This window comes from Actinomyces lilanjuaniae, from assembly GCF_003606385.1.
GTDB classification, from domain to species: Bacteria; Actinomycetota; Actinomycetes; order Actinomycetales; family Actinomycetaceae; genus Actinomyces; species Actinomyces lilanjuaniae.
On sequence record NZ_CP032514.1, the window covers coordinates 1,725,348 to 1,783,018 of the forward strand.

Sequence of the window (57,671 nt, forward strand, 5' to 3'; positions counted from 1 at the left end):
GGCCAGACCTGGGGGGTCATCTCCCTGTCCGAGGGGGACCGGGTGGTGTGCGCAACCACTGCCGCCGACTCCGACTTCCTCGCCCTGGTCTCCTCCGACGCCCAGCTGCTGCGCTTCCAGGCCGCCAGGGTCCGGCCCCAGGGTCGGGGCGCCGCCGGGATGGCAGGCATCTCCCTGCGCCCCGGAGCCCGGGTGGTCTTTGGCGGAGCCGTCCCTGAGGAGCTGGTTGCCGAGGCCGTGGTGGTGACCGTCGCCGGTGCCGGGCAGACACTGCCCGGCACCGGCGGAGGCAGCGTCAAGGTCACTCCCCTGGACCGCTACCCGGCCAAGGGACGTGCCACGGCGGGTGTGCGCACGCACCGCTTCCTCCACGGAGAGCATGAGCTGGTGCTGGCGTGGGTCGGCGTGGCCCCCGTCAGGGCAGTGCGCTCTGGCGGCAGACCGACCCCTCTGCCGGAGCCTGACGAGCGCCGGGACGGCTCGGGGACCCAGCCAGACTCGCCAGTCACCGGAGTCGGCTGAGCTGCGGGTACCCGGCTGATGACCCTGCGGAGTGCGCCTGTGTGCCTGGCTGGAGCCCCTACCCGCCCCGCGGCACGCCAGCACACGGCCCAGGTCTGACGTGCCAGCCGCCTCTACACGTCCAGGACGTAGAGGACTGTCCCGCGCGTGGGCTCGTAGCCCAGGGACTCGTACAGGTCAACCGCTCCTGAGGGGTTGTCCGTGTCCACGCCTGCGGCCGCGTACTCCATGCCGTCAACCGCGTAGGCCTGCATGGCGGCACACAGCAGTGCCGAGCCCACGCGTCGGCTGCGGTAGTCACGCAGCACACCCAGCATGTCGGTGTAGCCCTCTGTCCAGCCCAGAGCCTCCCAGTCCTGCTCGTAGCGGCTGGAGCGAAGGTAGCCGGCCACCCGGGCACGGTCGCCGGAGCGGTCCATGGCGACAAAGCTCCAGCGGGGCGCGAAGTAGGCGTCTCCCTGCGCCCACTCCTCGGGGGTCAGGCTCCGCGAGCCCCAGCCCTCTCCTATGGCCTGGTTGTGCGCCCGGCGTACAGCGTCGTCAATCTCGGGCGTCCACGGCTCGACCCGCAGGAAGCCGTCCAGCTGGACCACCGGGATGTCCAGGGCCAGGGAGCGACGTACCTCGCGGTACCAGCGGCGGGGCTCGAAGCCCATGTGCCTCAGGTGCTCCTGCATCCGCTCGTCACCCTCCAGGACCGTGGTGACCACGTGGGCAGGCTGGTGCCGCGCCCTGGGACCGGCGGAGTCGGCCAGCGAGACCGCCCGCTCGGCCCCTACGAGGTGGCGCGCCCGCTCAGCCTGCCAGTGCAGCAGCGAGCGCCCGATCCCCTGCCCACGCCTGCTCGGGTCCACGACCCCGGTCATGGAGGCGTAGATCTCCCCAGCAGGGCGCAGACGTACCAGCCCGAAGGCACGCATGACCCCCTCCTCGTCGCGGCCTGCGACACCGGAGTAGGTGGGATCGATGAAGTACTCGGCGGTCTCCTGGGCGGTGGTCCGGTAGGGGGGGTCGTCCACCGTCTCTGCGCGGGAGATGAGAGCGGCGAGCTCGGTGTTGTCCTCAGGGCTCAGCGGCATCCACGACAGCTGGCGCGACAGCGAGGACCGGGGTCCGGGACGCAGCATGGCCCACGGGGACCAGCCCCCGCCACGAGGGGAACCATAGACTGGAGCCATAAGACGCCCTCCTTCGGGTAGGGCCGGACCTGTCGGAGGTGTCCGGGGCTATCAAGGCTGGCAGGGCAGGACCGGGGCAAAGCCTACCTCAGGTCCGTCGGACGGCGAGTACGGCCTCCCTACCTGCGGCCTGTACCAGCCCGTCGACCTACTCAGCGCGCCACGCGTCGTCACCAGTCTGGTCGCTGCCACCGCCTGTCCGAGGCCTGCTAGAGGTTCTCAGGCGTCGATGCGCCCCCGGTCCACGTCCCTGGCGCCCTGGACAATAAAGTCCCGGCGCGGCTCCACCGAGCTGCCCATAAGGAGCTCGAAGACGGACTCCGCCCGGACAACCTCCGCCTCGTCAGCCAGGGTGATGCGCCGCAGGGTGCGGTGCTCGGGCTCCATCGTGGTCTCGGCCAGCTGGTGGGCATCCATCTCCCCCAGGCCCTTGTAGCGCTGGGGCTCCTTGACGCTGCGCCCCGAGCGCTCCAGGCGTTGGAGGGTGGTCACCAGCTCCTCGTCGGAGTAGGTGTAGATGACCTCCTTCTTACGCCGCCCCCTGCCTGCCACCTCGATACGGTGCAGGGGCGGGACGGCGGCGAAGACCCGCCCGGCCTCGATCATGGGGCGCATGTAGCGGAAGAAGAGGGTCAGCAGGAGGGTGCGGATATGCGCGCCGTCCACGTCGGCGTCAGTCATGAGGATGACCTTGCCGTAGCGCGAGGCGCCGATGTCAAAGGTCCGCCCGGATCCGGCCCCAACCACCTGGATGATGGCCGAGCACTCGGCGTTGCGCAGCATGTCCGCCTGGGAGGCCTTCTGGACGTTGAGGATCTTCCCACGGATCGGCAGCAGCGCCTGGAACTCGGAGTTACGGGCGTTCTTGGCTGTTCCCAGGGCGGAGTCACCCTCGACGATGAAGAGCTCAGAAGCCGCCACGTCGTCGCTGCGGCAGTCAGCCAGCTTGGCGGGCAGGGAGGAGGTCTCCAGGGCCGTCTTGCGCCGGGTGATCTCCTTGTGGAGGCGTGCCGATACCCGGGCGCGCATCTCCCCGACGATCTTCTCCTCCAGGGAGCGGGCCTGGGCCTTGAGGTCCCTCTTGGAGGAGGTCAGTAGGGCCGTCAGCTCGGTGTCCACCACCCTGGCCACGATCTGGCGTACGGGAGCCGTGCCCAGCACCTCCTTAGTCTGGCCCTCGAACTGGGGCTCGGGTACGCGCACGGTCACCACGGCGGTCAGGCCCGCCAGGATGTCGTCCTTCTCGACCCGCCCGTCACGGGAGGTAAGCTTCAGTGCCCGGGAGTCCGCCTCGATGCGCTTGCGCAGCACCCGGGTCAGGGCCTGCTCGAACCCGCTGAGGTGCGTGCCTCCCATCGGGGTGGCGATGATGTTGACGAAGGAGCGCTCCGTGGTGTCGTAACCGACCCCCCAGCGCAGGGCCACGTCCACGAGGCAGGTCCGCTCGACCTCGACGGGGCGCAGGTGACCGCCCGCGTCCAGCTGCTGTACGGTCTCGGTGTAGGTGCCCTGGCCCGTCAGGCGGAAGGTGTCCGTCACGGAGCCGTCGGAGGCCAGGAAGTCCACGAAGTCAGCAGTCCCGCCCCGGGCGTGGAAGACCTCGGCGGTGTCTGGGCTGCTGGCAGAGATGCTGCCACGGGTAGTGTCGTTACCGCCCCTGTGAATCTGCCCGCTGGCGGAGAACAGGTCACCATCACCCACCCTGACGCCCTTCACGGCATCCGCGACACTGGCAGCATTCCTTTGTGTGCCTGTCGTGGCTACCCGCAGGGAGGGCTCGTGGACGGCGTCGTCGGTGGCGCCAGCGTCCGCCGCCGGCGTGGAGGAGGCGGCCATCGCCTCCTCCTGGGGACGGTGGTCCTCCAGGCGCAGGGTGAGCCCGGGGACCAGGAAGCTGGTCTGGCGCAGCCGGGCTCGCAGCGCTCCGGCGTCGAACTCAGTCGGCCTGGGGAAGATCTGAGGGTCAGCCCAGTAGCGGACCCGGGTGCCGGTCACACCCGCCCTCACCTTGCCGACCACACGCAGCTGCGAGGCCTGGGTAAAGCCGGTGAAGGGAGACTCCGGGCTGCGCCCGGCGGAGTCGTCGAAGACCCCCGGCTCACCCCGGCGGAAGCTCATGGCATAAGTCTGGCCACCCCGGTCCACCTCCACGTCCATGCGGGCCGCCAGGGCGTTGACCACGGAGGCGCCCACCCCGTGGAGGCCGCCTGCGGCACCGTAGGAGCCCCCGCCGAACTTCCCTCCCGCGTGCAACTTGGTGTAGACCAGCTCCACCCCTGTCAGCCCAGAGGAGGGCTCGACGTCCACTGGAACGCCGCGGCCGTTGTCACGCACCTCGATCGACCCGTCGTCGTGGACGGCCAGGGTGATGTCGTCCCCGTGGCCCTCCAGGGCCTCGTCAACGGCGTTGTCCAGGATCTCCCAGACGCAGTGCATGAGGCCGCGCTGGTCGGTGGAGCCGATGTACATGCCGGGGCGCTTGCGCACAGCCTCCAGCCCCTCCAGGACAGAGAGGTGACGGGCGGAGTAGGAGGTCTGAGCAGGCTGCTCAGACCTGCCTGACGTGGTGGCAGGCTTGTCTGTACGGCTGGTTGCGGTCTTGGATGCGGGCACGGGCGAACCATAGCGGATCAGGGTCGAACAGGCGTTCTGCCCCACCACAGGGAGGTAGAACGCCTCCGCGCCGCCAGGACCGGGCCAGGGCAGTCGCAGCAGGTACGCCTCTGCCGGGCGCCGACCCGCAGGGTGAGCCTGATGCAGGAGCTCGACCACCGCGCGGATTCCCACCGTTCGCCGTGGGCACAGGTGCTGCGCCCGGGGCGGAAGGAGGCCTCCCGGGTAGGATCCGCCTGGCTGGACGTGATGTCATTGGGGTCATGAACGCAATGAGCACGACCACCGCCGCCGCGACCGAGGCGACCGCGGCGGCCCCTGCCAGCACCACCTCCACAGACCAGGCCCGGCGTCCCCTCACGACTGCTGACCGCTGCGACGCCTGTGGTGCCCAGGCCTACGTCCGGGTGGTCCTCGCCTCCGGAGAGCTCCTCTTCTGCGCCCACCACGGCCGCGCCCACGCGGACGCCCTGCAGGCCAGCGCCCTGTTCGTCCAGGATGAGTCCGACCGCCTCCTGTCCCAGGACTGACTGACCCAGCCCAGTCCAGCACTGACGTCCGTGATCCCCCCGGCCCCGGAGGCCGGGGGGATCACTGCTCTTCCGGTTTCCGTTTTCCACTCTCCGACCTTCGGGTGCGTGCAGCGACGCCCCGGCGCTCCCCTCCCGTACCCGAGCCTCGCACACCGTCCCGGGGAAGGCTTGGGCAGGCCGTCAGGCTCCGGGCAGGCCGGGGCGGCAGACGGGTTACCTCTGAAGGAGCGGCTGCGTGGGTGCGGGTGTGTGGGGTTGGTGGGTTTTAGCGGCCTAGGCCTCGGTTGCGTCGGTGTTTTCTGGTAGGGGTCTGGCGTGGGGTGGGGGGCTGGGTGGGCTGCTGGGTGGCTGCGGTGATCCTGGCCAGGACCTGCTCGCGGGTCAGCGGCCGGGGCGGCTGGCCCGGCCTGTCCGCCTGGGGCTGCTGGCCTGCCTGGGGCTGGGGCTGTGCTGGTGGCGTTCGTACGGCGGTGGTGGGCGGGTGGGGGAAGGAGGCCTCGCGCAGGCTGGCGGTGCGGGCGGGGCCGGTCCCGGCGAGTGCCTCCCGCGCGGCCCGGGGCTGGTTGCCCTGGCGGGCCGCCTGGGCCACTCGGGCCTCGATGTCGGCCAGGACCTCCTCGCGGGTCTGGGGCCGGGGCGGCTGGCCCGGCCTGTCCGCCTGGGGCGGCTGGCCCGTCTGGGGCGGCCCGCTGTGGTGGCGGCCGTCCGTGTGGGGCCTGGCTGGGTGGTGGCGGGGCCGGGCTGGCCTGGCTGGTGGGGCTGCCCGGCCCCGGGCCGGGTCGTGGCCGAGGGCGCGGGCTCTTGCGCGGGTGGTGGGTGCCAGGGTGGGTGGCCGGTGGCGATGGTGGCGGCGACGTGGGCGGGTGTCCAGGGTGGCCCCCGGGGGCTGGTGGCGTCCCTCTGGGCCTGGGTGCGGGGCTCCAGGTGGGTGCGCCCGTGTCGCAGGTCCTGGGCCAGGGTGGGGGAGTCTGTCAGCACCGCGCGCACCAGCAGGCGCACGTGCGGCCTCTGGTCGGCCGGGACGGCCAGGGCGGCCTGCTCCAGGACCGTGGCCACGGGAGGCTGCTGGCCGCCGATGGAGGAGTTGACCGCCCCGTGGCCCAGGGAGGGCCAGCCCTCGGTGGTGGTGGCGGGCCGGGAGGGGCCGAAGGTGACCTGGTCGGACTCGTGGAGCACCACCAGCGCCCGGTCCACCTCCCGCGTCGCGGCCCGCGCGTCCTCCCGGGAGAGCCGGTGCACGCGAGTCAGGTCACGCACGACCTTCCTCATAAAGAGTTTTTGTCCTTGCGGGTGCTGGTGGAGGTGGGCTGGCGTCCCTGGGTTCGGTAGGCGCGGATGCCCTCCAGCAGCCGCTCCGCCGACAGCAGGGACAGGGCACTGAGCTGTCGGTCCAGCTGGCGGGTGAACTCGGAGGCCAGCTCCTGGGTGGCGGGCTGGTGGCCGGTGTGGAAGAAAACCTCCACCGGGGACCTGGAGTGCCAGGCCAGCGGGCTGTCAGGCGCCGCAGCAGACCCCTCCCACACCAGCACCGCCTGCCCACCAGCCCGCCCTGGGGTGAACATGTCCCCAGCCACCAGGGCGGAAGCGGAAGCCGCGCCCCCGTGGCCAGGGGCCTGGCCACCACCACCGCTGCGGCCGGGGACCGGCCCACCACCGGCCACACTGCCGCTGCCTGCGGGACCAGCGGCGGGGGCCGTGGGGCGCCCACCCCCGCGCCTGAGCCAGCGGGGCCGTCCCCGCCAGCGCCCCGGCGTCACGACCCCGCCCCGGCCCGCCCGTCCCCTCGTCACCGGGGCCACCATCCCCGCCCGGGCCGCCGCCTGTCCCGTCGCTGCCGCTGCCGCCGGTGCCCGGGCCGCCTGCGGCAATGCCTGCGGCTGCCTGTGCGGCTGCGGAGGAGAAGTCGGGGCCCAGGACGTGGTCCTGGGCCTGGGCCAGGAAGACCAGGTGGGCGACCGCGTCCTCGATGCCGACCTGGCTGGTGCTCACCCTCCCGGTGAAGCAGTAGGCCGGGGTCAGCCCGTAGACCTGGTCAGCCCCCAGCACACCCAGGTTGTCTATGGCCCAGTCGGCCACCAGCACCCCGGTGTCGTCGTCGTCCAGGTCCTCCGACGCCGAGACCAGGGTGGTGGCGCCCTTGCGCTCGCGCATCACCGGGTCAGCCATGTCCCCGGCGCTGCCGGAGTCAGGGTAGACACGCCCCAGGACCGGCTCCACGGTGAGCGCGGGTCCGGAGACCTCCCCCCACAGCTCCATGGTCCCCATCGCGGACCGGGCCAGGCACCACCACCGCTGGCTGGGGAACGGCACAGGGGTGCCCTCCAGCCACGCCTGGACCACCGGCGCCCACCGGAAGGGATCAGTGAACCACCACCGACCCTGCCCGAAGCCCTCGAAGCCGAACCTCTCCCACAGGTGCAGCACCGAGGCCGGAAGCACGCTCTGGAAGTAGCCCACGTGCTCCTGGGTCACCGGGGCACCCACACCCATCGGCGCGTACCCCTCCTCCACCAGGTCGTCCATGTTCGCGTCCACCCACTCCGGGGACGCGTGCAGCCACGCCTGGTACCACTCCTCCTTGCTCATCCGCATAAACCAAACCGTAACCCAGACCACGGAGGCAGCGCAGGCGTTTCAGGAAGCCAGTTTTCACCTATTTTCGTGACAAGCGGTCCGGAACTCGTCAACCAACTTCAGTGCAGTACCCTGTCCTGAAGAAGACAGCCAGAGGACCGTCCGCCCCCGGGCTGCGGCCGGTGCGTCACCTCGCCTAGTCCAGGTAGTCCCTCAGCACCTGGCTGCGTGAAGGGTGGCGCAGCTTGGACATGGTCTTGGACTCTATCTGCCTGATGCGCTCCCGGGTTACCCCGTAGACCTTACCGATCTCGTCAAGGGTCTTGGGCTGGCCGTCGGTGAGGCCGAAGCGCATGGAGACCACGCCCGCCTCCCTCTCCGACAAGGTGTCCAGGACGGCGTGGAGCTGCTCCTGCAGGAGAGTGAAGCTCACCGCGTCGGCAGGGACCACGGCCTCGGAGTCCTCAATGAGGTCACCGAACTCGCTGTCACCGTCCTCCCCCAGGGGGGTGTGCAGGGAAATCGGCTCACGACCGTACTTCTGGACCTCGACTACCTTCTCCGGGGTCATGTCCAGCTCCACGGCCAGCTCCTCCGGCGTGGGCTCACGGCCCAGGTCCTGCAGCATCTGGCGCTGGACCCGGGCCAGCTTGTTGATGACCTCCACCATGTGGACCGGGATGCGGATGGTGCGAGCCTGGTCCGCCATAGCCCGGGTGATGGCCTGACGGATCCACCAGGTGGCATAGGTAGAGAACTTAAAGCCCTTGGTGTAGTCAAACTTCTCCACGGCACGGATCAGCCCCAGGTTACCCTCCTGGATGAGATCCAGGAACAGCATGCCGCGCCCGGTGTAGCGCTTGGCCAGCGACACCACCAGACGCAGGTTGGCCTCCAGGAGATGGTTCTTGGCCCGCTGGCCGTCCTGAGCCACCCAGTGCAGCTCACGGCGCAACCTGGCGGGAAGGTCATTGCCCTCCTCGCTGAGACGGTACTCGGCGTACAGACCCGCCTCAATGCGCTTGGCCAGCTCAACCTCCTGCTCGGCGTTGAGCAGAGCTACCTTGCCGATCTGCTTGAGGTAGTCCTTGACCGGGTCCGCCGTAGCGCCTGCTGTCACGACACGCTGGGCGGGCTCGTCCGCCTCGTCACTGTCTGACACGGTGAAGGAGCCGTCCTTGTCCCCGCGGGAGCGCCGACCAGCCTTCTTGGCGGCGGCCTTCTCCGCCTCCTCACGACGCATCCGCTCCAGCTCCCCGGTCAGGGCGGCGATGGAGGGCTGCATCTTGATGCCCTTGATGACCCACCCCTTGAAGATGTAGCCGTTGAGGGCAAGGAACTCGCGCGCGACCATGGGCTCAGAGCCGTCCACGACGAATCGCGGCACGGGACCGTGCCCGTAAGGAGCCAGCGTGATGGGCTGCTCAATGGTGCCGTGGCCAGCGATCTCCAGGTCCTCGACCACGGTCCGGGAACGGATGAACAGCGTGGCCCCAGGGGCTAGCCTCACCCCCTTGAGCGAGGCAGGAGTGTTGAAAGGGCTGCGCTTGGAGCCGTCACCATCGGTCTCGAGGGTGACGTCAAGGTAGTAGTCCCGCAGCTCGGGACGCGGCTCCTCCCGGTCATCGTGGCCATCCTCCGCGGAGGCCGCGTCCTCCGTGCCCTCAGCGTCCTCGAAGCCCTCCCCGGCGCCCACCGGGTCGTCCGCAAGGTCGTCGTCGGAGTCGTCAGGATCCTCGGAGTCCTCGGAGTCCTCGGAGTCGTTGTCTAGGACCTCGTCCAGGTCCTCCTCTGCCTCGTCGTCAAGGTCGAAGTCATCAACGGTCTCGTTGACGTCGTCGGTGAGCGCGACGCGGGTACGCGTCAGTGTGGAAGCCACAGGGCTCCTTTCGCGTGAGCGGGCTTACGGCGGGCAGTGGGCTACAGCCGTCAACTGATGCCCAACTGTCGCTACGAACAAGCAACTGACAGATTGTAGCGTTTATTCCCTAGGACGCCGCGTGGGGCACCCGTACCCCGTCCTGCTCCCGCCCGAGGCGGCTGGCCTCCAGGCACCTGGGCACCTCCCCCGCGCCCCCGATCCGGCTACCCTGTGCCCATGCCTGACCTTCCCGAGCCGCTGACCGTCATACGCGAGGCCGTGGAGTCCCGGCTCAACCAGCTGCTGGCCGACTGCTGCTACCGGTGGGACGACCTAGGAGACGCCGGGGAGCACATGCTCGACGCGGCGTCCCAGGCTCTTGGCGGCGGCAAGCGCATGCGGGCCGTCCTAGGGGCCGTCGGCACCGCCCTCCTGGCACCGCACACCCTCCGGCCCCAGGCACTGACCAGCCCCCAGGCCATCCACCTGGCCGCTGCGCTGGAGCTCTACCAGGCCAGCGCGCTGGTCCACGACGACGTCATGGACGCGGCACCCAGGCGGCGAGGCCAGCCTGCCTCCCACAGAGTGTTCGCCCGCACCCACACAGCCAGCCGCTGGCTGGGTGAGGCGGAGGACTTTGGTACCAGCGCGGCAATCCTCCTGGGAGACCTCCTGCTGTCGCTAGCCGGGGAAGAGATGGGACGCGCCACGGCCACCCCGCTGGCGGGCACGGCTGCGGGGGAGCAGGCCCGCGCGGCCTTCGACGCCATGACGACCGAGGTCGCCCTGGGCCAGTTCCTGGACGTGCGCTCCCAGGCCCTGCCCCTGCCCCGGCAGGAGGACCCTCTGCGAGCCTCGGCCAGGATGCACGCCAGCGCCCTGGCGGTGGTCCGGCACAAGTCGGCCCGCTACTCCGTACAGCACCCCCTTGTCATCGGAGCGCTCCTGGCTGGGGCACGGCCCGGCTCCGCCCTCCTGGACCACCTGCGGGACTTTGGCGAGGAGATCGGCATCGCCTTCCAGCTGCGCGACGACGACCTAGGTGTCTACGGTGACCCAGCACTGACAGGCAAGCCCGCCGGGGACGACCTGCGTGAGGGCAAGCGCACGGTGATGCTGGCTCTGGCCTGGGGGCGCACCGACGAGGCGGGCAGACGCGTCCTGGAGCAGGTCCTGGCCAACCGTGCGGCCGGTGAGGCCGAGGTCTCCCGCGCCGCCCAGGTCATTGAGGACTGCGGTGCCCGGGCAGCCCACGAGAAGCAGATCCAGGCCCACCGGCAGGCCGGCTACCAGGCGCTGGAACGCCTGCGTGCTCAGGAGGGCCTTAACTCTGCCTGTCTGGAGGACCTCGAGACCATGGCCCTGGTCCTCACTGAGCGCAGTACCTGACCCCGGCTCCGAGATCATCCTAGAATCACGCCGTGGTCAAGGATCCCCTCATCGGTCGCCTGGTCGACTCTCGCTACGAGGTCGTTGCCCAGGTCGCCCGTGGCGGCATGGCCACGGTCTACCGGGCACAGGACCGGCGTCTGGACCGCGACGTCGCCCTCAAGCTCATGCACGCCCACCTGGCGGACTCCCCCGAGTTCGTCGCACGCTTCCGCCGTGAGGCTCGCGCGGCTGCGCGCCTGTCCAACCCGGGGGTGGTAGCCGTCTACGACCAGGGCAGCCTGGACGGCGTGGCCTACCTAGTCATGGAGTACGTCGAGGGCCCGAGCCTGCGGGACCTCATTGCCGTCGGCCCGCTGTCCGTCGGGGAGGCGCTGGGGCTAGTGGCACAGGTACTGCGCCCGCTGGGGGCCGCCCACCGGGCAGGCCTGGTCCACCGCGACATCAAGCCCGAGAACGTCCTCCTGCCTGCGGACGGGGCTGTCGCCAAGGTCGCGGACTTCGGACTGGCTCGGGCCGTCACCGAGGTGGCACAGACCACGACCGGTAACGTCCTGGGCACTGTCGCCTACCTGGCACCCGAGCTGATCACCTCCGGTGCCTCAACCGCTCGCGCCGACGTGTTCTCCGTCGGAGTCGTCCTCTACGAGCTCCTGACCGGGACCCTGCCCTTCCACGCCGACTCCCCTATCCAGGTCGCCTTCCGCAACGTCCACGAAGACGTCCCCCTGCCTTCCACGACGGTCCCGCAGATGCCGACCGACGTCGACGAGCTGGTACGGACCATGACCCAGCGAGACCCTCTCCAACGGCCTGGCGACGCTGACGCCGCCCTGACGCTGCTGCGCCACGTAGCGGGAGAGCTCACCGACTCCGACCTGGCTGTGCGTCGCGGCGGAGGCACCGGCTCAGAGCGGACCCAGGAGGTCATGGCTGCCAACGCGCGCGCGGCACGCTCAGCCATGGCAGAGACCCCCGAGCCTGACCAGGAGCGGGACACTCCCAGCGCAGGCATGCGTACCGTGTCCCTGCCGATCGGATCCATCGGCCCCGAGCCCGCCGGTACCGGCACCCGCCAGCTCCCCCGCAGGTCCCTCCTCACAGGAGACCGTGCCCAGCAGACCGTTCCTGTGCCCTCGCAGGGGCCTCCACAGGAGGCGGCCGGGCGACGCTACGGCCGACGGGCGCTACTTTCCGGGGTCGGCGTGCTGGTGCTGGCGGCAGGAGGCTACGCCGCCTGGTACAGGAGCGCTGGGCCAGGACGGCGCATCACGGTCCCCGACATCGTGGGGATGACGCAGCAGGACGCCCGCTCAGCAGTCGAGGGCCAGGGCCTGGTCTGGGCGACCCCCGCACGCGCCTACTCCGACACGGTGGCTGCGGGCCTGGTGATCTCCTCCGCACCGGGGGCGGGAGAGCGCGTGACCCGGGACCGGGCGGTGACGGCCGTCGTCTCCCGAGGCAGGCAGCGGGTTGACGTGCCCGACGTGGTGGGTATGAGCGAGGAGGAGGCCACGGCCGCGCTGGAGGAGGCGGGCCTGAGCGTGGAGGTCAGCCGTGTCCTGGGCGGCCTCCTGGGCACGGTGCGCTCCGTCGAGCCTGCGGCTGGTACCAGCGTCACGGTGGGCAGTACAGTCACCGTCACCGTGCTCTAGCCAGCCCTCGTCACCAGACAGGCTGTGAACCAGATCCTTCACCGGCTGCTGCGCCCGCCCGCAGCCCAGCCTCGCGATGCTCCCGGCTACACCTGGAGCATCTCGGCGACCTCGAAGGCCATCTCCAGGGACTGCTGGTGGTTCAGCCGTGGGTCCACCAGGGTCTCATAGCGCTCCGCCAGCCGCTGCTCGTCAATGTGCTCCCCGCCTCCCAGGCACTCGGTGACGTCGTCACCGGTCAGCTCGACGTGGATGCCGCCGGGCACGGTCCCCAGGGCGCGGTGCACCTCGAAGAAGCCCCGGACCTCGTCCATGATCGTGTCGAAGCGGCGGGTCTTGTAGCCGTTGTCCGAGGTTATGGTGTTGCCGTGCATCGGGTCGGTGATCCAGGTCACCGGGCGCCCGTCACGGCGCACGGCCTCAACCAGGACCGGCAGCACCTCACGGATGCGGTCGGCACCCATACGGGTAATGAGGCTCAGGCGTCCCGGCTCACCCTCGGGGTTGAGATGGTCCATGAGGGAGGACACCTCCTCGGGGGTCGTGGTGGGACCGAGCTTGACCCCCACCGGGTTGCGCACCCCCTCCAGGAGGGCCACGTGGGCGTCGTGCGGACCACGGGTACGCTCCCCGACCCACAGCATGTGGGCCGAGGTGCCGTAGAGCCGACCGGTACGCGAGTCCTGCCTGATCATGGCGTCCTCGTACTCTAGGAGCAGGGCCTCGTGGGCGGAGTAGAAGTCCACCTGGCGCAGGGCCTCGAAGTCCACGCCCGCCGCCTCCATGAACCTCATGGCCCGGTCGATCTCCTCGGCGAAGGACTCGAACCGCTTGTAGGCGGGGTTGGCGGTGAACCCCCGGTTCCACAGGTGGACCTCACGCAGGTCGGCGTAGCCGCCCATCGTGAAGGCCCTGACGAGGTTGAGCGTGGTACCCGCCCGCAGGTAGGCCTCGAGCATACGGGCCGGGTCAGGGGTGCGGGCCTCGGGAGTGAAGGCGTGGTCGTTGACCGAGTCTCCCCGGTAGGAGGGCAGGGTCACGCCCTCACGGGTCTCGGTGTCCGCGCTGCGGGGCTTGGCGTACTGCCCGGCCATACGGCCGATCTTGACCACGGGGGTGGAGGCCGCGTAGGTGAGCACAGCCGCCATCTGGAGGATCGTCTGGACCTTGAGACGGATAGAGGTGGCCGAGGTGTCGGCAAAGGACTCCGCGCAGTCACCCCCCATGAGCACGAAGGCACGCCCGTCCGCCGCGGCTGCCATCTGGGAGCGCAGGGCGTCCACCTCCCCCGCAAAGACCAGCGGCGGACGCGAGCGCAGGTCAGCACCCACGGCCTCCAGGGCCGCCGCGTCCGGGTAGACAGGCTGCTGGAAGGCAGGCCGACCCCGCCAGGCGGAGCCGTGGCCACGGGGCGCGTCGAGGTCGTTCATCACGGTGGCCAGCATAGGTGAGCCGACTGGGCTGTCCACATCACGGCCACCTGGCGGGACACCCGGCCGCGCAGGCACGCTGCCGACCGGGTGCCGCGCACCGCGCGGGGTCCCGCCAGGATCGTCGGCAGGACAGCCCAGCCAGCCGGGTCAGTGCTGCGTCGCCGCCTCAGCGGGCTCCACGGACTGGCCCAGGTCAGTCATGAGCTCGGTGAACCAGGGCTGGGTGATGTCAAAGGGCTTGGCCCCGGCGATGCGCGGGAAGGCGATAGCGCCGAGCTCGTCGTTGTTCTCCTCGTCCTGGCCGATGACGCCAGAGACGCCGCGCAGGGCGCAGTCCACGGCAAGGTCGCACATCTGCTTGATGAGGGCCAGGTCCTCCGCGTTGGCGGCAGCCGCACGCGAGTAGTAGCCGGACTTCTGGACCATGACCTTCTCCGCACCGATGAGCTCGGCGAACTGCCGGGCGAACCACTGGCCGGGGTTGATGGTGTCCAGCTTGACGTGGCCGAAGGGGTCACGCTGGACCTCCTGGCCCGCAGCCTCCATCTCCGCGATGATCTCAGGGACGCCTGCGCCCTCGGACAGGAAGATGTTGACGTTGCCCTGCTCGTCCATGATCTTCTTCAGGCGCTGCGCCTCGGCGGCAATGTCCAGCCTGGCCTCGGGGACGAAGACGGCGTGGACGTCCCAGCGCTCCTTGCTCAGCCCCAGGGACGGGGCCCACTGCTTGGTCTCCAGCAGCGCTCGGTAGCGGCGGGCCGTCTCAGCGGTGAGGTAGCCGCAGTTGCGGCCCATGCACTCGTGGACGATGAGCATGCGCGGGTTAGAACGGTGCTCGCCGACAATGTTGAAGGCGAACTCAGCGCCCTGCTCGGCTGCTGTCCATGCCCCCAGGGACTGGCGCACAGGGACGACGTCGTTGTCGATGGTCTTGGGCAGGCCGACCACGGTCAGCTCGTAGTCGTTGTCGTGGAGATAGGCGGCCAGGTCGGCGGCGGTGGTGTTGGTGTCGTCACCGCCGATGGTGTGCAGGACGTCCACTCCGTCCTTGCGCAGCTGCTCGGCGGCGAAGGCCAGAGGGTCCACGCCCTCGGCTACCAGGCCCCGCTCGACGAGGTTCTTGGCGTTGGTCAGCTTGACGCGGGAGTTGCCGATGGGTGATCCGCCGAACTCACGCAGGGTGCCCGCGTTCCTGCGGCCCTCCTCGTCAACGACGACGTAGCTGCCGGTGAGCAGACCGTGGTACCCGTACTGGTAGGCGATGATCTCCACCTCGGGAGCGACCTGGGTGTAGCGCTCGATAAGGTCACCGACAGCGGCGGACAAGCAGGGGGCAAAGCCGCCCGCGGTCAGCAGGGCGACGCGACGGATTGACATCAGGGGCCTTTCGTATGGAGTGCGGCTGACAGGCCCATCCTAGATGATCGGGTCCGCGGTGTGGCACGCCTTGCTGGCCCTGCGCTGGCCCTGCGCTGGCCCTGCGGTGACGGCCGGCTGGTGAGACCGCGGCCGGCCGGTGCCGTGCCCCTGCAGGCAGGACGAGGCACGGCACCACCGGCGCACGCAGGCGCGCGCCGTCTGTCAGCCTCTGGTGATGAGTCCCTTGCTAACCATCCAGTCATGGGCGACCTCCGCCGGGTCACGGCCCTCGACGTCCACCTGGTAGTTGAGCGAGCGCATCTCCTCGTCGGTCAGCTCCTGGTTGACCAGCCCGAACCGGTCCTCCAGCCCTGGGAACCGGCTGAGGAGCTCGGTGTCGAAGACCGGGGAGATGTTGTAAGAGGGGAAGAAGGCACGGTCGTCCTCCAGGACTGTCAGGTCGAGCGCGTCGATCCGCCCGTCGGTGGTGAACACCTCTCCGAAGTTGCACGAGCCCTGGTCAGTCGCCGTGTAGATCGTCCCCGTGTCCAGCAGCGAGATGTTCTCACGTGGTACCCCGTCGGGCTCGCCCTTGGGGATGTCGTAGGCCTGGAGGAGGGGGACCAGCCCGTCGTTGCGCGAGTTGAACTCGGACTCGACGCACAGCGTGCGCTCCTCGGGCGGGAGGCTGGCAATGTCGGACAGCCTTGTGATCCCCTTCTCCCTGGCGTACTCCGACCGCGCGGCAAACGCGTAGGTGTTGTTCATCGGCCCAGGCTGCCCCCACGTCAGGCCGTTGGGCTCGTCGGCGTCCCGGACTACCTGCCACTGCTCGTGCTGATCCGGAATACCGTTCTCATGGCCCATGTAGGTCAGCCACGCCGTACCTGTGTACTCCCACATCAAGTTAGTCTCACCCGCGACCAGCAGCCTGCGAGCGGGCTGGGATCCTGGAATGTTCGTCATGTCAGTCACCCTGAAACCCGAGGCCCTGGCCGCAAGGACCGCCATCTTTCCCAGGATCAGCTGCTCGGTGAAGTTCTTGCTCCCCACGACCACCTCGACGTCCTCAGCCCCGTCGATGGGCGTGATGCTCCCGGGGCCAGCGGCGGCCACGCGAGAGGTCGAGGGACTCAGGCCGCAGCCAGCGAGGCCCATCAGCACTGCGAGCGCCAGGACCATGTGGCACAGGCGCCAGTTCCTTCGTGTCGGGTTCATCCTTGGCAGTCCCCCTCACAGTCCCCGTGGTCGGGCCAGGTACTCGACGACGCGCGCCGCCCAGTCCACTGCAAGCGCCAGGACAGCAACGAGTAGCGACCCAAAGACGAGCACTCTCTCCAGGTTGAGGTTGACTCCGGTGGTGATGAGCAGCCCGAGCCCACCGCCGTCGACGAAGGTCGCCAAGGTGGCGGTGCCCACCAGAAGGACCAGAGCCGTTCGAACACCGGCAAGCACGACAGGCACCGCCAGAGGGAGCTCGACCCTCACCAGGACGGACAGGGCGGACATACCCATGCCTCGGGCCGCCTCGACGAGCCGCGGGTCGACGGCCCTGAGGCCTGTCATCGTGTTCTTCAGGACGGGCAGGAACCCGTAGACCACCAGGCTCACAAGGACCGCCCTGTAACCGAAACCGAGCCAGAACGCGAAGAGCACGATCAGGCCGACTGTCGGAGCCGCCTGACCGAGGTTGGCGACGGCGGTGGCGGGCCCCCCAGCACGGACAGAGGCCGCCGGGTCAGCAGAACTCCTGCAGGTATCGCCGTCGCCACCACGATGACGGCAGCGACAAGGGTGAGGTTGAGGTGCTGGAGGGTCAGCGTCCGCAGCTCCTCTCCTGACAGCGTCATGCGCTCGGTGACACTCAGGTCCGCGGTACGCACCCACACGACCATGGCGCCAAGGACCACCAGAAGCACGGCCGGCTGTACCAGCAACCCGACACGGCGTGGTGCGCAGGCCTCGCTCGTCCGGCTCATCTGCCCTCACCCCCTGGGGCGTCACCGGCTCCGCCTGCTGGCTGCCGGGGGACTGCACCTGCCGTATGCACAGCCGGTGACCCGGTAGTACCAGCCGTACCACCCCGAGCGGCTGTCCCCGCTGCGTCGGCTGTGTCGGCACCGCCGTCAGCCGTGGCACCGCTGTTGTGGCCCAGCGGGGCGGCAGCAGCCTCGTCGGGGGCTCGTGAGGAGGCCTGCTCTATCGCCTTGATCACCGTGCTGACGGTGATGACACCGAGATAGCGCTGCCGGGAGCCGTGGACGACCGCCTGGGTCGATCCGGCGAGCAGCATCGTGTTCAGGGCGTCATCCAGGGTGGACCTGGCTCCCACCGCCGGGAAGTCCTGGTCGTCGTCCACCTGCACCGTGGCAGCGCGCAGAATCTGCCTGGAGCTGGCCCAGCCCACCGGCCGGTCCCTCCTGTCGAGGACGACGGCACGCCCGCCCCCGGCCTCCCTGAGGCGTCGCTCGACCTCCCGGCTGTCGTCACCCACGTGTGCCGTGACCGCCTCACGGAGGGGGACCTCCGCGACGCGGGTCAGGCCCAGCTGCATGAGGCCGGCACCCGAGCCAATGAAGTCCTCGACGAACTCGTTGCTGGGACTGGCGAGAATCTGCTCGGGGGTGTCGTACTGCATGATCTGGGCACCGTTGTTGAAGATGACGATCCAGTCACCGAGCATGACCGCCTCGTCGAAGTCGTGGGTGACAAAGACGACCGTCTTGTGCAGCTCGTTCTGGATGTTGACCAGCTCCTCCTGAAGACGCTGGCGCGTGATGGGATCGACCGCACCGAAGGGCTCGTCCATGAGAAGGACCGGAGGGTCTGCGGCCAGGGCGCGGGCGACCCCGACACGCTGCTGCTGCCCGCCGGACAGCTCCCGGGGAAAGCGGTCACGATACTCAGCGGGGTCGAGTGAGACGAGGTCCAGGAGCTCGTCCACCCGCTCGGCAACACGCTGCCTGCTCCACCTCAGCATCCTGGGGACCAGCCCGACGTTGGCACCGACTGTCATGTGGGGCAGCAGGCCCCCGGCCTGGACGACATAGCCGATACGGCGCCGAAGCTCGTCGCCGTTCATGCCGGTCACGTCCTCGCCGTCAATGACGATACGGCCCCGGGTAGGCTCGATCAGGCGGTTGATCATCTTAAGCGTGGTCGTCTTGCCGCATCCTGAGGGGCCGACGAACATCACGGTCTGCCCCGCCGGGATCTCCAGCGTGAGCTGGTCGACGGCGGGAGCGCCGCCCCCGTAGGACTTGGTCACACCCTCCAGCAGGATAGAGGCGCCGGTGACCCCGGCCCCACTGCTGCCAGGGCTCTTGTCAGGGGCTAGGCTCTCCTTCCGGGTCCGGGGAGCAGGTCTGTTGGTACGGACGTTGTCAGGCATAGATACCTCGCGACGTAGTAAGACGACCCGCAAGCACGAGCAGGCCGTCAAGGATGACTGCTAGGACGACCACAGCGACTGTGCCCGTCACGACGGACTCCAGAGAGTTGGCCCCACCCAGGCGGGACAGTCCGGAGAAGATGAATCCGCCCAGGCCCGGGCCAAGCACATATGCGCTGACCGCGGCTATACCCATGGTCATCTGCGCGGACACGCGCACCCCGGTGAGGATGACAGGCCACGCCAGCGGAAGCTCGACCCTGAAGAATATTGCGGTCCGCGACATCCCAAGCCCTCGGGCCGCCTCGACCAGGGTGGGGTCGACGCCTGAGAGCCCGACGACCGCGTTGCGCAGGATGGGCAGCACCGCATAGAAGGTGATAACCACCACCGCAGGCATGACACCAAACCCCAGGGGCGCAATAAGCAGCCCGATAAGCGCGAAGGAGGGGATCGTCAGCCCGACTGCGGAGACATTGTTGGCGAGGGAGGTCAGCGCTCGGCTCCGGTAGCACGCAGCGGCCGTACCGACACCGAGGGCTGCTGACAGGAGCAGGCACTGAACCACCAGTGACATGTGCTGCCAGCCGGAGAAGAGTATCTGCTCCCAACGTTCTAGTACAAAACCCACTGTACTCACTTCCTGAACGGTAAATCAGGTACCTGGCACACTTCGGCCATAGCAAACTTTCTTCCGGGTACTTTTCTGGGAGCCCCCCTGAGAACAAGGCACAGACCACCACAGGAGGGGTGAGGTCAGCAGCGCGGACAGGCTGGGTGTCGACAGTCCCGGCAAGAAAGATGTCCGCCCGCAAGCACACGACCGTGTCTCACACGCAACGAGGTCTCGCGCGCCCAACCTCCAAGGCGCGAGCGGCCGCACAGCCTGGTCAGCGTGCAGGCCTTCCCCTCTGAGACAGCCGTGGGGCGAAGGGATGGGGAACTGGGGTCGCGGGAGGCCGCCCGGGAGAGGCAGGCCGCCGAGGGGGTGAGGATGGTAAGGGTGGGGAACGGGAGGTTCTCTCGGCTCCAGGTAAGAAGGCCTCCAGGGCACCGCCCGGACCAACGCACCCGACTGGATAGTGGGAGAGAACCACTGCCGTCACTGGTACCCCGCCTCCCAGGGCTTGACGGCATGAACAGGAACAACAAGCTTGACAGGCACCTTAAGGGAGGTGCAGAGCCACTCCCCCAGCCCTTCTGAGGGCTCACCGTCTGACCGGGCGCGCTGGGCACATGCCACGACAGACTGCGCCTCGCCCCCAGGACCGGGAGCAGACAGGGCACACAGAGCGCCTTGTGCGACTGTGGCCCGTATGACTGGCATAGGTAGAACTATAGCAAACTGTTAGTTAGTCCGCGCGGCTACTCCCCAGCCTCCTCGGGCCCGGGCGCCTCACCGGCGTCCTGAGTGCCCTGCGGCCCGTCCGCCTCGCTTTTCTCTGGCGGCTCGGGCACCTCGACGTCCGGAGCGGGCCGCCCGCCGGGAGCCGCCACCGGGGCCGCCGAGGGACGGGCCTGCGCCTGGGCGGCCAGCATCTGGGTGACCACCTCCTCAGCGGTCTTCTTCTCCGCGTCCATGGCGTTCTTGACGTCCGCCGCGTAGAGGTCCACGTACTCCTGGCCAGACAGGGCCATAAGGGCGTACATGATCTCGTCGGTGATCGAGCGCAGGACGAACCGGTCGTTCTCCAGGCCCTGGTAGCGGGAGAAGTCCAGGGGCTCACCGATGACGATGCCCACCCGGTGGCGGGTGGAGGGAATGACCTGGCCAATAGGCTGGGCCAGGTTAGAGCCGATCATAGCCACAGGCACCACCGGTGCCCCGGTGGCCAGGGCGACGCGCGCCACCCCCGTCTTGCCCCGGTAGAGCCGACCGTCGGGGCTGCGCGTGCCCTCGGGGTAGATACCGAACAGGCCCCCGGATCGCAGCCGGTCGATACCTGCCTGGAGGGCAGCCTGCGAGGCCCTGCCGCCGCTGCGATCCACCGGGATCGTTCCCACGGTCGTCATAAAGCGCCTCACGGCCCAGCCCTTGACCCCCTTCCCGGTGAAGTAGTCAGCCTTGCCGATAAAGGCGACCTCCCGGTCCACCAGCAGCGGCAAGAAGAAGGAGTCGATGACCGCCAGGTGGTTGGAAGCCAGAATGGCGGCGCCCTCGGTAGGGATGTTCTCCTCCCCCGGATCCACGGCTGGTAGAGCATCTCCAGGGCAGGGCCGACTGCAACCTTGATGGGTCCGTATCCCACGGGGCCTCCTGAGATCTGCTGACGGGCGTACCCGTGGTGGACGTCGGGGTGCCACGGATGGCGAAGATCGTAACGGAAGTCTAACCTCGCCGCGTGAGCACAGCCGCCCCCGACGAGCCTGACCACAGGGCAGACCCGCCCTGGCTGCGGCGGGGTGAGCAGGCACGCCTCACGGACATGGGCACGCCCTTGCGGGAGGTGACCTTCGTCGTCGTTGACCTTGAGACTACCGGCGCAGCCCCGGGCGCGCACGCCCTGACGGAGATCGGCGCCCTCAAGGTACGCGGTGGCGAGGTCTTGGCCCGCTTCTCCACGCTGGTCAACCCCGGAGCCGCCGTGCCACCGCAGATCACCGCGCTTACCGGCATCACCAACGCCATGCTCGTCGGCGCCCCGGACGTAGCTCCCTGCCTGGAGGACTTCCTATCGTGGGCGGGGCTGGACGCGGGTACAGCGGACAACGACAGCAACCCCGCCGTCCCTGGCAGCGGGACGCCCACGGACACCGTCCTGGTCGCCCACAACGCCCGCTTCGACGTCGGCCACTTGCGCGGTGCTGCCAAGGCACTGGGTATTGGGTGGACCGAGCCCCGCGTCCTGGACACCCTCGCCCTGGCGCGCAGGGCGTGGCCGCGCGGCAAGGTTCCTAACCACAGGCTGTCCACCCTGGCAGCCCTCGTCGGCGCCTCGACCCGCCCCACCCACAGGGCGCTAGACGACGCGAGCGCCACTGCTGACGTCCTCCACGCCGCCCTGGAGGTCCTGGCTCCCCTCGGAGTCACCCACCTGGAGGACCTCGCCACCGCTACCGACCCGGTGCCTGCCCGTCGGCGGGCCAGGTCTCGGCTCGCCGAGGGCCTGCCCACCACCCCCGGGGTCTACCAGCTCTGCTCCGCCACGGGAGAGGTGCTCTATGTGGGCAGTACCGTCAACCTGCACCGGCGGGTCCGCTCCTACTTCACGGCGGCGGAGAGGCGCCCCCGGGTCATCCGGATCCTGGACACGACCACTGAGGTGCGCCACGTCCCCACACCGACGCTCCTGGAGGCGCGTGTACGCGAGTTGCGACTCATCGCCGAGCTCGACCCCGTGGCCAACCGTCGCTCACGGGCACCACGCAGGCAGCCCTGGCTGCACCTGGTGGCAGGCCCTGAGCCCCATCTGGCGCTGACAGCCGTGCTGCCCCTCCGGGAGGTCGGCTACGCCGTCGGCCCTTTCTGGTCACGCAGAGGCGCGCAGGAGGCCCTCCGGGCCGCAGAGTCGGTGCTGCGACTGCGACGCCGGGACGACTGGGTCAGGACAAACAGCCCAGGGCCGTCCACGACGGGTGGCTCGCCGACAGCTCAGGCCTCAGACAGGGCCGCCTCCTTCCTGTCCGGCCAGACTGACCTGGTCGCCGCTGAGGTGCTGGAGCGCGTGAGGCGCCTGGCACAGGCACAGCGCTACGAAGAGGCAGGAACATGGACACGTCGCCTGCGCAGCTTGCTGCAGGCGGCCCTGAGGGCTGAGCGCACCCGCCCGCTGCTGACCTGCCCCCACCTCGTTGCCGCCAGGCCTCGCGAGCACGGCGGCTGGGAGCTGGTAGCGGTGCGGTGGGGCATGCTGGCGGGGTCCCTGGTCACGCCCCCGGGCACCGACCCTCGTCCGGGTGTGGCCGCACTGCGCAGCAGCGCCAGGGTCGTCAGCCAGCCCACCCTGGTGGGACAGGAGGCCAGCGTGGAGGAGACCCTGCTGCTGGCTGACTGGGTGCTGGATGCCGGAGCACGGCTGGTCGAGGTCGACGGGGACCCACAGGCTCTGTCATGGCCAGCTGCCTCTGCCGCCCGCTACGGCAAGGTCCTCCACACCGACCCCCACCTCGACAGTGACAGGCCCTGCCACCGCGGGTAGTAGCAGGCCAGCAGCACCCTAGCCGGCAGGAACCACGGTGCCACGGCGCGCCGTCAGCGCCCTGGCCACCCCTCCTGAAGACTCAACGGGTCCAGGGGCGGGGACCACGACCTCAGCCCTGGCCCAGGCAGCCAGCCAGTTATCCTGCGGCCTGGCCGTCAGCAGCACCACCGGAGGACGCTGGTCACTCTCGATGAACAGCTCGTGAGCCAGCCCCATGCCGCCCAGCTTCTTGGCCTCCGCGTCAAGGACCAGGGCGTCAAAGGGGCAAGTCCCTGCTCCTCCCGGTCCCGCAGCGCCAGCCTGACCCCCTCGGCAGTGGCGGCCTCCTTCCAGGTCACCAGGGGCAGCCCCGGGCAGGACGGCGCCCGACACCCTCAATGACCTCGCGGCGCACCGTGGCGTCGTCGGAGAACACGAGGAGCTCGAGGCGGGCATCTGCCTGGTCAGTCATGAGGTCCTCCCTACTCAGTTGATTCTCTGCGGGTACCTGCCACCATGGTCAGTCGCCCTGGTCAGTGATCAACAGATTGATCAGCGGCACGACCAGCGGCCTGACGTTCCGCGCTGAGTGTAATCCTACCGGGTCCTCCTGTCTGCCCGCGCCACGGACGCCTACCATAGTCGCTGTCCGGGACCTCAGTCCTAAGGCTGTTCCGAGGCAGTCCTAGAACCAGGCCGATCCGGTCCAGAACCCCTGCGTCGGACACCCGCACCAGCCGCCACCCAGCCCTACTGAGGACTCGGGGGCCTGAGACGGACCCGGCAGGGCTGCAGCCGCACCGTCCCACGAAAGGCACTCACGATGACCGTGTACACCCTCCCTGAGCTCCCCTACGACTACGCCGCCCTGGAGCCCCACATCTCCGGCCGGATCATGGAGCTCCACCACGACAAGCACCACGCCGCCTACGTCGCTGGCGCCAACGCGGCCCTGGAGGCTCTGGCTGCCGCGCGGGAGGCCGGCGACCTGGGCGCAGTCAACCTGTGGGAGAAGAACCTGGCCTTCAACCTTGGCGGCCACGTCAACCACTCGGTGTTCTGGCAGAACCTCTCCCCCCACGGCGGGGGCGAGCCTGAGGGAGATCTGGCAGCAGCTATCAACGACTCCTTCGGCTCCTTCGCCGCCTTCCAGGCCCACTTCACCGCGACTGCACTGGGCATCCAGGGCAGCGGCTGGGCAGTCCTGGCCTACGACTCCGTCTCCGGCGGCCTGGTGGTCTTCCAGCTCTTCGACCAGCAGGGCAACGTTCCGGTCGGCACCATCCCTCTGTTCATGGTTGACATGTGGGAGCACGCCTTCTACCTGGACTACCTCAACGTCAAGGCTGACTACCTCAAGGCCGTGTGGAACATCGTCAACTGGGAGGACGTCTCGCAGCGCCTGTCGGACGCGGTCTCTAGGTCCCACGGCCTTATCGTGCGCTGACAGCTACGCCCAGCACACGAGCTCTCACGCGTCCGGTCGTCGTGCACGTCTGAGGTCGGAGCGCAAGACTGACAGGCGCAGCCTGAGCGCGTCCTACTTGTTCTGTATTCGCATGTGGTCCCCGGGCAACAGCCCGGGGACCACATGCTTCGTGCCACGTCAGCCAGCCCGTGCCCCGTCAGCCTGTGCCTGGTCAGCACCCGCAGGCACAGTGGTTACAGGACCGCCTCGATGTCCATGACGAAGGCGACCGCCTCCCGCCCTAGGGACTCGTCCCCCGGTCTGAGAACCACGACCCGGGAGCCCTGGGGAACCCCGACCAGCCCGTCCAGGTCGGAGGTAGCGATCGAGACAGGCGTCGGCGCCCCGTCCTCCCAGGTGGAGCTTCCCGTGCCCTCCTCACCGGACCAGGCGGCAGCAGCGATATTAACGACGACCGTTGAAGTCCCGGACACGGGCTGCCCGGCTCCCCTGGCCAGGACAAGGTACTCCGGCTCCGTTGGCTCAGGCGCGTCCGTGCTGACCGAGACAGTCACCGGGGAGCCCAGCTCACCCTCAACGGTGATACCCCGCTGGGCCAGCTCATCCTCACCTTCCATGACGGCATCCTCGGTCGAGCCCACGACGGACTGGGGGTCCAGCGTGTCCACGACCTCCACCACGAACACAAGCGGGCCCGTGGGGCCGCCGCCAGAGGACGCCTCGTCCTGGCCGTAAGCGAGGTCCGCGGGGACCGACATCAGGACACGGTCTCCCACGTGGTGGCCCGCCAGGCCGCAGCGCCACCCGACGATCACCTGCTGGAGGGACAGGACCAGGGGCTGCCCCTGCCCCAGGGCCTCCTCCGAGGCCTCTGTGGTCTCCTGGCCAGCAGCCTCGCCAGGGGCGGTATCCTCGGCGCCGCCGGAGGCAGAGTCCTGAGCGTTCTGGGAGTCCTGCGCCCCCGTCTCGTAGGAGGAGTCAAAGGTGGTGTCAGAGCCCCACTGCCACCCCGCGTAGCCGACCGTCACCAGGTCCGTCTCAGCGACCTCGGTCCCGTCGCCCTCCTCCAGGGTCGCCACCGTGAGGTTCGCCGGGGCCTCCTCCCCGCTCCACGTCACGGTGGGCAGCGTGCCCGCCTCGCCCTCCACGGTGGGCAGCGCCGAGGAGTCGGAGTCGATCGTCAGGGCGGAGCAGTCAGTCGGCTCCTGCTGGCCCCCGGTCGTCGAGGTGGTACCAGGGTCGGCGCTGGTGGCAGTGGTGCTGCTGAGAGCGGGGTCGGCACCGTCCGCCGAGCCCTGGCACCCGGCCAGGGTGAGGCAGCCCACCAGGGCCAGGGCGGCCAGCGCCCGCGGGAAGGTCAGGGAGATACGGCGCACACAGGCTCCTTGGTTGTGCGAGGACAGCGGCAGCCCCGAAGGCCGGTGCCTCGTCTCCGGGAGCACCCGGGGACGAGGCCGGTAGACGGGTCAGTGGAAGGACTCCCCGCAGGCGCAGGTACCAGCGGCGTTAGGGTTGTCGATGGTGAAGCCCTGCTTCTCGATGGAGTCGGCGAAGTCGATCGTGGCCCCGGACAGGTAGGGCGCGCTCATACGGTCCACGACGACGTCCACCGAGGCCAGGGAGGCGCCACCTGTGTCAAAGGAGCGCACGGCGTCACCATCGAGAAGACGCTCGTCAAAGTAGAGCTGGTACACCAGGCCGGAGCATCCGCCGGGCTGGACCGCCACACGCAGCCGCAGGTCGTCACGCCCCTCCTGGGTCAGGAGGCTGGCAACCTTGGCCGCAGCCCCCTCGGTCAGGAGGACCTCGTGCTGCGCAGTCTCAGCACTCTCGGTTGCCACCTCAGCCACCGTGGTCTCAGCCATGTCATTCCCCTTCCTCGCTGTGTGTCAGCGTGTGCGTGTCAGCTGCGAGCCAGCCGCAACAGCACGTCAGAACGTGCCCCGCCCTCCCGGGACCGCGCCCGACGGGCCTGCCAGGGCGAACGCCTCACACACCCATGTTGTTCCCCGCCCAGCCTACGCGACCGCAGAAGACTTCCTTGTGTGAGTGACCTCACCTTCATCTGTCACATGTGGGCGCAAGCGCCTCGGACCCGACCCGGGGAGTCTCCGGAAGACCCGTGCCCACAGGTCAGGCCAGAGCCACGAGGTCCATGTACTCCTCACCCCACAGGTCCTCGTCCCCCTCCGGCAGCAGGAGGACCCGCTGCGGCTCCAGCGCCTGGACAGCTCCCTCGTCGTGCGTCACCAGGACCACGGCGCCCTCAAAGCCCCGCAGGGCGCGCAGCACCTCCTCACGGCTGGCCGGGTCCAGGTTGTTGGTGGGCTCGTCCAGCAGCAGCACGTTGGCGGAGGAGACCACGAGCATGGCTAGGGCGAGACGGGTCTTCTCCCCTCCGGAGAGCACGCGGGAGGGCTTGTCGGCGTCGGCCCCGGAGAACAGGAAGGATCCCAGGACGCTGCGCACCTGGGTGTCGTCCATTCCTGGTGCCGCGCGCCTGAGGTTTTCCACCACAGTGTCCTGGGTGTCGATGGTCTCGTGCTCCTGGGCGTAGTAGCCGATCCTAAGCCCGTGGCCGGCCACCACCTGACCCGCGTCAGCCTGCTCGACCCCGGCCAGGACACGCAGCAGGGTAGTCTTGCCGGCACCGTTGAGCCCCAGGACCACCACCCGGCTGCCGCGGTCCACAGCCAGGTCGACTCCGGCAAAGACCTCCAGGGAGCCGTAGGCCTTGGACAGCCCTGACGCACGCAGCGGCGTCCTGCCGCAGGGTGCCGGGTCCGGGAAGCGAAGGTGGGCCACCTTTTCCGCCTGGTGCTCGTCCTCCAGCCCAGCCAGGAGACGGTCAGCCCGCCTGAGCATCTGCTGGGCCGCAACGGCCTTGGTGGCCTTGGCCCGCATCTTCTCCCCTTGCGCCCGCAACGCCGCGGCCTTCTTCTCCGCGTTGGCGCGCTCACGACGGCGCCGGTGCTCGTCGTCAGAGCGCTGGGTGAGGTAGGCGTCCCACCCCAGGCTGTAGACATCCAGCACACCGCGCCCCGCGTCCAGGTACATCACCTGGTTGACGGTGTCCCGCAGAAGCGCAACGTCGTGGCTGATGACCACGAAGCCTCCCGAGTAGGAGCGCAGATGGTCACGCAGCCACAGCACGGAGTCGTGGTCGAGGTGGTTGGTGGGCTCGTCCAGCAGGAGGGTGTCCGGACGCTGGAACAGGACGCGTGCCAGCTCAACACGCCGTCGCTGACCACCAGAGAGAACCCCCACCGGCTGGTCCAGGACCCGGTCGGGTAGCCCCAGCGCCGCAGCGATACGAGCGGCCTCGGATGCGGCAGCGTACCCCCCGGCTACGGTGAACTCGTGGTCCAGCCTGGCGTAGCGGTCCAGCGCCCGGGCCTGGGCCTGGCCATCGGTGGATGCGATGCGTTCCTCGGCACGGCGGATACGCCTCATCAGCGCATCGATACCTCGGGCGGAGAGGATACGCTCACGCGCCTTCTGGTCCAGGTCTCCGACCTTGGTGTCCTGGGGCAGATAGCCCACGGAGCCGTGACAGGTGATCGTCCCCTCGTACTCAACTGCCTCCAGCCCGTGGCGCTCGTCGGCATCGGCCGCCGCCTGGCTGGCCCCCTGGGCGACAGCGGCGGCAGCCAGCAGCTTGGTCATGGTGGTCTTGCCTGCCCCGTTACGCCCCACCAGGCCCGCACGTGTCCCTGCACCGACCCGGAAGCTGGCTGAGCCGACGAGCTGTCTTGCACCAATACGCATGGTGAGGTCCTGGACGCTGATCACGGCCGTCATGCTACGGCCCACCGCATCAGTCCCACCACAGGCGCCACCCCTGCGCCCCGCCCGCCCACTCCGGACGCGTGCGCAACACCTCGTCCGGCCCGTCCTGCGCGTCGAGCCGGTAGCGCCGGGCGACAGCCTGCCACAGGGAGTCGCACTGGCACCCGGGTCCGTGGCGCTCATCCACCTTGTACTCCGCAAGATCGGTGTCCCCGACCCATACAGCCTCCACGGAGAGCCGCTCGTCCTCACGCTGGGGACCGATGCCGTAGCCGCTGAGGCGCACGCTGCCGTCAGCGCTGGCACAGGCTGCCAGCAGCGCTCCCAGGGACGGAGCCCGGTTCTGACGGTCCGACAGCGCCCTGCCTGGCAGGACCGACAGCAGCTCGCGCGCCGTGGCGGTGTCCAGGCCCCTGAAGGGGACGTAGTCCTCAGCCGGGGCCACAGTGGAAGCGGCTGCAGGCGCACGATGCAGGGAGGACCTGGCAGACGGAACCCACGGAGCCAGCAGCATCCACACCCCGGCCCTGACAGTCCACCCCCGTGGGCCGTAGAGACCCTGGGCACCACTAGACGGTGCGGAACCCAACGACGCCAGACCAGGAGACGTGGGATCAGGAGACATGTGTCTTGGGGTCATGGCTTCTCCTCAGCGGTTGCGGGTACCGGCCTCACGATGGGGCAGGCGCCCCCTCCCCCGCTACCGCTGCTGCCACGACCTGTGGACACGCCGGACCAGGCCGGAAGCGAGGAGCGCCGGTGGAGGGCTGGACCGAACACCCTTCTGGCACACTCCTGCCGCGCCCGTTCCTGCCGTTTCATTAAGAAACAACATAGGAAGTGGCATCCGCACCACCAGCAGCGCTAACCTCGTGCCACCGTCACTGTCGGCGGTCCCAGCAGATCGGCGGGCACGGCAGCCTCACGGTCCCCGTCCCGGGTGCCAGGCAGTACCCGTTCACTTCGAAAGGCCACGCATGGCAACTACCACGTCAGCACCGGAGATGATTCTTGACGCCGTGGGCGGCGCCGAGAACATCACCCACCTCACCCACTGCGCCACACGCCTGCGCTTTGAGCTGGTCGACGCCTCGGTGGTCGACAAGGCCACCGTCGAGGCAATCCCCGGCGTCATGGGCGCGGTCCCCCAGTCCGGTGACCGCTACCAGATCGTCATCGGCGGGGCCGTCCAGGGCGTCTACGACGAGATCATGAACCTGCCTGCCATGAAGTCGGGCGGCGCCTCATCCAGGCAGGCGGATGCCGACGTCAAGGCCGCCGCCCGAGCCAAGGCCCGCGGCAAGAACGCCCTCGTCGACGCGTTCTTCGAGTACCTCTCCGACTCCTTCCGCCCGCTGCTGCCGGTACTGCTGGGAACCTCGCTCATTATCGCTGGCGAGGCGGTGCTGGAGGCCCTCGGCTACATCGACACCCGGGCCGAGATCAAGCCCGCCTCGCTCGCCTTCGTGGACGCGATGTTCCGGTCGGTGTTCTACTTCCTGCCGATCATGGTCGCCTACAACGCCTCCAAGAAGCTCAACATCGACCCCTGGGTGGGAACTGCGGTCATGGCGGCCCTGCTCACGCCCAACTTTATCGCCATGAGCGACCCGGAGCTGACGCGCAACGTCACCTGCACGGTCAACCAGACGCTGGACACCCAGATGTGCACCGCCAACGTCTTCGGGCTGCCCATGCAGCTCCAGGACTACGGCGGGCAGGTATTCGTCCCGCTCATGATGGTGGCGGTCCTCGCCGTGGTCTACAAGCAACTGGTCAAGATCATCCCGAGCAATGTCCAGATGGTCTTTGTCCCCTTCCTCTCCTTCGTCATCATGATGCCGGTGACGGCCTTCCTCATCGGCCCGCTAGGCGTGTGGGTCGGTACTGCCCTGGGAACGGGGCTGGCGTGGCTCAACAGCACCGCCCCCATCATCTTCGCCATCATCATCCCGCTGCTCTACCCCTTCCTGGTCCCGCTAGGCCTGCACTGGCCTCTCAACGCGATCATGATCGCCAACATCAACACCCTGGGCTACGACTTTATCCAGGGTCCCATGGGTACCTGGAACTTCGCCTGCTTCGGCGCCACGGCCGCTGTGCTCCTGTGGGCTGTGCGTGACAGGGACAAGGAGATGCGACAGACTGCCACCGGCGCGCTGGCAGCCGGTCTGTTCGGTGGTATCTCCGAGCCCAGCCTCTACGGTATCCACCTGCGCTTCAAGCGCATCTACCCGCTCATGCTCGTGGGCTGCGCCGTCGGCGGCCTCATCGTGGGTCTGGGCGGAGGCGTGGACGCCAGCACCTTCGCCTTCACCTCGCTGCTGACCATCCCGATCTTCAGCCCCATGGCACTGTACGCCATCGCCATCGCCGCAGCCTTCGGCACCTCCTTCGGCCTCATCGCCGTCTTCGGCTACCGCACCAAGGAGGAGCGCGCCGAGGCCCTGGCCGCCGCTGGCGTCGTCGAGGCCGACCCTGCCGAGACCGCTGCGGACCTCGCCCTGGAGAAGCAGGCCGCTGCCGCCTCCGCCCAGCCCGGCGACGCGCAGGAGAAGACTGGTCAGGGCCAGCCCAAGTCGGCGCTGGTACCCGGCACGGTCACCGAGATCGTCTCCCCGCTGAGCGGCGCCGTCATCCCCCTGGACCAGGTGGCTGACCCTGTGTTCTCCACCGGCGCCGTGGGTCCGGGCGCGGGCATCGAGCCGGAAGGGGACTCAGGTAAGCACATCGTGGTGACCGCCCCCGCCGCAGGCACGATCCTCGTGGCTCCGGAGTCCGGCCACGCCTACGGCATCGCCCTGGACAGCGGCGTGGAGATCCTTATCCACGTGGGACTGGACACGGTGAACCTGGAAGGCAAGGGCTTCGATGTCAAGGTCTCCCAGGGAGACCGGGTCGAGGCCGGCGCCGAGCTGGTGCGGGTGGACCGTGCCGTCGTGGAGGAGGCGGGCTACCCGCTGACGACCCCGGTGCTGGTCACCAACGCTGCTTCCTTCGCCTCTGTCGACGTCGCGACCGAAGGCGAGGTGGCCACAGGGGCGGCGCTGCTGCGGGTCACCGCCCCCGACAAGAACTGACTGACGCGGGCTGACCACCTCCCAGCCCAGACTGGCACATCTCAGACACTTCTCAGAGACCTCTGCCAAGATCCCGGACCTCGTGCTCCCCGGCCACGGCAACACCGCTGGTCGGGGAGCACGACGTCGTGCGGCGGTCTCATAAGGCCTTACGAGACCTGAAGGCCTTACGAGACCTGGCGACAGGTGGAGCCAGTGCGTTCCAGCGCGTTGACGTCTCCAGAAGGCACCTCCTGCAGGCTCCGATCCTCCCAGGGCCTCGATCGAGCAAACGCGCTTTACACCCGCAGCGCCCAGAAGGCCACGGCAGCCGCAGCAGCAACGTTGAGGGAGTCCACTCCCCCAGACATAGGGATCCGCACCACCACGTCAGCAGCCTCGGTGGTACGCCGTGGTAGCCCGTCCCCCTCCGTCCCCAGGACCAGGGCCACCTTCCCCTCCGCACTGGTGCACACTGACGAGGCGGCAAACTCCTCCAGGGGCACCGATTCCTCGGACAGGGCCAGAGCGGCCACGGTGAAGCCCGCTTCGTGCAGCTCGTCCACGACGGGCCAGCGCTGCACCCGGGTCCACGGCACCTGGAAAACCGTCCCCATCGAGACACGGACACTGCGCCGGTAGAGAGGGTCTGCGCAGCGTGGCGTCACCAGGACTGCGTCCACCCCCAGGGCGGCTGCCGAGCGAAAGGCGGCACCCACGTTGGTATGGTCCACCAGGTCCTCCAGGACGGCCACCCGCCGCGCGCCGCTGCCTGCACGAGCCGCGGCCAGGAGCTCCCCAACGCCACGCAGCACCGGGCGGTTCATGGCAGCCAGCGCTCCCCGGTGCAGGTGGAAGCCGGTGACCGACTCCAGCAGCTCCTCGTCGGCCAGGAACACCGGCACCGGGCCGCCGTCATCACGGCCCTGGCAACCGACCGCCGCCGCGATCGTCGGGCGCAGCTGGTCATAGTGGTGCTCAGCCATGAGAAAGGAGCGCGGCCGGTGGCCTGCCGCCACGGCCCGCCTGATCACCTTGGTGGACTCGGCCATGTACAGGCCGCGCTCAGTCTCCAGCCGACGTCGCAGTGCGCTGTCAGTCAGGCGCGTGTAGTCGGCCAGGCGGTCATCGTCACGGCAGGTCAGCCGGACAATCATCCCTCGCCAGCGCCAGGCGCCCGGGACGCCGAGGACCCCGGCGCCCCTGCTCCAGGCACCCGGTCCTCTGAGGCCTCCTGGAGAGCCGTCTGCGCCTCACCCCGGGCCTGAGCCAGGGCCTCCTCCGGGGTAGGCAGGCTCGTCGCCGCCAGATCCGAGGCGATCCCCAGGTCCACCTCCGTGTCGGACAGGTCGACCCCGGCTCCCTGATCACCGTCCTGCCCACCAGGCTGGTCCGGGGACGGCCCGGAGGGCCTGTCCCCACCCAGCGCCCCGGCGATTCCGTCCAGGGCCGCGGTGAACTCGGTGGGAACGATCCACATCTTGGAGGAGGAGCCGTTGGCGATCTTCGGCAGGGTCTGCAGGTACTGGTAGGCGAGCAGCTTGGGATCGGCGTTGCCGCGGTGGATGGCATCAAAGACCTGCAGGATGGCGCGCGACTCACCCTGCGCCCTGAGGATCGCCGACTGTGCCTGCCCCTCAGCACGCAGGATCGCCGACTGCTTGTCACCCTCCGCGGTAAGGATCTGGGACTGCTTGACGCCCTCGGCCGTGAGGATCGCAGCACGCCGATCACGCTCAGCACGCATCTGCTGCTCCATCGCGCCCTGGATGGAGGCGGGCGGGTCGATGGACTTCAGCTCGACGTTGCTGACCCGGATGCCCCAGCGCCCCGTCGCCTGGTCGAGCACGCCGCGCAGCTGGCCGTTGATCTGGTCACGGCTGGTCAGGGTCTGCTCCAGGTCCATGGCACCGATGACATTACGTAGCGTGGTGATCGTCAGCTGCTCGATTGCCTGGAGAAAACTGGCGATCTCATAGGTGGCGCGCTTGGGGTCCGTCACCTGGTAGTAGATCACCGAGTCGATACTCACCACTAGGTTATCCGAAGTGATGACCGGCTGCGGCGGGAAGGAGACTACCTGTTCACGCAGGTCCACCGTGTTGCGCACGCTGTCGACAAAAGGGATCAGAAAATGGAGGCCCGCCCCGTACTCCGCCTGGAACTTCCCCAGCCGCTCCACGATGATCGCGTAGCTCTGCGGCACTCTGCGCACCGCGCGGAAGATCGCGACAACGACCAGCAGCGCCAGGAGCAGCAGGACGATAAGAGGGACAACGGCCAGTTCGTTCATGTCAGGGGACTCCTGTTGTACGTGTCATGCTTGTTCCGGGTAACGGGTACCCAGCGGTCACCGCCCGTGGGGTACCGGCTCCTGGGAGGCCTGCTCCAAGGCGGCCGGGACGACGACGGCGACAGCCCCGTCGATCTGGGTCACCGTCACTGCGGCACCGGGCTCGACAGGACCGCCCTGCCCCGCAGCAGCCGGTGCCAGCCGGGCGCTCCACTCGCCACCGCTGAGCCGCACCCGGCCTCCCTGGTCGTCCACCACGGTGATCGCCGTGGCCGAACGTCCCACCAGAGCCTCAGCATTGGTCCTCATCTGCGGGGCCGTGGAGGCCATACGCCTTCTGGCCCAGGGACGCACCGCCAGCAGAAGCAGTGTGGAGACGACCGCGAAGACGATGAACTGGACCGGTAGAGAGGCCCCCAGCGCCGCCGCGACGCCCCCTCCCAGGGCTCCTCCGGCGATCATGAGGAAGGTGAGGTCGGCCGTCAGGATCTCGATGACGGCGAGGACCAGGGACCCGCCGATCCAGAACAGCCAGACCATAAGTAGGAACCTCCTCAGTGATGTCTCAGTAGATACCCCAGGTACCTCGGCGACGTCAGCCGTGTGGGCAGCTAGCGCAGGGCTAGTATTCCAGACTTCCGGCTCGAGGGCGTGGTCACGTGCCCGATTCAGAGGTACCGGGGCGGCGGAGCGGACCGACCCCGCTGCCACCGACACCCCGCCTGCGACAGCCCAGCCCAGACACGGCTCAGGCCAGTCCCGGCAGGGTCAGACGCTGCCAGCCCCTCAGGCGCTGCCGACGGCTGGCACGGTCCCGCGCTCGGCCGCCCCCCGTGCCCAATAGCGACCCCGGTCCTGGACCACCTCCAGGGGAAGGCCGAAGGTAGCGGTCATGACCGCGTCGGTGAGGACCTCCTCCACAGGGCCCACCTGCTGGACACGTCCCTGCCGCAGGGCCATCGCGTGAGTGATACCGGGAGGAATCTCCTCCAAGTGGTGGGTCACCATGAGGAGCGAGGGCGATCCGGGATCCTGGACGATGTCGGCCAGGGCCGCGAGAAGCTGCTCGCGGCCGGCCACGTCCAGCCCGCAGGCCGGCTCGTCAAGGACGAGCAGCTCGGGGTCGGGCATGAGGGCACGAGCGATCTCGACACGCTTGCGCTCCCCCGAGGACAGGGTGGCCCACCTCCGGTCGCTCAGGTATCCCGCCCCCAGCGCCTGCAGCAGCGCCTCGGCCCGCTCGGTGTCCAGGTCGTCATACCTCTCCCGCCAGCGGCCGGTGTAGCCGTAGGCGGCCGACAGCACCACGTCAACGACTCTCTCACTTCCCAGCACGCTGGAGGACAGGGCCGAGGAGCACAGGCCGATCCTGGGGCGCAGCTCGGAGACGTCAACACGCCCCAGGCGCTCGGACAAGATGTCCACCGTGCCGGAGGAGGGGAAGAGGCGGGCCGCAGCCAGACGGGCGAGCGTGGTCTTGCCCGCGCCGTTGGGCCCCAGGACCACCCAGTGCTCCGACTCCTCCACAGCCAGGCTGACATGGTCAAGAACCACGGTGGTCCCACGGGTGAGCGTGACGTCGTCAAGGTGGAGGACGCAGGTCATCCCCCAACCTTACCGTCCCTTCCCTGAGCGGCCCAGGACCCACCTCGGCCCGGGGGACTCGGCTCCGAGGAGCGGCGGTACGGTGGGGACATGCCTCTTGCGCCACCGCTCAGCGTCCTCCTCGCCCTGTGGGCCCCGGTGCCCTCCTCCCACGGCCTGGCCCTGGTCCAGGGACCCGACGGCGTGCACAGCGTCATTGAGGAAGGCGTCAAGGAGGACGCCGAGGACGCACCGCAGAATGCGGGGCACGGCCTAGGCCTGGAGGAGTGGTTGGCGGCCGCCCGCCCCTTGAGCCGGGTCGCCGCCCTGCTCCCCTCCCCGGCCGACGGCCTGTCGGCGCGCCCCGAGGCCCTGGAGGCAGGCCAGGCCGTCATCGTGGAGACCGGCGGGACCGAGCAGCGCCACACCGGCGCCAGCCTGCTGGTCCCACAGGACTCAGGCACGAGCGTGGTGTGGCACCGCCTGCCGGTAGAGGCGCCCGTGCCCGCGCTGGACCCGGGGCAGGCACGACGCGACGTGCACACCGCCACGGAGGCAGCCATCGACGCCCTGACGGACCTGGACCTGGCCCGAGGGCGCCCCGACCTGGCTGACACCCTCAACGACCTTGTCCTCGCCGGACTGGACCCCCGCCTTCTTCCGCCGTCCCTGGACTCCCGCAGGGTCCAGCTCCTGGAGCGCTCCCTGCGCCTGGCCGCTATCTGCGAGCTAGCCCTGGAGGACGACGGCGGCTCGGCGACGGCACGTCAGGCCCGGCAGCGCTCAGAGGTCCTGCGGCCGCTGCTGGCGGTAGCCCGCCGGGGACGGCCGCAGCCACCGACTGGTGGGCCTGCCACAGCCGTCAGCCCTGCTGAAGCACCCAGCGGTAGACCTCCATGGTGCGCTGGGCGACAGCCTCCCAGGAGAAGTGCTCCTCCACCCGCCTGCGCGAGGCCGCCCCATCTGGGCGGCCCGCTCGGTGTCGGTAACTACCTCTGTCAGGCGCTCCGCCAGGTCCGCCTCGAAGCGGGCGGGGTCGGTGGGGGTGCCGGTGCCGTCCTGGACCTGGTCAATCGGCACCAGGAGCCCTGTCTCGCCGTCGACGATGACGTCGGGGATGCCACCGGTGGCGGAGCCAACGACAGGAAGCCCCACGGCCATGGCCTCGAGGTTGACGATGCCCAGCGGCTCGTAGACGGAGGGGCACACGAACACGTCCGAGGCGGACAGGACCGCGATCAGCTCGGGGCGCGGCAGCATCTCCTCGACCCACACCACACCGGTACGGGTCTGGCGCAGCCGGTCCACCAAGGTGTCGACCTCCGCCTTGATCTCAGGAGTGTCAGGAGCCCCGGCACACAGGACGACCTGGACGTCACCAGGCAGCTGCTCGCAGGCCCTCAGCAGGTGCGGCAGGCCCTTCTGGCGGGTGATGCGGCCGACGAACACCACGGTGGGACGGTCCGGGTCGATGCCCAGGCGCTTCAGGGTCACCGAGGCCGCGGCGTCGGCCTCCTCGCCCTCGGGCCGCTGCCAGGCCTGCAGGTCGATCCCGTTGTGGACCACCTTGACCCGGTCGGGGTCCACCGCAGGGTAGGCACGCAGGATATCGTCCCTCATGCCGTTGGACACCGCGATAATGCCTGCGGCCGCCTCGTAGGCGGTCCTCTCCGCCCAGGAGGACAGGGCGTAGCCGCCGCCGAGCTGCTCAGCCTTCCACGGGCGCAGCGGCTCCAGGGAGTGCGCGGAGATCACGTGGGGCACGCTGTGCAGGAGGGAGGCCAAGTGGCCCGCAAGGTTGGCGTACCAGGTGTGGGAGTGCACCAGGTCGGTGCCCTCGGTCCCCTGGGCGATCTCCAGGTCCACCCCGAAGGTACGCAGCGCGGCGTTGGCCTCCTCCAGCTCGGCGACCTCAGGGTAGCCGGTGACCCCCGGATCGGCTCCCGGGGTCCCCGGCTGGCGCGGTCCTCCGAAGGCGTGGACCCTCACGTCAGCCAGCGGCCGCAGCACCTTGGCCAGCTCGTCGACGTGGACGCCGGCGCCGCCGTAGATAAAGGGTGGGTACTCCTTGGTCAGCAGGTCGACCCTCATAGGTGCCTCTCCTCGTGTGTGTTCCCTCGGTGGGCTGCCTGAGCAGACCACCCGGACGTGTCAGACGTGCTCACGCGGGCACGGAGGCGCCCGGGACGGCTCCGGCCCACGGGGACGACGGTAGTCGGTCCCGGCTTCCCGCGGGCCGTTTTGGGGCTCGTCCCCAGAGCACGTGCGCAGTCGCGCGGGACCATGTCGGGACCAGGCGAGGAGCGGCTCGGCACGGGTGCGGGAACCCGCCGGGACCACTGCGTGGGACACCGGCCCGTTCGCTCCCCACAACGGGCTCGGGGCAGTAAGGTAGGCCACATGGCTCAACCCCGTGTTCTCGCAATCGTCCTTGCTGGTGGTGAGGGCAAGCGCCTCATGCCCCTGACCGTCGACCGTGCCAAGCCCGCCGTGCCCTTCGGCGGGATCTACCGGCTCATTGACTTCTCTTTGTCCAACATGATCAACTCCGGCTTTCTCAAGGTCGTGGTGCTCACCCAGTACAAGTCCCACTCCCTGGACCGCCACATCTCGATGACCTGGCGCATCTCGGACATGCTGGGCAACTACATCGCCCCCGTCCCCGCCCAGCAGCGCATGGGCAAGCACTGGTTCCTGGGCTCGGCGGACGCGATCTTCCAGTCCCTCAACCTGCTGGACGACGAGCGCCCGGACTACGTGGTCATCACCGGCGCGGACAACATCTACCGCATGGACTTCTCCCAGATGCTGGACCACCACATCGCCTCCGGGCTTCCCTGCACGGTGGCGGGCATCCGCCAGCCTCGCTCCCTGGCTGACCAGTTCGGCGTCATCGAGACCGACCCGGGTGACCGCCACAAGATCCAGGCCTTTGTGGAGAAGCCGTCGCAGACCCCGGGCCTGCCCGATTCCCCCGACGAGGTCCTGGCCTCGATGGGCAACTACATCATGACTGCCGACGCCCTGTCGGAGGCCGTCACGGTCGACGCCGATAACGAGGACTCCAAGCACGACATGGGCGGCAACATCGTCCCCTGGTTCGTGAACCAGGGTGCCGCGGGCGTCTACGACTTCAAGGACAACGACGTCCCGGGGTCCTCGGAGCGGGACCGTGACTACTGGCGCGACGTAGGCACCGTCGACGCCTTCTACGACGCCCACCAGGACCTCATCTCCGTGACCCCGGTGTTCAACCTCTACAACGACCGCTGGCCCCTGTTCGCCGGCTACCAGGCCGCCATGCCCCCGGCCAAGTTCGTCTACGGCCACCATGAGCGCCTGGGCCACGCCGTGGACTCCATCGTCTCCCCCGGCGTCATCGTCTCCGGTGGAGAGGTCATCTCCTCAGTCCTGTCCCCCGGGGTCCGGGTCAACTCCTGGTCCTCGGTACGCGAGTCGGTCCTCATGGACGGCGCTGAGGTGGGACGCAACACGGTAGTCAACCGCGCCATCCTGGACAAGCACGTCCACGTCGAGGAGGGAGCCATGGTGGGCATCGACCCCGAGCACGACCGCGAGCGCGGCTTCACCGTCACCGAGTCCGGGATCACCGTGGTGGCCAAGGGGCAGACCGTCAGCCGCTGACACCACACGCTGACCGGGAGGTACCGCCCGCCCCGGCGGGCGGTACTGGCTGGCACTGTCCGGTACCGTCCGGCGCCCTGGCACTAGCATGGGTGCCCATGAGCAGCACCCCACGCACGACGGGTTCCCCTGCTGACGGACCCCTTGCTGACCACGGCCCGGGCCTGCTGGTCATGGACGTTGACTCCACGCTTATCGAGCAGGAGGTCATCGACCTGCTGGCCGCCCACGCCGGCACCCAGCAGCACGTCGCCGAGATCACGGCCCGGGCGATGAGGGGCGAGCTCGACTTCACTGAGTCGCTGCGGGAGCGCGTCACCACCCTGGCTGGACTACCACTGAGGACAGTTGACAAGGTGCTGGCGGAGGTCACCCTGACCACGGGCGCCGAGGAGCTCGTCACCCGGCTCCACGCCCTGGGGTGCCGGGTGGGCGTCGTGTCCGGAGGCTTCGCGGAGGTGGCTGCACCGCTGGCTGATCGCCTGAGGATCGACCACGTGGCGGCAAACGGCCTTGAGGCCAACGGCGGGGTGCTCACGGGCCGCCTACGCGGCCGCGTCATCGACCCGCAGGAGAAGGCACGCTGCCTGCGCGCGTGGGCCGAGGCTGACGGCGTGGCGATGGAGCGCACGGTCGCGGTCGGCGACGGAGCCAACGACCTGGAGATGCTTGCTGCGGCAGGGCTGGGCGTGGCCTTCTGCGCCAAGCCTGTCGTGGCCCAGCAGGCCCAGGCCGCGGTCCACGTCCGCGACCTGCGCGCGGTCCTGGAGCTTCTCCCCGGGGCAGGCGCCCGCCGCTGACAGCCAGGCCTGCCGGTATCGGTGGTATCGGCGGGTCAGTGTCGGCGGGCGGTGAGGATCTCGCTGATATGTCCCCCGCCGGGAGCCAGGTCCTCCCACCGGGAGGCAACATCAATGAGGACAGCCGTCGCCGTGGGAACCCCGAAGGACACCTGGGTGCCCAGGTCGTCGTCAGTGTCGTGAAGGGTGTGCGCCAAGGCGGAGACGGTGGGCTCGTGCCCCACAACGACCACGCTACGGGCGCTGCGGGCGCCAGCGGCAACCAGGTCGAGGACGCCACTGACCCCGTGGCTGTAGATCTCCTCGTGGACCTGGACCTCGGCGGGGTCCAGACGCTGGCGCAGCGGCTGTGCCGTCTGTCGGGCACGCGCCGCAGGGGACACCAGGAGCAGATCGGTATGATCCAGGCGCTGCCGCAGCTGGCGGGCAAGCTGCTCCGCCAGGGTTACTCCCTTGGGCGTCAGGGGTCGTTCCAGGTCACTGTCGGCGTCATGAGACGCCTTAGAGTGGCGTACAAGCACGAGCCGTCGTACAAGGTCTGTGGTCACACACCTACCCTAGGACACCTTGCCTGCCACCGGGGCAGGTACAGGCCTGATCACGCCAGGTCGCGCCTGACCACGTCGTCCTCGCCCACCTCTCGCCGTCCGTAGGGTCTAGGCTCCCGCGAGCCACACCCCCCCGTCCGCGTAGACGACCTGGCCGGTGGTGGCGGGCAGCCACCCGGACAGGAGAGCAACGGCTGTGCGAGCCACCGGGTCGGCGTCGTCAGGGTCCCAGCCCAGCGGGGCCCTCTGCGTCCAGCGGGAGGCGATCCCCTCAAAACTGGGCACGGCCGAGGCCGCCGGGGTGCGCAGGGGGCCGGCGCTCAGGGCGTTGACACGCACACCAGCGCCTCCGAGCTCGACGGCCAGGGTACGCACGCTGGCCTCCAGCGCCGCCTTGAGCGGTCCCATCCAGCCGTAGCCCGGATGGACCCGTCCCGAGTCGAAGGTCAGGGCGACAACGGCGCTGCCCGTGCCCAGCAGCGGGCCGAGAGCCCCCACCAGCGCGGGCAAAGAGGCAGTGGTGACCGTGAACGCAGCCTCCAGCGCGGCCGCCCGCCGTCCTGGCAGGCCGGTGCCTGGCGCTGCCGAGGCCTGCCCCAGTGCCTCCGCCCCGGCTGGCTGCCCCGGACCCTCGGCCCCGGAGGCGGAGTCGTCTCCCGCTCCCCGCGCCAGGAGGGAGCCCAGCAGGGAGGCGTCAGCATGGGCGAGGCAGTGGACCAGGCCGTCCAGATGACTCACTCCCAGCTCCCCCAGCAGGGAGGCCAGCCGCGTCACAGAGCCTGCCGTGGCCACGTCCAGAGGCAGCACGGGGTCGTGCAGCCCCAGCCTCCGGGCGAGAGCCTGCGTGGCCCCTATGGTGCGCGGCACCCCGGTGAGAAGGACCCGTGCCCCCTGGTCGGCCGCCACCGCCGCGACCGCCGTCGCGATCGAGGAGGGACGCAGGACCCGGTGACCAGGACCGTGCGGTCCCTGAGCAGCCCTACGGTCTCCTGGGACCGGGGACGGGGCCACGCTGCCGGGGCCGCTCGGGGTCCGTATCCCCTGGGACATGTCCCCCGGGGCTCGGGAGTCTCAGACACACGGTGATATTAGCGCACCGGGTACCCGCACCTGCCATATCTGCCTTGTACCGATCGCGCCCAGCCGTGCCTCGACCGTGCACCAACTGTGCACCAGCCTTGTGCCAGCATGGTGGTATGAGTGTTGTCGAGCATGCTGAGGCTGAACGCTGCGCTGCGCCACCGGGGTCTCCCCGTAGGGTTGCTCCCCTGGTCATCGGGCCGTTGACTGTGACTACGCCGGTGGAACTGGCACCGATGGCAGGAGTTACCAACGCCTCCTTCCGCAGGCTGTGCCGCCAGCGGGCGGAGAGCGCCCTGCCAGCCAGCCTGAGGCCGCTCAGCCCGGGACCCCTCCCTGGCGGCAGCGGGCTGAGCGCACCCGCAGGCCTCTACGTCACCGAGATGGTGACCTCACGGGCGCTGGTGGAGCGCAGTGAGCGGACACTGGCGATGGTACGCACCGACCCTGCCGAGCGGGTCCGTTCCGTCCAGCTCTACGGCGTCGACCCGACGACGGTCGCAGCCGCGGTGCGCATCCTGGTCGAGGAGGACCTGGCTGACCACATCGACCTGAACTTCGGCTGCCCGGTGCCGAAGGTGACACGCAAGGGCGGAGGGGCGGCCCTGCCGTGGAAGCGCGACCTCCTGGCAGCGATCCTCACCGAGGCGGTGCGCTCCTGCGAGACAGCCGTGGCGGCGTCGCGGCGGCCGCAGGAGGTGCCGGTGACGATCAAGATGCGCCTGGGGATCGACGACTCCCACGAGACGTTCCTGGACGCAGCCCGCTTGGCGTGTAAGGCAGGCGTAGCCGCAATCGCCCTGCACGCCCGCACCGCTCGCCAGCACTACTCCGGGCAGGCGCGCTGGGAGCAGGTCGCCCGGCTCAAGGACAGCACCACCCTGCCTGTCCTGGGCAACGGTGACGTCTGGAGCGGGGACGACGCCCTGCGCATGATGGATCAGACGGGATGCGACGGCGTCGTCGTGGGGCGAGGGTGCCAGGGGCGTCCCTGGCTCCTGGCCGATATCGTGGCAGCTATGCACGGTCTCCAGGAACGGGCCCGCCCCGACCTGGACGAGGTCGTGGCAGTCATTCGCCAGCATGCCCGCCTGCTCGCCCAGGAGATGGGCGAGGACCGCGGAGTGCGCGACCTGCGCAAGCACCTGGGCTGGTACCTCCGGGGCTACCCTGTGGGCGGGGCAGCCCGCGCCAGTCTCACCCAGGTGCGCAGCCTGGAAGGGCTCGACTCGGCGCTGGAGGACATGCGCTCCCGCCTTCCGGCCTCGGTCCCCTACCCCGGTGCCGCTGCGGAAGGCCCCCGGGGCCGGGCAGGCAGTCCCAGGACCCCGCACCTGCCCCAGGGGTGGCTGGACTCCCCCACCCTAGACAAGGCCCAGCAACGCATGCTCGCCGAGGCCGAGTCCGACGCCTCCGGCGGCTGAGACAGCAGCTGCTCCCCGAGGACCTGGCGGACCGGACAGGAGGTCAGGAAGAACCTCAGACCGAGCCCTGGGAAGAGCCTGAGGAAGAGCCTGAGGAAGAGCTTGAGGAAGACTGAGGCACCGGGGTGGTACGGCACAGGAAGGCGGCGATCGCCGTGGTCGCCGGGATGGCCAGGACCAGACCGATGGAGGACACCAGGGTGCGTACCACCTCCTCGGCGATCTCCCCGGACAGGACGGTGCTCGCGACGGACCGGTCGATGAGCGCGGCGGTCAGGATGAGAGGCAGGGCGGTGCCGGCGTAGGCGAAGGCCAGGGTATAGACCGTCGAGGCGATGTGGTCCCTACCGATGCTCATCCCACCCGTGAACAGGCGGGTCCGGGACAGGGACGGGTTGGCGGCGTGAAGCTCCCAGACTGCCGAGGCCTGGGTGATGGTGACGTCGTTGAGGACTCCCAGGGCCGCCACGACCATGCCGCAGGTCAGCAGCGCCTGCAGGTTGACGCCCTCCACCAGGGAGGTCAGCACGGCGGCCGTCTCGTCCACGCTCCCGGTGAGGTTGGCCGCCCGGGTCCCCCACAGGGACAGCAGCACTGTCAGGAGGACTCCCGCCACGGTGCCTAGCAGAGCCGTCGTGGTGCGCACGCTCACCCCGTGGGCCACGTACACCGCGGCGAGCATCATCGCCATGGAACCCACCAGCGTGACGGCCAGGGGGGAGGACCCCGCCAGGAGGGCGGGGATCATAAAGAAGACGAGCACCACCGTGGCGACAACCAGGCCCAGGACGCTCAACGCGCCCTTGCGTCCCGCCACCGCTACCACCAGCACCAGGTAGACGACGGCCAGGGCCGCCACCGGGACCCCGCGCCCGTAGTCCACGAATACGTAGGGCGTCCCCATGGACACCGCCTCAGGTGCGTACATGACCTGGAGCTCGTCGCCGACATCCGCCACGCCGAGGGACTCGGCAGGAATGTGGACCGGCATCGTCAGCCCCTCACCGTCGCCGGAGGTGATCTCCGCGCAGACGGCGTTGTCCAGGAAGGAGCCGTCGCTGACCCCCTCCAGGGCCTCCGCGGCGTCCTGGCAGTCCTCGACGTCCAGGGAGGTGACGGTGGCCGTCTCCATCGAGCTCCCCTCCACCGCAAAGGGTTGGGAACCGACCAGGGAGCTGTCACCTGGCCACAGCACCACCAGCCCGACAAGGGTCGCCACGACCAGCGGGACCACAAGTGCGCTCAGGATGGCACGCACCGTCCTGGCCTCAGAGCCGCTCAGGGCCGGGACCGCCGTGTGTGCGTGGGCGTGTCCCTCCTCTCCCGGGCGGTCTGGGAGCGGGCTCGTGCCGACGTGGTGGCCAGGGTCCGGGCTGCCGGGGGCGTGGGAGGGGGTCTCGGTACTCACTGGCCCATCATGCACACGGGCACCATCCACCGTGCGAGTGCGGGGTGCCTCATACGACCGCCCCGTACTCTGACGGCGTACCCCGTAGTCTCACAGCGGTGATGAGGACGGATCGACAGGTCTCACTGGGCCACGGCCAGCTGGCCAGGCCCGGCCGGCCTAGCAGCCCACGAGCCGCTCGGCGAGGTAGCGCTCAACACCTTCCACCGCAACGCGCTCCTGGGCCATGGTGTCGCGCTGCCGCACGGTGACAGCACCGTCCTGGGGAGAGTCGAAGTCATAGGTGAGGCAGAAAGGCGTGCCCACCTCGTCCTGGCGGCGGTAGCGGCGGCCGACCGCCCCGGCCTCGTCGTACTCGACGTTCCAGGAGCGACGCAGGCGCGCGGCCAGCTCGCGCGCGGGCCCGGTCAGCTCCTCCTTGCGCGACAGCGGCAGCACAGCTGCCTTGACCGGTGCGATACGGGGGTCGAGCCGCAGCACGACCCGCCTGTCCACACCTCCCTTGGTGTTGGGGGCCTCGTCCTCGGTGTAGGCCTCGACCAGGAAGGCCATGAGGGAGCGGGTCAGCCCAGCGGCGGGCTCAATGACGTAGGGGGTCCAGCGCTCCCCCCGGGTCTGGTCGTAGTAGGACAGGTCCTTACCGGAGTGCTCGGCGTGGGTGGACAGGTCGAAGTCGGTACGGTTGGCCACGCCCTCCAGCTCACCCCACTCGCTCCCGGCGAAGCCGAAGCGGTACTCCAGGTCCACGGTGCGCTTGGAGTAGTGGGACAGCTTCTCCTGAGGGTGCTCGTAGAGGCGGATGTTGTCCGGGTCGATCCCCAGGTCCACGTACCAGGCCTTGCGGTGGTCGATCCAGTACTGGTGCCACTCCTCGTCGGTTCCCGGCTCGCAGAAGAACTCCATCTCCATCTGCTCGAACTCACGCGTGCGGAAGATGAAGTTGCCGGGGGTGATCTCGTTGCGGAAGGACTTGCCGACCTGGGCGATGCCGAAAGGAGGCTTCCTGCGCGCCGCCCCCATGACGTTGGTGAAGTTGACAAAGATGCCCTGGGCCGTCTCCGGGCGCAGGTAGTGCAGGCCTGACTCGTCGTCCACGGGTCCCAGGTAGGTCTTAAGCAGGCCGGAGAAGGCCTTGGGCTCAGTGAATCGGCCCCGTGTCCCGCAGTTGGGGCAGACCAGCTGGTCCAGCGCGACGTCGGCGGCGTCCTCTACGCCGTGCCTGGAGGCGTAGGCCTCCTGGAGCTCGTCCTGGCGCAGGCGCTTGTGACAGCTGGTGCACTCGATAAGCGGGTCGGTGAAGGCCTGGACGTGGCCGGAGGCGACCCACACCTCACGCGGCAGGATGACAGAGGAGTCCAGGCCCACGACGTCGTCGCGGGATCGGACCATGTACTGCCACCACTGGCGCTTGATGTTCTCCTTGAGCTCCACGCCCAGCGGCCCATAGTCCCAGGCAGAGCGGGTACCGCCGTAGATCTCGCCGCAGGGGAAGACGAAGCCGCGACGCTTGGCGAGGTTGATGACGGCGTCAAGCCGTGAGGGGGTCTGTGCCACCGGTACTCTCCTAGGGAGTTGTCATCTGTCGTGGTCCCACCTGGTTGGCGGGGGCGAGTGGGGACAGTCTAGAGGTCCCGGTCCCGCTGACCGACTACCTGGTCACTGCCTGGTTCACTGCCTGGTTCACTGACCGGCTGCCTGGTTTGACGCGTCCACGGCACATGATGAAAATGATTCCCATGAAGTCTCAGACCGAGCCTGCCTCCCCGGCCTCACGTACCCTGCGCGACGACGCGCACGCACCCGCCAGTATCCAGGACAGACACCTGTCGGCAGCACGCCGCTCACGCCCTGCCGCCCACCGCCTAGGTGCGGGCACCGCCGCGCTCGTCCTGGCCGCAGGCCTGTCGTCCTGCTCCGCCCTCAGCGGCGAGGACACCAGCGCCTCCCAGACTGCCGCAGGCAGCTCGGACACCGACGCCACCCTGGCCGTGTCTACCTCCTTTTACCCTATCGCCTACCTGGCGACAGCAGTGGGCGGGGAGCACGTGACGGTCACGTCGGTGACTCCCACCAGTGTCGAGCCGCACGACTACGAGCTTTCCCCCAAGGACGTCACCGCCCTGGAGGCCGCTGACGTCATCGCCTACGTCCCAGGCTTCCAGCCCTCACTGGACGAGGCTGTCTCCCAGGTCTCCGGGCCGACCGTCCTGGACCTGGGCGAAGCTGCGAACCTGGTCCACCACGAGGGAGCCGGGCACGACCACGAGGCCGAGGAGGCCGACGAGCACGACGCCGACGAGCACGACGCCGACGAGCACGACCACGCCACTGGTGAGGACGGGGAGACCGACCCTCACTTCTGGCTCGACCCGCAGCGCATGGTTGCTACCGCAGGAGCCGTCCAGGAGGCGCTGGCAACCGCGGACCCGGACCACGCGGGCGACTACGAGGACAACCTGGAGACCCTCACGATCACGCTGACAGACCTGGACACCAGCTACACCGAGGGACTCGACCAGTGTGAGCGCACCACCTTCGTCACCTCCCACGCCGCCTTCGGCTACCTGGCTGACCGCTACGACCTCACCCAGGCCTCCGTGTCCGGGCTGGACCCCGAGGCCGAGCCCAGCCCCGCCGAGCTGGCGGAGATCAAGGAGGTCGTCGAGGAGACCGGGACCACGACCATCTTCACCGAGGAGCTGGTCTCCACCAGGACAGCCGAGGCGCTGGCCAGCGAGACCGGTACCACGACCGCCGTCCTCAGCCCTGTCGAGTCCGCACCCGCCGACGGCGACTATGTTGACGTCATGAGCACTAACCTGGAGGCGCTGCGCTCCGGACTGTCCTGTCAGTAAGTGCGTGGTACCAGCATGAGAGCCGCCATGCCGACCAGGACCGGTGAGGACAAGGGGACCAGCGCCAGGACCGCCGACAATGCTGGCGCCAGCGCCGGTCAGGCAGCCCGAGCGTCAGCACACCGACGACACGCGCACTCTTCCCCGCTAGACGCGTCGCCGGACCCGGTGCGCGTGAGCCGGGTTAGCGTGGTGCTGGGCTCGGCTGTCGTCCTGGACGACGTCAGTCTCACCGTCTCTCCCGGGGAGTCGGTGGCCCTGCTGGGCTCCAACGGCTCGGGCAAGTCGACCCTGGTCAGGACGGTCCTGGGCCTGGTACCCGCGGCCAGCGGGACCGTGCAGCTCATGGGGGCCGACGTCTCCCGGCGCAGCCGGGTGCCGTGGGACCGCGTAGGCTACGTCCCCCAGCGGGTCACGACCTCTGCCGGGGTTCCCGCCACCGCGCTGGAGGTAGTGGGCTCGGGCCTGCTGGGACCACGCCACCCTTGGCGCGACCGGGGCAGACGCGCCCGGCAGCGTGCCATGGACGCCCTGGAGGTCGTCGGCCTGGCCGACCGAGCCAGGGACCCCGTCCACGTCCTCTCCGGAGGCCAGGCCCAGCGAGTCCTTATCGCCCGCGCCCTGGTCCGCGATCCCGACCTGCTCGTCCTCGACGAGCCCCTGGCCGGAATCGACCGGGCCAGCCGCGAGTCCCTGGCGAGCACCCTCGCCGCCTTGCACCAAGGTGGCCTGACCCTGGTCACCGTCCTGCACGAGACGGGCGAGCTCACTGACATCATCGGGCGCAGGGTGCTCCTGTCCGACGGCCGGGTCGTGCCCGGCAGCGACCCGCAGGAGCGACCATGACGACCTCGGTGACCTCCCCAGGGCTCTCCGCGGACCTTCTGTCCTCACTGCCCCACACACCGCTCCAGACACTGAGCCAGATGCTGGCCAGCCCGCTCATGCAGAGGGCGCTTGTCGTCGCGGTGCTGGTGGGCCTGGCCGCGCCGGTGGTGGGAACCTACCTGGTCCAGCGGGGCCTGGCCCTCCTGGGTGACGGCATCGGCCACATCGCCCTGACAGGGATCGCTCTGGGCTGGCTGGCCGGTGCCGCAGCCAACGTCTCCCCCACGACGCCCTGGCCGTGCCCGGGCTATCCTGGCCAGCGTGCTGGGAGCCGTCCTCATCGAGGTCATACGGGCACGAGGCCGCACCCGGGGGACGTCGCTCTAGCCATCCTCTTCTACGGTGGCATCGCTGGCGGCGTCGTCCTCATCGCACTCGCCGGGGGACCACGACCAACCTCAGCTCCTACCTGTTCGGCTCCATCTCCACGGTCTCGGTGACGGACACCTGGTTCACCATCGTGCTGGCTCTCGGCGTCCTGCTCGTGGGCCTGGGGCTGCGCGGCCCGCTGTTCGCCCTGTGCCACGACGAGGAGCTGGCCAGGGCGTGCGGGCTGCCCACCGGCACGCTCAGCATCATCATCGCCGTGGTCGCCGCCCTGACGGTGTCGGTGTCCATGCGGGTCGTCGGCGCCCTTATGGTCTCTGCCGTCATGATCGTGCCCGTCGCTGTCGCCCAGCTGGTCTGCACCTCCTTCACCCGCACAATGCACCTGGCTATGGCGCTGGGAGTGGCAGCCTGCGTCACCGGGCTGACCATCACCTACGTCCTCCCCCTGTCCCCCGGTGCCGTCATCGTCATCCTCCTCGTGGGGGCCTACGGGACAGTCGCGGTCCTGAGCGGAGCGGTACGCTTCGCCCACCGGGCGCACAGGGCCCGACGTCGTCAGGAGGTCCTGCGATGAGCCAGAAGAGCGCTCCTCGTCCACGTGCCACCCGCCAGCGCGCAGCGGTGGCTGACATCCTGAAGCGCACCAGCGAGTTCCGCTCCGCCCAGCAGATCCACTCCGCCCTGGAGGCTGAGGGCACCAAGGTGGGGCTGGCGACCGTCTACCGCAACCTTCAGGCCCTGGCTGACTCCGGCCAGGTGGACCAACTGCGCGGCACAGAGGGTGAGGTGCTCTACCGCGCCTGCGAGAGGGTCGAGCACCACCACCACATCGTGTGCCGACGATGCGGCTTCACCGTAGAGGTGGCCGGTGGCGAGCTGGAGACCTGGATCAGGCGGGTCCCAGCCCAGCATGGCTTCACCGCCATGGAGCACACTGCGGAGTTCTTCGGCCTGTGCGCGGACTGCTCCGCAGACGGTGGCGAGGGCGAGGCCTGGGAGGAGGCCTAGACGTCAGCCTCTGCTTCCTCTACTGGCTCTACTGGCGCTGCCGTCTCCTCCAGCTTGTCCCCTACCTTGTCAACGGCACCGCCATAACGCCGTTCACGGCTGCCGTAGGACTCGCAGGCCCGCCACAGCTCGCGACGGTCGAAGTCCGGCCAGGCCAGGTCCGTGAAGTACAGCTCCGCGTAGGCCGAGGACCACATGAGGAAGTTAGAGGTCCGCTGCTCCCCGCTGGTGCGGATGAACAGGTCCACGTCCCGCATGGTGGGGGCGTACAGGTGACGTTGAATCGTCCTCTCAGTGATCGCCGAGGCCTTGAGGCGGCCTGCCGCCACCTCCTGGCTGATGGCGCGGGCCGCGTCGGCGATCTCGGCACGTCCTCCGTAGTTGATGCACAGGTTGAGGGTCAGTGTCGTGTTGCCTGCGGTCAGCCGCTCAGCGGCCCGCAGCTCGGAGAGCACCGACTTCCACAGGCGTGGGGCCCGCCCCACCCAGCGCACGCGCACTCCCCAGGAGTTGAGCAGGTCGCGCTGGCCACGCAGCACGGTACGGGCGAACCCCATGAGGAAGCGCACCTCGGCCGGGGAGCGCCTCCAGTTCTCGGTGGAGAAGGCGTAGGCGCTGAGCTCGTTGATCCCCAGCTCGACGGCGCCGGCGACAACCTCCAGGAGGTTGGCCTCCCCCACCTTGTGGCCCTCAATGCGAGGCAGGTCACGGGCGTTGGCCCAGCGCCCGTTGCCGTCCATGACGATCGCCACGTGCCCGGGCAGCCTGTCAGGAGCCAGAGAAGGGGGCTCCAGACCGGGGCGGTGCAGCGGGGCCGCCTGCATGATGTCTGACTTCAGCAGCGGCTCGCCGCGCGACGCGGCGGCCTTGAGCCGGTCAAGACCCGACTGGGCCACGGCACCGTCCTCAGGGCCGACGCCGCTGCCCGGCTCGGTCTCTGTACCTCCGGCCCCTGCGTGGCCTGTCCCCGCCTCAGCGGTGTGCCCAGGTGCCACAGTCATCCCCTTTCTACCAGCGCCAGGGAGCGCAGGCGACGTTCCAGGTGCCACGTGGTATAGGCCGAGACCAGGCCGGAGGCCTGTGAGCGCTGCCTGGGTGCCGAGGCGTCCGCGACCGGCCAGTCCCCCGACAGCAGCGCACCTAGCAGCACCATCGTACCCGGCTCGACCTCCACTGCTCCCGCGCTGCGGCAGGACTCGCACACGGCGCCCCCTGTCTGGACGTGGAAGAACCGGTGGGGGCCGGGCGCCGCGCACACGGCGCAGTCGTAGCAGGACGGTGCCCAGCCCCCCAGGGCCAGGCAGCGCAGCAGGTAGGAGTCCAGGACCAGGCCGGGGGCGTGCCTGCGCCGGGACATGGCCGCCAGGGCGCCAGCCAGCAGCAGGTACTGCTGGGGGCTGGCCTCCGTCCCCAGGTCGCCGTCGTCAGTGCTGAGACGCTCAGCAGCCTCCACCATGGTGGTGGCGCAGGTGAACATCATGTAGTCAGCGGCGATGGCACGGCTGAAGGGGTCGATGGTCTCCACCTGGGTGACGACGTCGAGGCTGCGCCCGGCGTGGAGCTGGACGTCAACCATAGAGAAGGGTTCCAGACGTGCCCCGAAGCGCGAGGAGGAGCGACGCACCCCCTTGGCCACGGCGCGGACCTGCCCGTGGTGGCGGGTGAGCAGGACGACGATGCGGTCGGCCTCCCCCAGCCTGTGGGTGCGCAGCACCACGGCCTCGTCCCGGTAGAGCCTGCGTGTCACCGCCCTAGTGTGCCACGGCGCGGCGCACCGCCACGCGTCCCGGCTCCGGGTCCCGCAGCAGCGCCTTGGGCCCGGGGCACAGCTCAGCGCAGCGCCCGATTGAGGGCGGAGATAACGGCCTTGAAGGAAGAGGTCGTGATGGAGGGGTCGATCCCCACCCCCCACAGGACCTGGCCCTCCACCTCGCACTCCACGTAGGAGGCTGCCTGGGCGTCGCGGCCTCCTGACAGGGCGTGCTCAACGTAGTCGAGGATACGCACCTGGATGCCCGTGCTCTCCAGGGCCGCCACGAACGCGTCCAGGGGGCCGTTGCCCTCGGCCGACAGCAGCCTGCGCTGGCCGTTGTCGGTGACCGTGACAGTGAGCACCGAGCGCTCCCCCTCCCCGGCGGAGGTCAGGGTGGCACCGTCCAGGGCGTAGCGTCCCCAGGGCTCTAGATCCTCCAGGCCGTCCCGGTTGGGCACGGCCGCGGCGGGCAGGTACTCGTCAGCGAAGATCCGCCACAGGCTGGTGGCGTCGACCTCCCCGCCGTAGGTATCCGTGTGGCGCTGGACGATACGGGAGAACTCGATCTGGAGACGGCGGGGCAGGTCCAGCCTCTGGGTCGCCCCCAGCAGGTAGGCCACCCCGCCCTTGCCGGACTGGGAGTTGACCCGCACCACCGCCTCGTAGGAGCGGCCTACGTCGTGGGGGTCGATCGGTAGGTAGGGCATCTGCCAGGGCACAGCCACCTCGGCCTCGTCCTGGCCCATGCCCTCCTCAACCCTGGCCTGGACCTGGGCAGCCCTGGCGGCGAAGCCCTTCTTGATGGCGTCCTGGTGAGAGCCGGAGAAGGAGGTGTAGACCAGCTCGCCGACGTAGGGAGTGCGCGGCGGCACGTTCATCTGCGTCGCCTTCTCCACGGTGCGACGGACCTCGTCGATGCGTGAGAGGTCGAGCATAGGGTCCACGCCCTGACTGAACAGGTTGAGGGCCAGGGTCACCAGGTCGACGTTGCCGGTGCGCTCCCCGTGGCCAAACAGGCAGCCCTCCACCCGGTCCGCCCCGGCCAGCACCCCGAGCTCGGCTGCGGCCACGCCCGAGCCCCGGTCGTTGTGGTTGTGGACGGACAGGCACACGTGCTCACGATGGCTGAGGTTCCTGCTGACCCACTCGATCTGGTCGGCGTAGACGTTGGGCGTGGCCCGCTCCACGGTGGCGGGCAGGTTGAGGATGATCTCGCGGTCCTCGGCGGGCTCCCACACGCCCATGACGGCCTCGCAGACCTCCAGGGCAAACTCCCGCTCGGCGTCCATGAAGATCTCCGGGGAGTACTCGTAGCCGAAGATAGTGTCCTCACCGAGGACCTTCTCCGCCCGGGCCATGACCTGGCGGGTGCCGTCCACGGCCAGGTCACGGACCTCCTCGCGCCCCATGCGGAAGACCACGTCGCGGAACAGCGGGGAGATCGCGTTGTAGAGGTGGACGGTGGCCCGGGGCATGCCCACGCAGGCGTCCAGTGTCCGGTCGATGAGGTCGCCGCGGGACTGGGTGAGCACGGAGATGGTGACATCGTCGGGGATGGCGCCGTCGGCCACCAGGGAGCGCACGAAGTCGTAGTCGGTCTGGGAGGCGGCGGGGAAGCCCACCTCGATCTCCTTGAAGCCCATCTGGACCAGCAGGTCAAAAACGGCCCGCTTGGCCTCGGGCCCCATGGGCTCGATGAGGGACTGGTTACCGTCGCGCAGGTCGGTGGACAGCCAGCGAGGCGCGGAGGTGATACGCCGGGAGGGCCAGGTTCGGTCCGGCAGGTCGGTGGCGACCGTGTCGAGAAAGGGGCGGTACTTGACGTAGGGCATGCCGGAAGGCTGCTGAGGTGCGGGACGCGCGGTGCGCATAGTCATCTCCTGGAGTGGTCCTGGGGTCCTGAGGGCTGACGACGCCGGTCATCGTGGCCGTGGCGGTCGCGGCCGGGCGCACGGTGCCAGCCGCGGTCGGGGTGCCGGCCTGGTCAGGCCCCGCCGCGGCGACTAAGCAGCAGGCTCACTCGGAGCCACGAGGTCGCACGCACGGGAGACAACCTACCGCGAATCGGACCGCGTGTCAGGCAGGGGCGTGGCGGGCAGAGCGGCCTGGACAGAGTGGCCTGGGCATGGTGGCCTGCGCAGGGTCCCCCTGGGTACTCGTCCGCCCTGGCCCGTGCAGGCCGCGGCGTCGCAGCAGCGGCACGGGCAACGCCCACGCCCGAGGCTGCCCTGTCGGGCCGCCGTGACCGCACCTCGGTGGCCCACGCGCCCAGAGGGTCCTGGCGACAAAACTGAGCCTGAGCGGCCTCCAGGCGGCACAGGCAGCAGCTACCCGGGGGCATGCATCAGCTACCCGGGGGCACGCGTCCCCGTGTCCCACGTCGAGTCTGTTGGTAGGTTACTGGTTAGCTTCGTCGTCATCCTAGGGTTAGGACCATGAGCACCTCAGACAGCACCGGGGCACAGGGTCGCAGCCCGTTGACACGGCCGGGCTTTATCGCCGCCACCGCGCTCGTGGTCGTGATCGCCGTGGTGGCCGCCGCCCTCGCGCTGGCCAACACCATGAGCAGCAGGGAGGACACGGCCGCGGCCGAGGGGCCAGCCTCCACCGAGGCTACCGGCCCAGTAGAGATACCACCCCCCTCGACGGCCGGGCCGGACCACGACGGTACCCAGAGCGTGTGCGGCCTTGAGGGGGAGGTCACCGAGCAGGCACGTCTGTCCCAGGCTCCCGACGTCGACTACTGGGACTATCAGGGGACTATGGCCTACCCTGTCTCCGTCGAGTACGGCCCGGCAGCCACCGACTCGGACGGCTTCCGCTACTGCTTCCAGCACTCCCCCGAGGGCGCTCTCTACGCAGCCGCCAACGCCGTGTCTCAGGGGTCGGACCCCACCGGGGAGTGGCTGAGCTATGTAGTGGCTGACGGCCCCTACCGTGACCAGTTGGTCTCCGATACAGGCACAGACGAGACTGATGCAGGCACGGGTGAGGATTCTGACGAAACTCGTATATCGATCGTGGGGTTCAGGCTTCTTGAATACGAGGGCAGCACAGCTCGGGTTGATATCGCAGGCCGGGCTACCGTAGAGGGACAGACCTTGACGGTATCTGGCGTGTACGAGCTGGTTTGGCAAGGCGGGGACTGGAAACTGAGCTCCGAGGTCGCTGAGCCGCTTACCCTGGCAGAGATCCCCGACACCTCAGGGTACGTGATCTGGGGGGAGCAGCCCGGTGGCTAAAGAGTGTGGGTTCACAGAATAGAGATGCAAGGCAGAGAATTTAGTTGAGAGCACGATTGGTGACACGATTGAGAACCTGGCGACTGCTGTGGTGGAGGTCTACGGCAGAGCAGCCGCGTCGGAACCTGTCACGGCGGCACGATAGCCAGGGAAGTGGGATGCCAACCGGGTGAAACGCCTCCGTTGTCGTGGCGGTCTGGGTTACGGTTTGGGTTATGCGGATGAGCAAGGAGGAGTGGCACCAGGCGTGGCTGCACGCGTCCCCGGAGTGGGTGGACGCGCGTATGGAGGAGGCGCTGAGGCTGCGGGGGTGGTCGCCCATGGGTGTGGGTGCCCCCGCCACCGCCGAGCACCTGGAGTACTTCGGTGGGGTGCTGCCGGCCTCGGTGCTGCACCTGTGGGAGAGGTTCGGGTTCGACGGGTTCGGGCAGGGCCGGTGGTGGTTCACTGATCCCTTCCGGTGGGCGCCGGTGGTCCAGGCGTGGCTGGAGGGCACGGAGGTGCCCTTCCCCCACCAGCGGTGGTGGTGCCTGGCCCGCTCCGCGATGGGAGACATGGAGCTGTGGGGGGAGGTCTCCGGCCCCGCCCTGAACGTCACCCCCGCCCTGGGAGTCGTCTACCCCGACTCCGGCAACGCCGGGGACATGGCCGACCCGGTGATGCGTGAGCGCATGGGCGCCACCACCCTGACCCTGCCGTCGGAGGACCTGGACGACGACACCGGGACCCCAGTGGCCGACTGGGCCATCGAGCACCTGGGGGTGCTGTCTGCTGACCAGGTCTACGGGCTGACCCCGGCCTACTGCCTCACCGGGAGGGTCAGCCTGGACCAGGTCGGCATTGAGGACGCCACCGCGCACCTTACTTTTCTGGCCCAGGCCCAGGAGCACGTCCTGTGGGAGGACTTCTCCGCCGCAGCCGCCCAGGCAGCCGCCAGCATCGCCGCAGGCGCTGACCCCAGCCGGGACGGCGGGCCAGGCGGTGCTGGTGGCCCCGGCGACGACAGCGACGAGGGCGCCGGTGGTCCCCACGGACCGAGGACGGGGTCCTGATGGCCGGGCGTCGGCGGGGTCGGCCCCGCTGGCTCGGCCACGGGGGCGGGGGCACCGCCCTGGTGGCCGGGGACATGTTCACCCCAGGGCGGGCTGGCGGGCAGGGCGTGCTGGTGTGGGAGGGGGCTGCTGCGGCGCCTGCCAGCCCGCTGGCGTGGCACTCCGCGGTGCCGGTGGAGGTGTTCTTCCACACCGGCCACCACGCCTCCACCCGGGTCCTGGCACCTGAGTTCACCCGCCAGCTGGACCGACAGCTCAGCGCCCTGTCCCTGCTCAGCGCTGAGCGGCTGCTGGAGGGCATCCGCACCTACAGGGCACAGGGACGCCAACCCAACCCCAGCAGCACCAAGCCTGCCCGTAAGAAGTTCATGAGGAAGGTCGTGCGTGACCTGACTCGTGTGCACCAGTTCTCCGAGGAGCGTGCACTGGCGGAGACAGCCAGGATCGACCGGGCGCTGGTGGTGCTCCACGAGCCCGACCAGCTCCTGGCGGGGCCAGGCGACCCCGCCGCCGCCGGGGGCTGGCCCTCCCTGGGCCACGGAGCGGTCAACTCCTCCGTCGGGGGCCAGAACAAGCCCATGGCCGCAGTCCTGGAGCAGGCCGCCCTGGCCGTCCCGGCCGACCAGAGGCCGCACGTGCGCCTGCTGGTGCGCGCGGTGCTGACAGACTCCCCCACCCTGGCCCAGGACCTGCGACACGGGCGCACCCACCTGGAGCCGCGCACCCAGGCCCAGGTGAGCGCCACCAGCCCCCGGGGGCCGCCGTGGACCCCCACCCACCTCGCCTCCACCATCGCCACCGGCCACCCACCCTGGCACCCACCCACCCGGGCACAGGAGCCCGCGCCCTCGGCCACGACCCGGCCCGGGGCCGGGCAGCCCCACCAGCCGGGCCAGCCCACCACCAGCCAGCCGTCGCCGGGGCCACCCCGGCCAGGCCCCACCCGCACCAGCGCCACCACGCCCCGGCCGCCCCAGGCGGACAGGCCGGGCCAGCCGGGCCACAACATCACCCGCGAGGAGGTCCTGGCCGACATCGCGTCCCACGTGGTCCAAGCGGCCCGCCAGGGCAACCAGCCCCGGACCGCACGCGAGGCACCCACCGGGACCGACCCCGCCCACACCGTCAGCCTGCGCGAGGCCTCCTTCCCCCACCCGCCCACCGCCGCCGTACGCGTACCACCAGCACAGGCCCAGCCCCAGGCAGGCCCCACCACAGGCGAGCCACCCCGGACGGACAGACCACCGCACAGGACCACCGCCCACAGACACGACCCCGGTCTACACAGGTGAAGCACAACCACACGACAGCACCCCGAGGAACGGTATTCCGTGACACGCGTGCAGAGTGCCTCTGGTTCTAACAGGTTCTTACGGCCCACACTGCGGGCCTATGCAGGCCTACCAGCTACAAGGCAGAACTTGTACACGTAACTCTGCCCCGTATTGCAACTAGCCGCCTCCGTCCTGACAGCAGCCAGAGACTGCTCACAGCCCTCCTGCTACGGCTGCGGCTGCGTGTAGCCAGGCGCGCTGTGTGGTGGGGCGCAGGCTGTCCCACCGCAGAACACCGTCCACGATGGCGGGGTCGTGGGGGATGGTGACGACCTTGCGGGCGAGGTCGCTGTATCCATTGATGACTGCGTTGATGTCGCTCCTGCTGGCACGGGGGTCTGCCTGAGTGACCACGGCAACGGCGTTCTCCGCGAGGCGACGGGAGCGGTCGTCACGACCACGCAGGGCGTCGAGCAGCAGCGCCCCGGCCTCTGCGTGGTCGGCACGGGTGGTGGTGGGCACGACGATCTGGTCGGCGTGCTCCATGACCTGCAGCCACACAGGGTCGGACTCGTCGTTGCCGGTGTCGATGACCACGAGCCGGTAGTACTTGCCGACCACGCTCCAGATGAGGTCGACGTCGCGTGGCGTGACACGCTGGTCAGCCGCGAGCTGGAGAGGCTGGGAGCGCAGGACGTCGTAGCGGTCACCGGTCTGGTGGTGGACGTAGTGGGCCAGGTCGGCCGACTGCGCCCCGGTGCCGAGGAGGCGCTCAGCCTGGGGAAGCAGGTCGAGCACGGTGGCCTCGTGGGGTCCCTGGTCGGTGCGCCAGCCCAGCGTGCCCCGGGTCTGGTTGGCGTCCCAGGCCACGACGCCAGCACCACCGTGACGGGCGAACACGGCGCTGAGCAGCACGGTGGCAGGGGTCTTTCCAGCGCCTCCCTTGCCGTTGACCACGGCGATTGTCCTGGGGCCGGGCCAGTGCTGGGAGACGGCGTGGACGTCGGAGCGCTCGGAGCGCTCGGCCGGGCTGGGGCTCATGCGCACGCCTAGGCGCGAGGCCCGGCCGCGCCAGCCCTGGGTGGCAGGCTGCTCGATCTCGGTAGCCTTGAGGAAGCTGCGTCGCTCCCGGGTCTCACCGTGGTTGGGCAGGGGCGCAGGCGTGTCCTCGTCGGCGGCCTGCCAGGCCCGGGCCTCGGCAGGCATGTCGGCGGGGCCAGGGTCCTGGGAGACGGGCTGGTCTGTCCAGGCGGTCTCGTCGGGCGCAGTCCTGGCGTCGCGGTCCGCAGGCGCAGGGGCCTCGGGAGACAGGCCGCCGACAGGCCCAGGCCCTTCCGGAGAGGAGCGGCCCGCCTCGTGCGCGGAGGAGTCACCAGCCGAGGTCTCGGCAGACGGCCGCCTCTCGGGATCGGGCGCGACGTCGCCGTTGGGGCTGATGATGATGGGCCACGTGCCGGTGGGGTCCCTGGTGAGCGCGTACAGGGGGCGGCCGAGCTGGGCAGCGTGGTGGGCGACCAGCGAGATCACCTGGTTACGGGCGTCGGCAATACTTGGGGCCGAGAGCGTGTGGGACGTACCACC

At 69.5% G+C, this 57,671-nt stretch carries 46 protein-coding genes and 4 pseudogenes (2 of these 50 cut by a window edge); 17 read left to right on the forward strand and 33 right to left on the reverse strand.

Annotated features, from left to right (window positions below; translation table 11 throughout):
* A protein-coding gene (locus tag D5R93_RS07340) for a DNA gyrase/topoisomerase IV subunit A (protein ID WP_119835160.1) crosses the window boundary here: on the forward strand, window positions 1-522 show its 3' portion. Its footprint begins 2,010 nt before the window's first position; only the last 522 of its 2,532 coding nucleotides appear in the window; its start codon lies beyond the left edge, outside the window; it ends in the stop codon at window positions 520-522.
* Between the two features lie 113 nt (window positions 523-635).
* On the opposite strand, the gene D5R93_RS07345 is transcribed toward D5R93_RS07340, so the two are convergent.
* Together D5R93_RS07345 and D5R93_RS07350 are read right to left on the reverse strand one after the other, a co-directional pair.
* Window positions 636-1,700 carry a GNAT family N-acetyltransferase gene (locus tag D5R93_RS07345; RefSeq protein ID WP_119835161.1) on the reverse strand — a complete coding sequence of 355 codons (1,065 nt, stop codon included), beginning with the start codon at window positions 1,698-1,700 and terminating at the stop codon, window positions 636-638.
* Window positions 1,701-1,919: 219 nt separating this feature from the next.
* Window positions 1,920-4,313: a DNA gyrase/topoisomerase IV subunit B gene (locus D5R93_RS07350; protein ID WP_396027211.1), complete on the reverse strand. Its 2,394-nt coding sequence runs from the start codon at window positions 4,311-4,313 to the stop codon at window positions 1,920-1,922.
* Between the two features lie 263 nt (window positions 4,314-4,576).
* Here D5R93_RS07350 and D5R93_RS07355 point away from each other — a divergent pair, with 263 nt between their 5' ends.
* Window positions 4,577-4,843 carry a DUF7455 domain-containing protein gene (locus tag D5R93_RS07355; RefSeq protein WP_182911301.1) on the forward strand — a complete coding sequence of 89 codons (267 nt, stop codon included), beginning with the start codon at window positions 4,577-4,579 and terminating at the stop codon, window positions 4,841-4,843.
* Window positions 4,844-5,227: 384 nt separating this feature from the next.
* Here D5R93_RS07355 and D5R93_RS14520 read toward each other — a convergent pair whose 3' ends face one another.
* From D5R93_RS14520 to D5R93_RS14055, 4 genes are all read right to left on the reverse strand, one after another.
* On the reverse strand, window positions 5,228-6,115 hold the full coding sequence (locus tag D5R93_RS14520) for a polymorphic toxin type 15 domain-containing protein (protein ID WP_120204570.1): 888 nt from the start codon (window positions 6,113-6,115) through the stop codon (window positions 5,228-5,230).
* Window positions 6,112-6,309: a polymorphic toxin type 15 domain-containing protein gene (locus D5R93_RS14525; protein WP_162933879.1), complete on the reverse strand. Its 198-nt coding sequence runs from the start codon at window positions 6,307-6,309 to the stop codon at window positions 6,112-6,114. Before D5R93_RS14525 ends, D5R93_RS14520 begins: the two co-directional genes overlap by 4 nt.
* Before the next feature lie 31 nt (window positions 6,310-6,340).
* Window positions 6,341-7,438, reverse strand: a complete 1,098-nt coding sequence (locus tag D5R93_RS07370) for a GAD-like domain-containing protein (protein WP_120204574.1) — start codon at window positions 7,436-7,438, stop codon at window positions 6,341-6,343.
* 178 nt (window positions 7,439-7,616) lie between these two features.
* Complete coding sequence (locus tag D5R93_RS14055) at window positions 7,617-9,299, reverse strand: RNA polymerase sigma factor (protein ID WP_120204576.1); 1,683 nt, start codon at window positions 9,297-9,299, stop codon at window positions 7,617-7,619.
* Between the two features lie 219 nt (window positions 9,300-9,518).
* Here D5R93_RS14055 and D5R93_RS07380 point away from each other — a divergent pair, with 219 nt between their 5' ends.
* Window positions 9,519-10,670 (forward strand): polyprenyl synthetase family protein, encoded by a 1,152-nt coding sequence (locus D5R93_RS07380; protein ID WP_119835166.1) that lies wholly within the window; start codon window positions 9,519-9,521, stop codon window positions 10,668-10,670.
* A gap of 32 nt (window positions 10,671-10,702) precedes the next feature.
* Window positions 10,703-12,319: pseudogene (gene pknB, locus D5R93_RS07385) on the forward strand (Stk1 family PASTA domain-containing Ser/Thr kinase); the annotation flags it as partial.
* 92 nt (window positions 12,320-12,411) lie between these two features.
* On the opposite strand, the gene D5R93_RS07390 reads toward pknB, so the two are convergent.
* The 8 genes and pseudogenes from D5R93_RS07390 to D5R93_RS07420 form a co-directional block, all read right to left on the reverse strand.
* Window positions 12,412-13,770, reverse strand: coding sequence for a class II 3-deoxy-7-phosphoheptulonate synthase (locus D5R93_RS07390; protein WP_119835168.1), 1,359 nt, complete (start codon window positions 13,768-13,770; stop codon window positions 12,412-12,414).
* 135 nt (window positions 13,771-13,905) lie between these two features.
* Window positions 13,906-15,135, reverse strand: coding sequence for a pyrophosphate--fructose-6-phosphate 1-phosphotransferase (locus D5R93_RS07395; RefSeq protein ID WP_120204579.1), 1,230 nt, complete (start codon window positions 15,133-15,135; stop codon window positions 13,906-13,908).
* 204 nt (window positions 15,136-15,339) lie between these two features.
* Window positions 15,340-16,335 (reverse strand): glycine betaine ABC transporter substrate-binding protein, encoded by a 996-nt coding sequence (locus tag D5R93_RS07400; RefSeq protein ID WP_243106651.1) that lies wholly within the window; start codon window positions 16,333-16,335, stop codon window positions 15,340-15,342.
* Between the two features lie 15 nt (window positions 16,336-16,350).
* Window positions 16,351-16,773, reverse strand: a complete 423-nt coding sequence (locus D5R93_RS14060) for an ABC transporter permease (protein WP_243106652.1) — start codon at window positions 16,771-16,773, stop codon at window positions 16,351-16,353.
* A gap of 2 nt (window positions 16,774-16,775) precedes the next feature.
* Window positions 16,776-17,096, reverse strand: coding sequence for a hypothetical protein (locus D5R93_RS14065; RefSeq protein ID WP_243106653.1), 321 nt, complete (start codon window positions 17,094-17,096; stop codon window positions 16,776-16,778).
* Window positions 17,093-18,508 (reverse strand): ABC transporter ATP-binding protein, encoded by a 1,416-nt coding sequence (locus D5R93_RS07410; protein WP_119835171.1) that lies wholly within the window; start codon window positions 18,506-18,508, stop codon window positions 17,093-17,095. Before D5R93_RS07410 ends, D5R93_RS14065 begins: the two co-directional genes overlap by 4 nt.
* A complete protein-coding gene (locus D5R93_RS07415) occupies window positions 18,501-19,148 on the reverse strand; it encodes an ABC transporter permease (protein ID WP_243106654.1) in 648 nt (215 codons plus the stop codon). The genes D5R93_RS07410 and D5R93_RS07415 overlap by 8 nt, the downstream gene beginning before the upstream one ends.
* 725 nt (window positions 19,149-19,873) lie before the next feature.
* A pseudogene (locus D5R93_RS07420) lies at window positions 19,874-20,757 on the reverse strand (lysophospholipid acyltransferase family protein).
* A 177-nt stretch (window positions 20,758-20,934) separates the two neighbouring features.
* Here D5R93_RS07420 and D5R93_RS07425 point away from each other — a divergent pair.
* Entirely contained in the window at window positions 20,935-22,647 is a 1,713-nt protein-coding gene (locus D5R93_RS07425) for a DEDD exonuclease domain-containing protein (protein WP_120205919.1), read from the forward strand.
* 18 nt (window positions 22,648-22,665) lie between these two features.
* On the opposite strand, the gene D5R93_RS07430 is transcribed toward D5R93_RS07425, so the two are convergent.
* The gene (locus tag D5R93_RS07430) at window positions 22,666-23,022 is read right to left on the reverse strand and encodes a hypothetical protein (RefSeq protein ID WP_423243293.1); all 357 of its coding nucleotides are present in this window, start codon (window positions 23,020-23,022) and stop codon (window positions 22,666-22,668) included.
* Window positions 23,023-23,452: 430 nt separating this feature from the next.
* On the opposite strand from D5R93_RS07430, the gene D5R93_RS07435 reads away from it, so the two are divergent.
* Window positions 23,453-24,076, forward strand: coding sequence for a superoxide dismutase (locus tag D5R93_RS07435; RefSeq protein WP_119835175.1), 624 nt, complete (start codon window positions 23,453-23,455; stop codon window positions 24,074-24,076).
* Between the two features lie 215 nt (window positions 24,077-24,291).
* Here the strand turns inward: D5R93_RS07435 and D5R93_RS07440 are convergent, their stop codons facing one another.
* From D5R93_RS07440 to D5R93_RS07455, 4 genes are all read right to left on the reverse strand, one after another.
* Window positions 24,292-25,434 (reverse strand): FKBP-type peptidyl-prolyl cis-trans isomerase, encoded by a 1,143-nt coding sequence (locus D5R93_RS07440; RefSeq protein WP_120204581.1) that lies wholly within the window; start codon window positions 25,432-25,434, stop codon window positions 24,292-24,294.
* A 90-nt stretch (window positions 25,435-25,524) separates the two neighbouring features.
* Complete coding sequence (locus D5R93_RS07445) at window positions 25,525-25,923, reverse strand: HesB/IscA family protein (RefSeq protein ID WP_119835176.1); 399 nt, start codon at window positions 25,921-25,923, stop codon at window positions 25,525-25,527.
* 268 nt (window positions 25,924-26,191) lie between these two features.
* Window positions 26,192-27,859: an ABC-F family ATP-binding cassette domain-containing protein gene (locus D5R93_RS07450; protein WP_119835177.1), complete on the reverse strand. Its 1,668-nt coding sequence runs from the start codon at window positions 27,857-27,859 to the stop codon at window positions 26,192-26,194.
* A 16-nt stretch (window positions 27,860-27,875) separates the two neighbouring features.
* The gene (locus D5R93_RS07455; protein WP_243106655.1) at window positions 27,876-28,292 is read right to left on the reverse strand and encodes a hypothetical protein; all 417 of its coding nucleotides are present in this window, start codon (window positions 28,290-28,292) and stop codon (window positions 27,876-27,878) included.
* 532 nt (window positions 28,293-28,824) lie between these two features.
* On the opposite strand from D5R93_RS07455, the gene D5R93_RS07460 reads away from it, so the two are divergent.
* Window positions 28,825-30,927 (forward strand): glucose PTS transporter subunit IIA, encoded by a 2,103-nt coding sequence (locus D5R93_RS07460; protein WP_120204582.1) that lies wholly within the window; start codon window positions 28,825-28,827, stop codon window positions 30,925-30,927.
* 278 nt (window positions 30,928-31,205) lie between these two features.
* Here the strand turns inward: D5R93_RS07460 and D5R93_RS07465 are convergent, their stop codons facing one another.
* The 6 genes and pseudogenes from D5R93_RS07465 to glgA all read right to left on the reverse strand — a co-directional run bounded on the left by D5R93_RS07465 (window position 31,206) and on the right by glgA (window position 36,874).
* The gene (locus D5R93_RS07465) at window positions 31,206-32,063 is read right to left on the reverse strand and encodes a TrmH family RNA methyltransferase (RefSeq protein ID WP_119835180.1); all 858 of its coding nucleotides are present in this window, start codon (window positions 32,061-32,063) and stop codon (window positions 31,206-31,208) included.
* Window positions 32,060-33,199, reverse strand: a complete 1,140-nt coding sequence (locus D5R93_RS07470) for an SPFH domain-containing protein (RefSeq protein ID WP_119835181.1) — start codon at window positions 33,197-33,199, stop codon at window positions 32,060-32,062. Before D5R93_RS07470 ends, D5R93_RS07465 begins: the two co-directional genes overlap by 4 nt.
* 57 nt (window positions 33,200-33,256) lie before the next feature.
* Window positions 33,257-33,739: an NfeD family protein gene (locus tag D5R93_RS07475; protein ID WP_120204583.1), complete on the reverse strand. Its 483-nt coding sequence runs from the start codon at window positions 33,737-33,739 to the stop codon at window positions 33,257-33,259.
* A gap of 246 nt (window positions 33,740-33,985) precedes the next feature.
* Window positions 33,986-34,804, reverse strand: coding sequence for an ABC transporter ATP-binding protein (locus tag D5R93_RS07480; protein WP_119835183.1), 819 nt, complete (start codon window positions 34,802-34,804; stop codon window positions 33,986-33,988).
* A gap of 9 nt (window positions 34,805-34,813) precedes the next feature.
* Window positions 34,814-35,053, reverse strand: coding sequence for a hypothetical protein (locus D5R93_RS13540; protein ID WP_205570147.1), 240 nt, complete (start codon window positions 35,051-35,053; stop codon window positions 34,814-34,816).
* 592 nt (window positions 35,054-35,645) lie between these two features.
* Window positions 35,646-36,874: pseudogene (glgA, locus tag D5R93_RS07490) on the reverse strand (glycogen synthase).
* A gap of 309 nt (window positions 36,875-37,183) precedes the next feature.
* Here glgA and D5R93_RS07495 point away from each other — a divergent pair.
* Complete coding sequence (locus D5R93_RS07495) at window positions 37,184-38,428, forward strand: glucose-1-phosphate adenylyltransferase (protein WP_119835186.1); 1,245 nt, start codon at window positions 37,184-37,186, stop codon at window positions 38,426-38,428.
* 98 nt (window positions 38,429-38,526) lie between these two features.
* Window positions 38,527-39,228, forward strand: coding sequence for a phosphoserine phosphatase SerB (gene serB / locus D5R93_RS07500; protein WP_119835187.1), 702 nt, complete (start codon window positions 38,527-38,529; stop codon window positions 39,226-39,228).
* A gap of 35 nt (window positions 39,229-39,263) precedes the next feature.
* Here the strand turns inward: serB and sixA are convergent, their stop codons facing one another.
* Complete coding sequence (sixA, locus tag D5R93_RS07505) at window positions 39,264-39,776, reverse strand: phosphohistidine phosphatase SixA (RefSeq protein ID WP_120204584.1); 513 nt, start codon at window positions 39,774-39,776, stop codon at window positions 39,264-39,266.
* A gap of 108 nt (window positions 39,777-39,884) precedes the next feature.
* Entirely contained in the window at window positions 39,885-40,826 is a 942-nt protein-coding gene (locus D5R93_RS07510; protein ID WP_243106656.1) for an SDR family oxidoreductase, read from the reverse strand.
* A 146-nt stretch (window positions 40,827-40,972) separates the two neighbouring features.
* Between D5R93_RS07510 and dusB the strand changes: the two genes are divergently transcribed.
* Complete coding sequence (dusB, locus tag D5R93_RS07515) at window positions 40,973-42,280, forward strand: tRNA dihydrouridine synthase DusB (protein ID WP_120204585.1); 1,308 nt, start codon at window positions 40,973-40,975, stop codon at window positions 42,278-42,280.
* Window positions 42,281-42,335: 55 nt separating this feature from the next.
* Here dusB and D5R93_RS07520 read toward each other — a convergent pair whose 3' ends face one another.
* Entirely contained in the window at window positions 42,336-43,688 is a 1,353-nt protein-coding gene (locus D5R93_RS07520; RefSeq protein ID WP_423243294.1) for a YibE/F family protein, read from the reverse strand.
* A gap of 159 nt (window positions 43,689-43,847) precedes the next feature.
* Entirely contained in the window at window positions 43,848-45,242 is a 1,395-nt protein-coding gene (locus tag D5R93_RS07525; RefSeq protein ID WP_119835190.1) for a glycine--tRNA ligase, read from the reverse strand.
* Window positions 45,243-45,424: 182 nt separating this feature from the next.
* Here D5R93_RS07525 and D5R93_RS07530 point away from each other — a divergent pair, with 182 nt between their 5' ends.
* The 4 genes and pseudogenes from D5R93_RS07530 to D5R93_RS07545 all read left to right on the forward strand — a co-directional run bounded on the left by D5R93_RS07530 (window position 45,425) and on the right by D5R93_RS07545 (window position 48,769).
* Window positions 45,425-46,543, forward strand: coding sequence for a metal ABC transporter substrate-binding protein (locus D5R93_RS07530; protein WP_120204586.1), 1,119 nt, complete (start codon window positions 45,425-45,427; stop codon window positions 46,541-46,543).
* A 15-nt stretch (window positions 46,544-46,558) separates the two neighbouring features.
* Window positions 46,559-47,389 (forward strand): metal ABC transporter ATP-binding protein, encoded by an 831-nt coding sequence (locus D5R93_RS07535; RefSeq protein WP_243106657.1) that lies wholly within the window; start codon window positions 46,559-46,561, stop codon window positions 47,387-47,389.
* 80 nt (window positions 47,390-47,469) lie between these two features.
* A pseudogene (locus tag D5R93_RS07540) lies at window positions 47,470-48,335 on the forward strand (metal ABC transporter permease).
* Window positions 48,332-48,769: a Fur family transcriptional regulator gene (locus D5R93_RS07545; protein ID WP_120204588.1), complete on the forward strand. Its 438-nt coding sequence runs from the start codon at window positions 48,332-48,334 to the stop codon at window positions 48,767-48,769. The pseudogene D5R93_RS07540 and the gene D5R93_RS07545 overlap by 4 nt, the downstream one beginning before the upstream one ends.
* Here the strand turns inward: D5R93_RS07545 and uppS are convergent.
* The 3 genes from uppS to leuA all read right to left on the reverse strand — a co-directional run bounded on the left by uppS (window position 48,766) and on the right by leuA (window position 52,393).
* Window positions 48,766-49,593 (reverse strand): polyprenyl diphosphate synthase, encoded by an 828-nt coding sequence (gene uppS / locus D5R93_RS07550; protein ID WP_120205924.1) that lies wholly within the window; start codon window positions 49,591-49,593, stop codon window positions 48,766-48,768. The genes D5R93_RS07545 and uppS overlap by 4 nt on opposite strands.
* A 173-nt stretch (window positions 49,594-49,766) precedes the next feature.
* Window positions 49,767-50,516 carry a DNA repair protein RecO gene (gene recO, locus D5R93_RS07555; protein WP_119835195.1) on the reverse strand — a complete coding sequence of 250 codons (750 nt, stop codon included), beginning with the start codon at window positions 50,514-50,516 and terminating at the stop codon, window positions 49,767-49,769.
* Between the two features lie 83 nt (window positions 50,517-50,599).
* Window positions 50,600-52,393, reverse strand: a complete 1,794-nt coding sequence (gene leuA / locus D5R93_RS07560) for a 2-isopropylmalate synthase (RefSeq protein ID WP_119835196.1) — start codon at window positions 52,391-52,393, stop codon at window positions 50,600-50,602.
* 564 nt (window positions 52,394-52,957) lie between these two features.
* Here leuA and D5R93_RS07565 point away from each other — a divergent pair.
* The 3 genes from D5R93_RS07565 to D5R93_RS07575 all read left to right on the forward strand — a co-directional run bounded on the left by D5R93_RS07565 (window position 52,958) and on the right by D5R93_RS07575 (window position 56,108).
* Window positions 52,958-53,764, forward strand: a complete 807-nt coding sequence (locus D5R93_RS07565; RefSeq protein WP_120204591.1) for a DUF8175 domain-containg protein — start codon at window positions 52,958-52,960, stop codon at window positions 53,762-53,764.
* A 215-nt stretch (window positions 53,765-53,979) separates the two neighbouring features.
* The gene (locus tag D5R93_RS07570) at window positions 53,980-54,816 is read left to right on the forward strand and encodes a GAD-like domain-containing protein (protein WP_120204593.1); all 837 of its coding nucleotides are present in this window, start codon (window positions 53,980-53,982) and stop codon (window positions 54,814-54,816) included.
* Entirely contained in the window at window positions 54,816-56,108 is a 1,293-nt protein-coding gene (locus tag D5R93_RS07575) for a polymorphic toxin type 15 domain-containing protein (protein WP_120204594.1), read from the forward strand. Before D5R93_RS07570 ends, D5R93_RS07575 begins: the two co-directional genes overlap by 1 nt.
* 195 nt (window positions 56,109-56,303) lie before the next feature.
* On the opposite strand, the gene D5R93_RS07580 is transcribed toward D5R93_RS07575, so the two are convergent.
* A protein-coding gene (locus D5R93_RS07580) for a MinD/ParA family ATP-binding protein (protein WP_120204597.1) crosses the window boundary here: on the reverse strand, window positions 56,304-57,671 show its 3' portion. It continues 78 nt past the right edge of the window; only the last 1,368 of its 1,446 coding nucleotides appear in the window; its start codon lies beyond the right edge, outside the window; the stop codon is at window positions 56,304-56,306.

Bases quoted from the DNA above. Each gene is read 5' to 3' on its own strand.
- D5R93_RS07345 (WP_119835161.1), bottom strand. From the start codon at position 1,700: ATGGCTCCAGTCTATGGTTCCCCTCGTGGCGGGGGCTGGTCCCCGTGG.
- D5R93_RS07355 (WP_182911301.1), top strand. From the start codon at position 4,577: ATGAACGCAATGAGCACGACCACCGCCGCCGCGACCGAGGCGACCGCG.
- D5R93_RS14520 (WP_120204570.1), bottom strand. From the start codon at position 6,115: ATGAGGAAGGTCGTGCGTGACCTGACTCGCGTGCACCGGCTCTCCCGG.
- D5R93_RS07370 (WP_120204574.1), bottom strand. From the start codon at position 7,438: ATGCGGATGAGCAAGGAGGAGTGGTACCAGGCGTGGCTGCACGCGTCC.
- D5R93_RS07380 (WP_119835166.1), top strand. From the start codon at position 9,519: ATGCCTGACCTTCCCGAGCCGCTGACCGTCATACGCGAGGCCGTGGAG.
- D5R93_RS07390 (WP_119835168.1), bottom strand. From the start codon at position 13,770: ATGCTGGCCACCGTGATGAACGACCTCGACGCGCCCCGTGGCCACGGC.
- D5R93_RS07395 (WP_120204579.1), bottom strand. From the start codon at position 15,135: ATGTCAATCCGTCGCGTCGCCCTGCTGACCGCGGGCGGCTTTGCCCCC.
- D5R93_RS07400 (WP_243106651.1), bottom strand. From the start codon at position 16,335: ATGAACCCGACACGAAGGAACTGGCGCCTGTGCCACATGGTCCTGGCG.
- D5R93_RS14065 (WP_243106653.1), bottom strand. From the start codon at position 17,096: ATGAGCCGGACGAGCGAGGCCTGCGCACCACGCCGTGTCGGGTTGCTG.
- D5R93_RS07410 (WP_119835171.1), bottom strand. From the start codon at position 18,508: ATGCCTGACAACGTCCGTACCAACAGACCTGCTCCCCGGACCCGGAAG.
- D5R93_RS07425 (WP_120205919.1), top strand. From the start codon at position 20,935: ATGGGCACGCCCTTGCGGGAGGTGACCTTCGTCGTCGTTGACCTTGAG.
- D5R93_RS07435 (WP_119835175.1), top strand. From the start codon at position 23,453: ATGACCGTGTACACCCTCCCTGAGCTCCCCTACGACTACGCCGCCCTG.
- D5R93_RS07445 (WP_119835176.1), bottom strand. From the start codon at position 25,923: ATGGCTGAGACCACGGTGGCTGAGGTGGCAACCGAGAGTGCTGAGACT.
- D5R93_RS07450 (WP_119835177.1), bottom strand. From the start codon at position 27,859: ATGACGGCCGTGATCAGCGTCCAGGACCTCACCATGCGTATTGGTGCA.
- D5R93_RS07460 (WP_120204582.1), top strand. From the start codon at position 28,825: ATGGCAACTACCACGTCAGCACCGGAGATGATTCTTGACGCCGTGGGC.
- D5R93_RS07465 (WP_119835180.1), bottom strand. From the start codon at position 32,063: ATGATTGTCCGGCTGACCTGCCGTGACGATGACCGCCTGGCCGACTAC.
- D5R93_RS07470 (WP_119835181.1), bottom strand. From the start codon at position 33,199: ATGAACGAACTGGCCGTTGTCCCTCTTATCGTCCTGCTGCTCCTGGCG.
- D5R93_RS07475 (WP_120204583.1), bottom strand. From the start codon at position 33,739: ATGGTCTGGCTGTTCTGGATCGGCGGGTCCCTGGTCCTCGCCGTCATC.
- D5R93_RS07480 (WP_119835183.1), bottom strand. From the start codon at position 34,804: ATGACCTGCGTCCTCCACCTTGACGACGTCACGCTCACCCGTGGGACC.
- D5R93_RS07495 (WP_119835186.1), top strand. From the start codon at position 37,184: ATGGCTCAACCCCGTGTTCTCGCAATCGTCCTTGCTGGTGGTGAGGGC.
- serB (WP_119835187.1), top strand. From the start codon at position 38,527: ATGAGCAGCACCCCACGCACGACGGGTTCCCCTGCTGACGGACCCCTT.
- D5R93_RS07510 (WP_243106656.1), bottom strand. From the start codon at position 40,826: ATGTCCCAGGGGATACGGACCCCGAGCGGCCCCGGCAGCGTGGCCCCG.
- dusB (WP_120204585.1), top strand. From the start codon at position 40,973: ATGAGTGTTGTCGAGCATGCTGAGGCTGAACGCTGCGCTGCGCCACCG.
- D5R93_RS07530 (WP_120204586.1), top strand. From the start codon at position 45,425: ATGAAGTCTCAGACCGAGCCTGCCTCCCCGGCCTCACGTACCCTGCGC.
- D5R93_RS07535 (WP_243106657.1), top strand. From the start codon at position 46,559: ATGAGAGCCGCCATGCCGACCAGGACCGGTGAGGACAAGGGGACCAGC.
- D5R93_RS07545 (WP_120204588.1), top strand. From the start codon at position 48,332: ATGAGCCAGAAGAGCGCTCCTCGTCCACGTGCCACCCGCCAGCGCGCA.
- uppS (WP_120205924.1), bottom strand. From the start codon at position 49,593: ATGCAGGCGGCCCCGCTGCACCGCCCCGGTCTGGAGCCCCCTTCTCTG.
- leuA (WP_119835196.1), bottom strand. From the start codon at position 52,393: ATGCGCACCGCGCGTCCCGCACCTCAGCAGCCTTCCGGCATGCCCTAC.
- D5R93_RS07565 (WP_120204591.1), top strand. From the start codon at position 52,958: ATGAGCACCTCAGACAGCACCGGGGCACAGGGTCGCAGCCCGTTGACA.
- D5R93_RS07570 (WP_120204593.1), top strand. From the start codon at position 53,980: ATGCGGATGAGCAAGGAGGAGTGGCACCAGGCGTGGCTGCACGCGTCC.
- D5R93_RS07575 (WP_120204594.1), top strand. From the start codon at position 54,816: ATGGCCGGGCGTCGGCGGGGTCGGCCCCGCTGGCTCGGCCACGGGGGC.